General features: G+C 35.4%; 46 protein-coding genes, 8 tRNA genes and 1 other RNA gene (2 of these 55 only partly in view). 27 read left to right on the forward strand and 28 right to left on the reverse strand.

The window, feature by feature from the left end; all coding sequences use genetic code 11:
* The 6 genes from AC2A1D_RS06945 to AC2A1D_RS06970 all read left to right on the forward strand — a co-directional run.
* Positions 1-648, forward strand: partial view of an energy transducer TonB gene (locus AC2A1D_RS06945; protein ID WP_484042915.1) — the 3' portion only. The gene continues 186 nt to the left of window position 1, outside the view; only the last 648 of its 834 coding nucleotides appear in the window; its start codon lies off the left edge, out of view; its stop codon occupies positions 646-648.
* Positions 649-750: 102 nt separating this feature from the next.
* Complete coding sequence (locus AC2A1D_RS06950; RefSeq protein ID WP_484042916.1) at positions 751-951, forward strand: C4-dicarboxylate ABC transporter; 201 nt, start codon at positions 751-753, stop codon at positions 949-951.
* Positions 944-1,813, forward strand: coding sequence for a PstS family phosphate ABC transporter substrate-binding protein (locus AC2A1D_RS06955; protein WP_484042917.1), 870 nt, complete (start codon positions 944-946; stop codon positions 1,811-1,813). The genes AC2A1D_RS06950 and AC2A1D_RS06955 overlap by 8 nt, the downstream gene beginning before the upstream one ends.
* Before the next feature lie 75 nt (positions 1,814-1,888).
* Positions 1,889-3,562 (forward strand): tetratricopeptide repeat protein, encoded by a 1,674-nt coding sequence (locus AC2A1D_RS06960; protein ID WP_484042918.1) that lies wholly within the window; start codon positions 1,889-1,891, stop codon positions 3,560-3,562.
* A gap of 84 nt (positions 3,563-3,646) precedes the next feature.
* On the forward strand, positions 3,647-4,366 hold the full coding sequence (bshB1, locus tag AC2A1D_RS06965) for a bacillithiol biosynthesis deacetylase BshB1 (protein WP_484042919.1): 720 nt from the start codon (positions 3,647-3,649) through the stop codon (positions 4,364-4,366).
* A 36-nt stretch (positions 4,367-4,402) separates the two neighbouring features.
* A tRNA-His gene (locus tag AC2A1D_RS06970) sits at positions 4,403-4,478 on the forward strand.
* A gap of 115 nt (positions 4,479-4,593) precedes the next feature.
* Here the strand turns inward: AC2A1D_RS06970 and AC2A1D_RS06975 are convergent.
* Positions 4,594-4,929 (reverse strand): DUF3276 family protein, encoded by a 336-nt coding sequence (locus AC2A1D_RS06975; protein WP_484042920.1) that lies wholly within the window; start codon positions 4,927-4,929, stop codon positions 4,594-4,596.
* A 100-nt stretch (positions 4,930-5,029) separates the two neighbouring features.
* Positions 5,030-6,691 carry an ABC transporter ATP-binding protein gene (locus AC2A1D_RS06980; protein WP_484042921.1) on the reverse strand — a complete coding sequence of 554 codons (1,662 nt, stop codon included), beginning with the start codon at positions 6,689-6,691 and terminating at the stop codon, positions 5,030-5,032.
* Between the two features lie 91 nt (positions 6,692-6,782).
* On the opposite strand from AC2A1D_RS06980, the gene AC2A1D_RS06985 reads away from it, so the two are divergent.
* The 4 genes from AC2A1D_RS06985 to AC2A1D_RS07000 all read left to right on the forward strand — a co-directional run bounded on the left by AC2A1D_RS06985 (position 6,783) and on the right by AC2A1D_RS07000 (position 9,465).
* Complete coding sequence (locus AC2A1D_RS06985; RefSeq protein WP_484042922.1) at positions 6,783-7,688, forward strand: transcription antitermination protein NusB; 906 nt, start codon at positions 6,783-6,785, stop codon at positions 7,686-7,688.
* Positions 7,689-7,698: 10 nt separating this feature from the next.
* On the forward strand, positions 7,699-8,202 hold the full coding sequence (locus tag AC2A1D_RS06990; protein ID WP_484042923.1) for a DUF1573 domain-containing protein: 504 nt from the start codon (positions 7,699-7,701) through the stop codon (positions 8,200-8,202).
* A gap of 9 nt (positions 8,203-8,211) precedes the next feature.
* A complete protein-coding gene (gene yajC, locus AC2A1D_RS06995) occupies positions 8,212-8,571 on the forward strand; it encodes a preprotein translocase subunit YajC (RefSeq protein ID WP_484042924.1) in 360 nt (119 codons plus the stop codon).
* 162 nt (positions 8,572-8,733) lie between these two features.
* Positions 8,734-9,465, forward strand: a complete 732-nt coding sequence (locus AC2A1D_RS07000; protein WP_484042925.1) for an SDR family NAD(P)-dependent oxidoreductase — start codon at positions 8,734-8,736, stop codon at positions 9,463-9,465.
* Between the two features lie 62 nt (positions 9,466-9,527).
* On the opposite strand, the gene AC2A1D_RS07005 is transcribed toward AC2A1D_RS07000, so the two are convergent.
* From AC2A1D_RS07005 to AC2A1D_RS07030, 6 genes are all read right to left on the reverse strand, one after another.
* Positions 9,528-10,073 (reverse strand): hypothetical protein, encoded by a 546-nt coding sequence (locus AC2A1D_RS07005; protein ID WP_484042926.1) that lies wholly within the window; start codon positions 10,071-10,073, stop codon positions 9,528-9,530.
* A 46-nt stretch (positions 10,074-10,119) separates the two neighbouring features.
* On the reverse strand, positions 10,120-11,874 hold the full coding sequence (gene aspS / locus AC2A1D_RS07010; protein ID WP_484042927.1) for an aspartate--tRNA ligase: 1,755 nt from the start codon (positions 11,872-11,874) through the stop codon (positions 10,120-10,122).
* Between the two features lie 137 nt (positions 11,875-12,011).
* Positions 12,012-12,449: an ankyrin repeat domain-containing protein gene (locus tag AC2A1D_RS07015; protein ID WP_484042928.1), complete on the reverse strand. Its 438-nt coding sequence runs from the start codon at positions 12,447-12,449 to the stop codon at positions 12,012-12,014.
* Between the two features lie 150 nt (positions 12,450-12,599).
* Positions 12,600-13,247: a DUF937 domain-containing protein gene (locus AC2A1D_RS07020; protein WP_484042929.1), complete on the reverse strand. Its 648-nt coding sequence runs from the start codon at positions 13,245-13,247 to the stop codon at positions 12,600-12,602.
* Between the two features lie 66 nt (positions 13,248-13,313).
* Entirely contained in the window at positions 13,314-14,570 is a 1,257-nt protein-coding gene (locus tag AC2A1D_RS07025) for a protein O-mannosyl-transferase family (protein WP_484042930.1), read from the reverse strand.
* Positions 14,571-14,576: 6 nt separating this feature from the next.
* Positions 14,577-15,086 carry a DUF2480 family protein gene (locus AC2A1D_RS07030; RefSeq protein WP_484042931.1) on the reverse strand — a complete coding sequence of 170 codons (510 nt, stop codon included), beginning with the start codon at positions 15,084-15,086 and terminating at the stop codon, positions 14,577-14,579.
* Between the two features lie 103 nt (positions 15,087-15,189).
* On the opposite strand from AC2A1D_RS07030, the gene lpxB reads away from it, so the two are divergent.
* Positions 15,190-16,293, forward strand: a complete 1,104-nt coding sequence (gene lpxB, locus AC2A1D_RS07035; protein ID WP_484042932.1) for a lipid-A-disaccharide synthase — start codon at positions 15,190-15,192, stop codon at positions 16,291-16,293.
* 55 nt (positions 16,294-16,348) lie between these two features.
* On the opposite strand, the gene AC2A1D_RS07040 is transcribed toward lpxB, so the two are convergent.
* Positions 16,349-16,579 carry an HP1242/YdcH family protein gene (locus tag AC2A1D_RS07040; RefSeq protein WP_484042933.1) on the reverse strand — a complete coding sequence of 77 codons (231 nt, stop codon included), beginning with the start codon at positions 16,577-16,579 and terminating at the stop codon, positions 16,349-16,351.
* Between the two features lie 138 nt (positions 16,580-16,717).
* On the opposite strand from AC2A1D_RS07040, the gene AC2A1D_RS07045 reads away from it, so the two are divergent.
* From AC2A1D_RS07045 to AC2A1D_RS07100, 12 genes are all read left to right on the forward strand, one after another.
* Entirely contained in the window at positions 16,718-18,493 is a 1,776-nt protein-coding gene (locus tag AC2A1D_RS07045; RefSeq protein WP_484042934.1) for a ComEC/Rec2 family competence protein, read from the forward strand.
* Positions 18,494-18,634: 141 nt separating this feature from the next.
* Positions 18,635-19,297, forward strand: a complete 663-nt coding sequence (locus tag AC2A1D_RS07050; RefSeq protein WP_484042935.1) for a succinate dehydrogenase cytochrome b subunit — start codon at positions 18,635-18,637, stop codon at positions 19,295-19,297.
* Positions 19,298-19,312: 15 nt separating this feature from the next.
* Complete coding sequence (locus AC2A1D_RS07055; RefSeq protein ID WP_484042936.1) at positions 19,313-21,325, forward strand: fumarate reductase/succinate dehydrogenase flavoprotein subunit; 2,013 nt, start codon at positions 19,313-19,315, stop codon at positions 21,323-21,325.
* Positions 21,326-21,349: 24 nt separating this feature from the next.
* Positions 21,350-22,117: a succinate dehydrogenase/fumarate reductase iron-sulfur subunit gene (locus AC2A1D_RS07060; RefSeq protein WP_484042937.1), complete on the forward strand. Its 768-nt coding sequence runs from the start codon at positions 21,350-21,352 to the stop codon at positions 22,115-22,117.
* A 135-nt stretch (positions 22,118-22,252) separates the two neighbouring features.
* Positions 22,253-23,782 carry a TlpA family protein disulfide reductase gene (locus AC2A1D_RS07065; RefSeq protein WP_484042938.1) on the forward strand — a complete coding sequence of 510 codons (1,530 nt, stop codon included), beginning with the start codon at positions 22,253-22,255 and terminating at the stop codon, positions 23,780-23,782.
* Between the two features lie 108 nt (positions 23,783-23,890).
* Entirely contained in the window at positions 23,891-25,306 is a 1,416-nt protein-coding gene (gene rlmD / locus AC2A1D_RS07070) for a 23S rRNA (uracil(1939)-C(5))-methyltransferase RlmD (protein WP_484042939.1), read from the forward strand.
* Between the two features lie 99 nt (positions 25,307-25,405).
* Positions 25,406-27,877 carry a zinc-dependent metalloprotease gene (locus tag AC2A1D_RS07075; RefSeq protein WP_484042940.1) on the forward strand — a complete coding sequence of 824 codons (2,472 nt, stop codon included), beginning with the start codon at positions 25,406-25,408 and terminating at the stop codon, positions 27,875-27,877.
* A 1-nt stretch (position 27,878) separates the two neighbouring features.
* Positions 27,879-28,355, forward strand: coding sequence for a DUF6452 family protein (locus tag AC2A1D_RS07080; RefSeq protein WP_484042941.1), 477 nt, complete (start codon positions 27,879-27,881; stop codon positions 28,353-28,355).
* Entirely contained in the window at positions 28,321-28,983 is a 663-nt protein-coding gene (locus AC2A1D_RS07085; protein WP_484042942.1) for a DUF6048 family protein, read from the forward strand. Before AC2A1D_RS07080 ends, AC2A1D_RS07085 begins: the two co-directional genes overlap by 35 nt.
* A gap of 109 nt (positions 28,984-29,092) precedes the next feature.
* A complete protein-coding gene (locus AC2A1D_RS07090) occupies positions 29,093-31,114 on the forward strand; it encodes a T9SS type A sorting domain-containing protein (RefSeq protein ID WP_484042943.1) in 2,022 nt (673 codons plus the stop codon).
* Positions 31,115-31,290: 176 nt separating this feature from the next.
* The gene (locus tag AC2A1D_RS07095) at positions 31,291-34,254 is read left to right on the forward strand and encodes a reprolysin-like metallopeptidase (protein ID WP_484042944.1); all 2,964 of its coding nucleotides are present in this window, start codon (positions 31,291-31,293) and stop codon (positions 34,252-34,254) included.
* Between the two features lie 377 nt (positions 34,255-34,631).
* A complete protein-coding gene (locus AC2A1D_RS07100) occupies positions 34,632-39,275 on the forward strand; it encodes a GEVED domain-containing protein (protein WP_484042945.1) in 4,644 nt (1,547 codons plus the stop codon).
* Between the two features lie 111 nt (positions 39,276-39,386).
* Here the strand turns inward: AC2A1D_RS07100 and coaE are convergent, their stop codons facing one another.
* Genes coaE through ruvB form a run of 3 tightly spaced genes read right to left on the reverse strand, consistent with a single transcriptional unit; the run spans position 39,387 to position 41,983 of the window.
* Positions 39,387-40,031: a dephospho-CoA kinase gene (gene coaE / locus AC2A1D_RS07105; protein ID WP_484042946.1), complete on the reverse strand. Its 645-nt coding sequence runs from the start codon at positions 40,029-40,031 to the stop codon at positions 39,387-39,389.
* 2 nt (positions 40,032-40,033) lie between these two features.
* Complete coding sequence (locus AC2A1D_RS07110) at positions 40,034-40,900, reverse strand: MBL fold metallo-hydrolase (RefSeq protein ID WP_484042947.1); 867 nt, start codon at positions 40,898-40,900, stop codon at positions 40,034-40,036.
* Between the two features lie 60 nt (positions 40,901-40,960).
* Positions 40,961-41,983, reverse strand: coding sequence for a Holliday junction branch migration DNA helicase RuvB (gene ruvB / locus AC2A1D_RS07115; RefSeq protein ID WP_484043325.1), 1,023 nt, complete (start codon positions 41,981-41,983; stop codon positions 40,961-40,963).
* 189 nt (positions 41,984-42,172) lie between these two features.
* Between ruvB and hutI the strand changes: the two genes are divergently transcribed.
* The 3 genes from hutI (at position 42,173) to AC2A1D_RS07130 (ending at position 45,967) form a co-directional block, all read left to right on the forward strand.
* On the forward strand, positions 42,173-43,396 hold the full coding sequence (gene hutI, locus AC2A1D_RS07120; RefSeq protein ID WP_484042948.1) for an imidazolonepropionase: 1,224 nt from the start codon (positions 42,173-42,175) through the stop codon (positions 43,394-43,396).
* Positions 43,397-43,639: 243 nt separating this feature from the next.
* Positions 43,640-44,554 carry a formimidoylglutamase gene (gene hutG / locus AC2A1D_RS07125; protein ID WP_484042949.1) on the forward strand — a complete coding sequence of 305 codons (915 nt, stop codon included), beginning with the start codon at positions 43,640-43,642 and terminating at the stop codon, positions 44,552-44,554.
* A gap of 120 nt (positions 44,555-44,674) precedes the next feature.
* Positions 44,675-45,967: an aldehyde dehydrogenase family protein gene (locus AC2A1D_RS07130; RefSeq protein WP_484042950.1), complete on the forward strand. Its 1,293-nt coding sequence runs from the start codon at positions 44,675-44,677 to the stop codon at positions 45,965-45,967.
* A gap of 133 nt (positions 45,968-46,100) precedes the next feature.
* Here the strand turns inward: AC2A1D_RS07130 and AC2A1D_RS07135 are convergent, their stop codons facing one another.
* From AC2A1D_RS07135 to rpsU, 15 genes are all read right to left on the reverse strand, one after another.
* A complete protein-coding gene (locus AC2A1D_RS07135; protein WP_484042951.1) occupies positions 46,101-49,202 on the reverse strand; it encodes an efflux RND transporter permease subunit in 3,102 nt (1,033 codons plus the stop codon).
* 58 nt (positions 49,203-49,260) lie between these two features.
* The gene (locus AC2A1D_RS07140) at positions 49,261-50,346 is read right to left on the reverse strand and encodes an efflux RND transporter periplasmic adaptor subunit (protein WP_484042952.1); all 1,086 of its coding nucleotides are present in this window, start codon (positions 50,344-50,346) and stop codon (positions 49,261-49,263) included.
* Between the two features lie 10 nt (positions 50,347-50,356).
* Complete coding sequence (locus AC2A1D_RS07145; RefSeq protein WP_484042953.1) at positions 50,357-51,598, reverse strand: TolC family protein; 1,242 nt, start codon at positions 51,596-51,598, stop codon at positions 50,357-50,359.
* A gap of 225 nt (positions 51,599-51,823) precedes the next feature.
* Positions 51,824-53,191 (reverse strand): sensor histidine kinase, encoded by a 1,368-nt coding sequence (locus AC2A1D_RS07150; protein WP_484042954.1) that lies wholly within the window; start codon positions 53,189-53,191, stop codon positions 51,824-51,826.
* On the reverse strand, positions 53,192-53,872 hold the full coding sequence (locus AC2A1D_RS07155) for a response regulator transcription factor (RefSeq protein WP_484042955.1): 681 nt from the start codon (positions 53,870-53,872) through the stop codon (positions 53,192-53,194). It abuts the gene before it with no gap.
* 187 nt (positions 53,873-54,059) lie between these two features.
* Positions 54,060-54,134 (reverse strand) — tRNA-Thr (locus AC2A1D_RS07160).
* A gap of 39 nt (positions 54,135-54,173) precedes the next feature.
* Positions 54,174-54,246: transfer RNA gene (locus tag AC2A1D_RS07165), tRNA-Gly, on the reverse strand.
* A gap of 85 nt (positions 54,247-54,331) precedes the next feature.
* Positions 54,332-54,412: transfer RNA gene (locus AC2A1D_RS07170), tRNA-Tyr, on the reverse strand.
* 18 nt (positions 54,413-54,430) lie between these two features.
* Positions 54,431-54,504, reverse strand: a tRNA-Thr gene (locus tag AC2A1D_RS07175).
* A 92-nt stretch (positions 54,505-54,596) separates the two neighbouring features.
* Positions 54,597-54,669, reverse strand: a tRNA-Gly gene (locus tag AC2A1D_RS07180).
* 87 nt (positions 54,670-54,756) lie between these two features.
* Positions 54,757-54,837, reverse strand: a tRNA-Tyr gene (locus AC2A1D_RS07185).
* A gap of 17 nt (positions 54,838-54,854) precedes the next feature.
* Positions 54,855-54,928 (reverse strand) — tRNA-Thr (locus tag AC2A1D_RS07190).
* 108 nt (positions 54,929-55,036) lie between these two features.
* A complete protein-coding gene (locus AC2A1D_RS07195) occupies positions 55,037-55,327 on the reverse strand; it encodes an HPF/RaiA family ribosome-associated protein (protein WP_484042956.1) in 291 nt (96 codons plus the stop codon).
* Entirely contained in the window at positions 55,324-56,211 is an 888-nt protein-coding gene (locus AC2A1D_RS07200; RefSeq protein WP_484042957.1) for a tyrosine-type recombinase/integrase, read from the reverse strand. The genes AC2A1D_RS07195 and AC2A1D_RS07200 overlap by 4 nt, the downstream gene beginning before the upstream one ends.
* A 78-nt stretch (positions 56,212-56,289) precedes the next feature.
* Positions 56,290-56,487 carry a 30S ribosomal protein S21 gene (gene rpsU / locus AC2A1D_RS07205; protein WP_062697349.1) on the reverse strand — a complete coding sequence of 66 codons (198 nt, stop codon included), beginning with the start codon at positions 56,485-56,487 and terminating at the stop codon, positions 56,290-56,292.
* A 150-nt stretch (positions 56,488-56,637) separates the two neighbouring features.
* Between rpsU and ssrA the strand changes: the two genes are divergently transcribed.
* Positions 56,638-57,041, forward strand: a transfer-messenger RNA (tmRNA) gene (gene ssrA / locus AC2A1D_RS07210).
* A gap of 64 nt (positions 57,042-57,105) precedes the next feature.
* Here ssrA and AC2A1D_RS07215 read toward each other — a convergent pair.
* Positions 57,106-57,671, reverse strand: the 3' portion of a protein-coding gene (locus AC2A1D_RS07215) for a hypothetical protein (protein WP_484042958.1). Its footprint extends 34 nt past the window's final position; the window shows 566 of its 600 coding nt (coding positions 35-600); its start codon lies off the right edge, out of view — the gene reads right to left on this strand; its stop codon occupies positions 57,106-57,108.

Here is a 57,671-nt window from a genome sequence, read left to right on the forward strand (position 1 = left end):
ACTCAAGAAAAGGCTAAAGAAGAAAAGATTGTAGAAGTAAATTTAGATGAAATCAAAGATTTACCTCCACCACCAGAAGAAAAGGAATTGCCACCTCCACCTCCACCTCCACCGGTAGAACCACCAAAGGTAGAGATTGTTAAGGATATGATTCCTGAGCCGAAACCAAATCCAAAAATCGAGGAACCACCTAAGAAAATGGAAGAGGTTAAGGAAACTACAATTGGTACGGTAAACCAGGAAGGTGAGAAGAAAACAACTTACGTAAAACAAGAACTTCCTAAAGATACGGGTGCTGGTAAAGCAGTTGAAGCTCCAAAATTAGATTTGAATAAAATCGTTGAAGGAGGCCTTGAACAGCAAGCAGAATTCGTAGGAGGTATCGACAAGTTTAGAAGATTGGTAGGAGAGAATTTCGACCAATCAGAATTTGAAGGTCTTGGGGAAACTATCAGTACAAGTATCAGTTTCGTTGTAGAAAGAGATGGTTCTCTTTCTGATGTAAGAGCTACTGGTCCTAACTCTGCTTTCAATAAAGAAGCTGAAAGAACGATCAAAGGTATCAGAGGAAAATGGACACCTGGTAAAATGCAGGGTGAATTCGTAAGATCTAGATTTAGATTACCATTGAAGATGGCATTCGAATAACCTCATTTAGAAATATATAGAAAGAGCAACAATTATTTGTTGCTCTTTTTTTATTAACTTTTTTTAACTTTCATAGTCGTATTATTTTAGTATTTTTGTAATATGTTGTTTAGATATTTATCAATTTTGGTGGGTTTATGCTACATTCTTGTAGGGATTTTTACCATTTTATACAAAGCTTTTATCGTAATTCCGCTTGAGCAGGTTACTTCTTATTTGTTAGGCGCTGTTTTATGTGGATATGGTATATTTCGTATTGGAAGAGCAATTTATCAAATCAAAAAATCTAAACTAGATGAATAAAGTAATAATTTATTTCTTTTTTGCATTTACTTTTATTGTTTCATGTTCAAAAGATAATACAGATAATCCTCAAACTGGTAGTATTACCGTTGAGGCAGATGAATCTTTCGAGAATATCAGTAGAGTCTTGAAAGATCGTTACATGTTGTTTTACCCTAAAACAAAAATCAATCTTGTTACTAAAAAAGAAAATGTTGCTTTGCAAGATCTTCTTCACGGAAAGGCACGTGTAATCGTGATGTCTAGAGAACTTACAGACGACGAAAAGAAAGCTTTTAAACAAAGGTTTAAAGCAGATATTGAACCGGCAAGATTTGCCGCGGATGGTTTGGTTTTTATTGTTTCAAAGAGTTCAGCTTTGAATGCAATTTCGGTTGAGGATGTTAAAAGCAGGCTTCAAGATGGTAGAAATTCATTAATTTTTGATGGTGTTAACTCTGCTAATACAAGTTTTATTGCAAAAAGATTAAATTTAGATCCAAATCATTTAAAATATTCTACATTAGCCTCAAATGAAGAAATTGTAAGGAATATTGATAAATATCCCAATAGTATTGGCGTTGTAGGGTATAATGTGTTAAGTAGACCACATAATAAGGAATCTAAAATTTTCCGTGAATCTGTAAAGATTTTACCTGTTATAGATTCAAAAGGAAAAAGTGTTGCTATTTCTACCCAAACGCTTAAGAATAATACCTATCCTTTTACAAGAGTATTGTATTTTTTAACTAATGAGGCTTATTTCGGATTAGGTAACGGGTTTATTAGATTTTCTTGTTCGCAACCTGGGCAGATTATTGCAAAAAAGCAAGGGTTGCAGCCGTTTTATATTATTCCGAGGGAAGTAAAAATCACAGAATAAATTTCTAAATGGTCTAATAATTGATGAAAATTATTAGATTTAAATTAAAATAATTATAATTTCAAAAATATGTCAATGGAAGTAAGAGTTGGAATATCTAAAAAATTAGCATTAGGTGGTGTTGCAGTATTTTCTTTTTTAAATATTGCAAATGCACAAAGCATCCAACAAGGCGAAACTCTTGTAGAAAGCTATAAATTTGGTGAAGCTAAAGAGGTATTTACTCAGCTAGTAGCGAAAGAAGCTACAGATAAAAACTTTTTCTATCTAGGGAATGTATATTTGTCTCAGCCTGAGCCAGATTTTGCGAAAGCTGCAGAAGCCTTTAATAAAGGAATTGCGCAAGATAAAAAGGCTTTATATAGCAGATTGGGTCTTGCATCTATAAAATTAGGGAAAGGAGATAAAACAAATGCAATTGCAGAAATAAAAGAAATCGTTAAAGATTCTCGTGAAAAAGATACAGATCTTTTAGCTGAAGCTGGAAAGACTTTAATTAAATATGAGAAAAATAACGATCCTAGATATGCGGTTGAGTTGCTAAACTTAGCTATAGAAAAATCTGAAAAGTCTGGTGTTCCGGCTATGTATTTATATAGTTTAGGTGATGCTTACAGCGCTTTAGGTGTGCAAACAAAAAGTGGTGCAGACTATGGTAACGCAATGACGGCTTTTGAAAAAGCTTTGCCTGTTGCTAAATCTAAGGCTGTTGTGCTTACTAGAATGGGATCGCTTTGGATGAATGCTAAAGCTATGGATAAAGCAAAAACAAATTTAGACAATGCAAAAGCTGCAGACCCAAGTTTTGCGCCTACCTATAAATTATTAGGTACGTATTTTAGTTTGTATCAAGACTGGGATCAGGCTTCAGCAAATTACAAAAAGTATCTTTCTTTAGCAGATAACGATCCTAATACAGTTTTGGATTATGCTAAATTAGCTTTCCTTACAAAAGATTATGCAGGAGCAGGATCGGCTTTAGATTTAGTTTTTGATAAAGTTCAAGATCCAGCTAAATATAGAATTAAAGCATATTTATTGTATCAGAAGAAAGATTATGCAGGTGCTAAATCTAACATAGAATCATTTATCTCTCAAGCAGAAAAATCAAGAGTTCAGCCAAGTGATACAGGTTTATTAGGTTTAACTCAGGCTGGTTTGGCAAAGGCAAGCGGAGATCAGGCAATGATGGCGGATGCAAAAGCTAAAGTAGGAGTTGCAAAAGCAGCAAAAGATACTACTTTCAACTGGGACGAAGAATTTGATATCGCTAGTGGAGCAAAAAAATCTATTGCGAAAGTTTCTGCTCCTACAGATGGACCTACCAATGCAACAATTGATGCTTTAAATAAGCAAATTGCAGCGAAGCCAAACGATACCGATGCTTTGTTTAAGTTAGCAAATGAATATCAAGCTGTAGAAAACTGGAAAGGTGCAGCATACGCATGGCAAAAACTTACAGGTGAGCTTCCGACTTGGGAATCTGGTTTCTATGGTTTAGGATTTGCTTTCCAAAAAGCAGGAGATGCTGAAAACGCAATTGCATCTTATGAAAGATATGTGGCTATCTTATCTGGAAAAACTGCAGATGAAAAAGCAAATGCTAAAGAAACTTTAGCAAATGTATATTATAACCTTGCAAGTCTTACAACGGGCGAGAAAGATAAAAGTTTGCAATATATAAATAAATCTATCGAAACTTTCTCTACGCCTGAAGCTGTTGCGTTGAAAGAAAGATTATCAAAATAATATTTAATCTAAATATTTTAAGGAGACTGTTTTTTAGCAGTCTCTTTTTTATTAAATTTACATCAATCAAAGTATATAGGAAATATGAAAACATTTGTTTTAGCTTTCGGAGCACATCCGGATGATGTAGAATTGGGTTGCGGAGGAACATTGGCGAAATTGGTAGAAGAAGGTAAAGTGTGTGCTATCGTAGATCTTACGAAAGGTGAGCTAGGTACAAGAGGAACCGAGGAAACTAGAAAGCAGGAAGCAAAGAATGCTGCAGAAATTTTAGGAATTTCAGTTCGAGAAAATTTAGGTTTTCGTGATGGTTTTTTAGAGAATTCTGAAGCAAACCAATTAGAGATTGTAAAAATGGTTCGCAAATACCGTCCAGAAATCGTCTTAGCGAACGCAACTGATGATAGACATCCAGATCATGCAAAAGCAGCGAAAATAGTGCTGGATGCGTGCTTTTTGTCTGGTTTAAGAAAACTTGAAACCGTAATGGATGGGGAAGTGCAAGAAGTTTGGAGACCGAAACATATTTTTCACTATATGCAGTGGAAAGATGTGCAGCCAGATTTCGTAGTAGACATCTCTGAACAGTTAAATAAAAAAATTGACGCATGTTTGGCATTCAAAACTCAGTTTTATGACCCAACATCTAAGGAGCCAGAAACTCCAATTACGTCAAAAGACTTTTTAGAGAGCCTTTCTTATCGCGCACAGAATTTAGGGAGATTATCTGGAGTGCCTCATGCAGAGGGCTTTACAAAAGAAAAGCTATTTGCATTGAAAAATTTTGATGGAATTGTTTGCTAGTTAAAAAAACTTCCCTATATTTGCACTCAGAAAAACGGTGATTGTAGCTCAGTTGGTTAGAGCGTCGGATTGTGGTTCCGAAGGTCGTGGGTTCGAGACCCATCATTCACCCAAGAAAAGTACACTTTTATAGTGTACTTTTTTTATTTTATATCGGTTTTTAATTCTTAGCCACAAAAAAAGCATCTTAAAAAGATGCTGTATAATTTTTCTTAAAGTTTCTTAAATTAAACCTCGTCGTCAGACTCAATTGTAAAAGTTCTGCTCTTGAAGTCTTTATCATGTTTTTCTGAGATTACATCTTCCCCTTTTTCATTGATGATAAAGTCTGTAGATTCATTAAACATGTCTTGGAAATTCTTAAAATCTTCTTTGTATAGGTAGATTTTGTGTTTTTCAAAAGTGGCTTCTCCATTGTCTCCGAAGTTCTTCTTACTTTCGGTAATCGTCAAATAATAATCTCCCGCTTTAGTCTCGCGCACATCAAAGAAATACGTTCTTCTTCCTGCCTTCAACACCTTCGTGAAAATTTCGTTTTCGTGGCGTTCCTTATAATCACTCATTGTTAGATAAATTTTTAATCTTGTTTAGAACAAATATAAAAGTTTTCTTTTAATCACAAAATTTTTTTTATGATTTATTTAACAATTGAGAAAGAAAGTGTTAAGCAATTAAAGAATCGTTAATTTCAGAAAGGTTGATAATTTTGTCTGCCCTTTTTGCACTCGATTCTCTGTGTGTGATGATAATTGACGTTGAATTTTTGATTTTTCTATCGATGTTTTCTAAAATATTCTGCTCTGTTTCTGTGTCTAAAGCAGAAAGTGAATCATCGAAAATAATAATGTTCGGATTTTTAATTAAAGCTCGGGCAATACAAATCCTTTGTTTTTGTCCTCCGGAAAGCATTACACCGCGTTCACCAACGGTGGTTTGGTATTGGTCTTTAAACTCAACAATATTCTTGTCTACGTCTGCAATTCTCGCGTATTCCACAATTCTTTCGTGTGAAGGATTGTCGATGGCAAAACCGATGTTGTTTTCGATGGTATCAGAGAAAAGGTAGCTTTCCTGCGGAATGTAGCCAATGAAGTTTCTGTAGTTGTCTAAATTATGTTCCTTAAGGTTTTTGCCGTCAATTAAGATTTCGCCTTCTGTAGGGTCTATTAAACGACAAAGAAGGAGGGCAATCGTAGATTTTCCGCTTCCTGTTTTTCCCATAATGGCTAAAGATTCTCCTGCATCTACTTTAAAACTTAAATTTTCTAATGCTTTAATCCCTGTATTTGGGTAAATGTAAGAAACGTTTTTAAACTCGATGTCGCCTTTAATCGTGTAATTTTCGAAGTTGCTGTTTACGATTTCAGATTTTTTATCTAAAAATTCGTTAATTCTTTGCATGGAAGCTTCAGCTCTTTGGTTTACAGAAGTTACCCAACCTACCATTGAGAATGGCCAAATCAGGATATTGATGTACATGAAAAAGTCGGCGATTTTCCCTACCGTTAATTCTCCTGCGATATATTTTTGTCCGCCAATTAAGATAATGGCAACATTTAAAAGACCAATTACAAATAAAACAATGGTAAAGAAATATGCTTCAGTTTTTGCAAGGTCTAAAGCTTTGTCTTGGTAATCGGAAACTTTAGCACCATAATTTTTTTCGATATACTTTTCTTTAGCAAAGAATTTTACCACACGTATTCCTGAGAAACTATCTTGTACAAAAGTGGAGATTGCAGATTGGCTTTTCTGCATAATCTTCGATTTTTTGTTGATGATAGAACTTACTTTAAAGATTACAAACGATAAAATCGGAAGCGGAAGCAATGTCCATAAAGTCATTGAAACGTCCGTTGTAAGCATATAAATACTCGTAATTGTAAGTAGAATCAAAAGATTAATTACATACATTACACCAGGACCAAGGTACATTCTTACGGCAACAACATCTTCGCTCAATCGGTTCATTAAATCTCCGATGGTTGTTTGTTTATAATCACTTAGAGAAAGTTCTTGGTAATGTCTGTAGATTTTGTTTTTAAGTTCGTATTCAATTCTTCGAGAGGCAACAATAATGGTTTGTCTCATCATAAATGTGAAGAAACCAGTAAGCAAAGAGCATCCAACGATAATTGCAACGTAAATAAGCACTTGTTGGTTGAAGCCCAAATGACCGCCTTTTGTGAGTTCGTCTACAGATTTGCCAACAAATTGAACTTTGTATATGTTGAAAAAATTACTTGCAATAATAAAAAGTAATCCCCAAAACAGAAGTATTTTGTGTTTCCAGAAATATGGATTTAATGTTTTTAGCGCTTTCATAAAGTTTTACAAAATTACGAAATTAGGTTTAGACTGAGAATTTCATCAATTTTAAATTTTGTATCTTTGCCACCATTAAAAAGCTCTTTGAATGTTAGGAAGAAGACAAATCCGTGAGAAAGTTGTAGAATCGGTGTATTCATACTGTCAAAACCCGATCAAGTTTGATGTGCTAGAGAAAAATATGTTCTCTGGGATAGAAAAAATTTATCATCTGTATATTTATGAACTGAATTTTTTGGTAGCTCTGAAAGATCTTGCCGAAAACCAAATTGAGATTAGTAAAAATAAATATCTAAAAACAGATTCAGACATTAATCCTAATCAAAAATTCATCAATAATCAGATTTTAAAAAAGCTTGAAGAAAATCCTGAGAGATTATTCTTTACCGGCCAACACAAAATGTTGAAGTGGGATTTGCATGATGATCTTTTAGTAAAGACTTTCCAAAGAATTACAGCAGGAAAAAGATACCAAGATTTTATGAAAGAAGAGGGGTATTCTTTTGAAGCCGATCAAAAATTTATCGGAAAACTCTTCCTAAGATATCTTGCTGAGAATGATGATTTCCACAGTTATATCGAAGACAAAGAACTTACTTGGTCAGACGATCTTCATATTGCTAATTCTATGGTTCAGAAGACTATCGGTTTCATAAAAGAAGATGAAGAAAGCAAAACGCTCATCAAAATGATTAAAGATGTAGACGATAAACTTTTTGCATCAAAACTTCTTCGTGAAACTTTAAACGAATGGGAAAGCAACGAGAAGAAACTTAGCGAAAGACTAGAAAACTGGGATTTAGAAAGAGTTTCTCTTATGGATAAAGTTATTTTGTCTACGGCTATTGCTGAATTGGATAAATTTCCACTAACGCCTTCAAGAGTAATTATCAACGAATATATCGAGATTGCAAAGGTTTATGCAACCGACCGTTCGAACATTTTCATCAACGGTATTCTTGATAAATATTGTAAAGATCAAAACAGAATATAAAAAATTTAGAATGAAAAAGACATTATCGCTCATCGCATTGTCGGTTATAGGATTGGGTTTGGTTTCATGTAAAAAAGAAGCTAAAGAAACTACAGGTTCTGAAGTATTAATAGCAGATTCTACTGCGGCTCCTGCTTTGGATACATTAGCAGCACCGGTTGTAGAGGCAGATTCTTCGGCTACAGTGGCATCTTCAAAACCATCAACAACAATTGCCCTTTCTGAGAGCACTTTTGATTTCGGAACTATTAAAAAAGGGGACAAAGTTGAACACGTTTACGAAGTAACCAATACCGGGAAAAATCCTTTGGTAATTTCGGCAGTTACTCCAGGATGTGGTTGTACAGCAGGTGAGTTTACAAAAGAACCGATTTTACCAGGGAAAAAAGGAAAAATTACGCTACATTTCGATTCTACAAATTTTGATGGGGCAGTAAACAAATATGCAGACGTTTTTGCCAATGTTGAGAAAACACCAATTAAGCTAACTTTTACAGCAAATATTCAACCTTAATTCAAAGCTATGTTAACAGTATTTTTACAAGCACCTGCAGCAGGAGGAAATTCTTCGATGATGTTAATCATGATGGGAGCCATGTTCGTAGGATTTTATTTTTTAATCCTAAGACCTCAAATGAAAAAACAAAAGCAGGAAAAGAATTTTCAGGAAGAGCTTAAAGTGGGAAGCAGAGTAGTGCTTACTTCTGGTCTTCACGGAAGAATTGCTCAAATTCATGATGATGGTGTTATTATTGAGACCCTTTCTGGAAAGCTAAAGTTTGAAAAAGCAGCCATCTCTAGAGAATTTACAGAAGCTAGATTTGGAGCAAAAGCTACAGAAAAAGCAGCTGAGAAAAAAGAAACAGAAACTGAAAAGAAATAATTCTTCAGTTTTTTATGATACTCCGTTTCGGCGGGGCGGCGAAGCCGCCCCGCCGAAACTTTTTTATCAAGTGTTGTTGCCATTCTGGCGGAAAACCACAAAATGAATGCACATTTTTGTCTTTGTATAAAATTTGAGGTATTTGTGGTTTATCTTTGCGGTATGAGTAAAAACACAAACAAAACAGTTCTCATTTTGGGCGCTAATTCTGATGTGGCGAAACAATGCATTAAACAATATGTTGCAAAAGGATTTTCGGTTGTGGCTGCGTCTAGAAATATCAAATCTTTAGAGCGGTTTGTTACGGATAATAATTTCAATTCTGAAGTTACGATTTTGGCTTTCGATTCTGTAGATTTTGAGGGGCATCAAAAATTTTACGATAAACTTCCAACAAAACCTCATATTGTAGTATATGCAGCAGGTTTCTTGGTGGAAAATGACAAGGCGTTGCACGATTTCAAAGGAGCTCAGCAAATGATGCAGGTTAATTACATGGGAGCTGTTTCTATCCTCAATATTATTGCGACGGATATTTCTAACAAAAATTTAGAAAGAATTATCGGTTTGTCGTCTCTTTCCGGAGTTCGTGGTAGGAAAAGTAATTTTGTGTACGGAAGTACAAAAGCAGCTTTCACGACTTATTTGGCGGGGCTTCGACAAGAATTAGCTAATAGAAATATCAAAGTAAACGCTTTGGTGATTGGCTATATCGATACCAAAATTAATGAAGGTTTAGAATTAAATAAAAACCTAATCATGCAACCCGATTATGTTGCGAAATTCATAGTAAACGCCGGAAATTCCTTCACCATCGTTCCCAATTTTAAATGGAAAATGATTTATTGGATTTTAAAATTTTTACCAGAAAGTTTGGTGGCGAAGTTGCCTTAATATATTTTCTGAACAGTACGATTTAAAAAAGACTTGGTTTTTTGTAGATTAATTTTCAAAGGTTAAATTTGTTTAAACTGTGATTTACTTTCCAAGTATTGAAGAGTTTTACTGAAGTGAATATCATCAATATTTACTTTGTCTAAAATAAAGTTCAATGAAGAAATAGCTGTAATGTAAAGATATTTTTCATCAAGAATACAGTATGTAATTTCCTTCCAAATGAATTTGTATTCAGCCTTGTAGTTTTTGAAGCTAAAATGGTCTGGAGAAAACTCCCAAATTACATCGTTTGAATTTATTTTTAGATTGACGACTTCCTCCTCTATTATTTTTTGATAATGTGCTCTGTATTGTTTGTATTTAGAATTGTAAGAAAAATAGGAAGCGAATGTAGCTAAATAAAACCCGAAGAAAAATCCTGCAAATCCGTAATCTTTAAACAAAAAAGTTATAATAGCTAAAGCAAGTGAGAGAATACTCCAGTAGAGATTTTTATTATTATCTCTTAAATTCTTTTTCCACAATCTTTTAAATTCATATTCATTAATTTGTTTGTAAATTTCGCCGGAACAAGGAGTGTTGTAAGTAAGTATTTCTTCAATCATGATTTTAGTTTAAATAAAAAAGCAGAGAAAAATCTCCGCTTCTAATTTATGCTTTTAAATTCAATTTCAGTTCCAATTCATCAAGTTGTTCGTTGGCAATTGCAGCAGGTGCGTCAATCATTACGTCGCGCCCAGAGTTGTTTTTAGGGAAAGCGATGTAATCTCTGATAACTTCGTTTCCGTCTAAGATGGCTACCAATCTATCAAACCCGAATGCTAAACCTCCGTGTGGCGGAGCTCCGTATTTGAAGGCGTTCATCAAGAATCCGAACTGAGCTTCTGCCTCTTCTTTAGAGAAACCAAGCAAGTCGAACATTTTAGATTGAAGGTCTTTATCAAAAATTCTGATAGAACCACCGCCAATTTCGTTTCCGTTTAAAACCAAGTCATAAGCATTGGCTCTTGCTTTTCCTGGATCTGTTTCCAGTAAAGCGAAATCTTCAGTTTTTGGAGATGTGAAAGGGTGGTGCATTGCGTGGTATCTTCCAGATTCTTCATCAAACTCCAATAATGGGAAGTCTACAACCCAAAGTGGTGCAAATTCGTTTCCTTTTCTTAAGCCTAAACGATTTCCAAGCTCCATTCTTAAAGCAGAAAGTTGCGTTCTTACTTTGTGTTCGTTTCCGCAAAGAATCAGCATTAAATCGCCTTTTTTTGCGCCGAATTTCTCAGCAATTTTCTTCAAATCTTCTTCAGAATAGAATTTATTAACGGATGAAGTTACAACGCCGTCGTTTTGGAATTTTACCCAAATCATTCCGGTAGCTCCAATTTGGGGTCTTTTTACCCATTCTATAAGTTCGTCAATCTGCTTACGAGTGTATTCTGCACAACCTTCAACGTTGATTCCGACAACCAATTCAGCGTCGTCAAATATTTTAAAGTCTTTTCCTTTTACTACATCGTTCAGTTCTACGAACTCCATTCCGAAACGAATGTCTGGTTTGTCGTTTCCGTATTTCTGCATTGCATCGGCAAAAGTCATTCTTGGGAACGCTCCGAATTCTTGCCCAGTAATGTCTTTCAACAAAGTCTGTGTCATTCCTTCGAAAACATTCATAATATCTTCCTGCTCTACAAACGCCATTTCACAATCGATTTGAGTGAATTCTGGCTGTCTGTCGGCTCTTAAATCTTCATCTCTGAAACATTTTACGATTTGGAAATATCTGTCCATTCCGCCTACCATCAACAATTGTTTGAATGTTTGTGGAGATTGTGGAAGCGCGTAAAATTGTCCAGGATTCATTCTGCTTGGAACCACGAAATCTCTTGCTCCTTCTGGTGTAGATTTAATTAAAACCGGAGTTTCAACTTCTATAAAGCCTTGGTCTGATAAGTAATTTCTTACTTTCTGAGCCATTTTGTGGCGGAAGATTAATTTATCTTTTACAGGATTTCTTCTGATGTCTAAATAACGGTATTTCATTCTCAATTCTTCACCACCGTCTGTTTCGTCTTCGATGGTGAATGGTGGAAGCTGAGATTCATTTAAAACCGTAAGTTTTTCAACTAAAATTTCAATTTCTCCTGTAGGAATATTGGGGTTTTTGCTTACTCTTTCGATAACTTTTCCAGTAACCTGAATAACGAATTCACGACCTAGTTTTTTTGCGTTTTCCATCAATTCTGCTGTAGAACGGTCTTGGTCGAAAACGAGCTGAGTAATTCCGTAACGATCTCTAAGATCTATCCAAATCATAAATCCTTTATCACGAATGGTTTGTACCCATCCTGAAAGTGTAACTTCTTCATTAAGATTTTTAAGAGATAATTCTCCGTTTGTGTGCGATCGAAACATTTTTAATTAAAGTTTATTGTTTATGGTTCAAGGTTTTGAACACTAATTTTTTTCGATTGCAAAGATAAGGTTTTTGTAGGTTTTAGGCATAAAAAAAACTTCCCGAAGGAAGTTTAAGTATCAATGGTTTGATTTTTTTATTTTAAAAGTTCTAAAACTTTAGTTCTCTTGTATTGTGTTGCGTAGTCTTTCGCTGTAAGACCATGGCTGTCTTTTGCGCTTTTGTCTGCGCCTTTGCTAAGAAGTATTTTCACCAATTCAGGAGCGTCAAATTTTGCAGCTTCCATTAACGGGGTTGTTCCTTTACAAGCAAGATTTACATCTGCTCCATTTTGTAAAAGATAATTGAAAATTTCAGTTTTATTGAACCTTGAAGCATATGCAAGTGGAGTAAAAGATTCGTCTTTTACATCGATACATTTGTTGTAAGAAGCTTTTGGAAATGCTTTTTTGAATTCTTCCACACTTCCTGTTTGAAATCTTTTTTGCTGCTCATTGGTAATTTGCTGTGCGTTTGCAAAACTGGCAACAAAGATAAGTGCGAAAGCGAAAATTGTAGAGATTGTATTTTTCATAAAACTATTTTTTCTTAATACGAAATACAAATTTAATTATTATTTTTCAATATTGTTGATAAAATGATTGAGTTGAATGTATTTTTAATGAATTTGTCTGTATAAAAAATACCGGAACTTGGTTCCGGCATTTTCTGTTGTATCATTATTTTATTTTCCTCCAAGAAAACCTCCCAAAATATCTCCGAGACCGCCTCCTTGTTTTTTGTCGTCGTTTCCGCCAAGAAGTCCGCCCAAAAGATCACCAATTCCACCTCCTGAAGAAGGTTGTGAGCCTCCTAGAACGCTTCCTAAAATATTTCCTAAAGGATTGTCTGAAGCTTGAGCTTGTCCTTGTGCATTGCCAAGAATTCCTCCTAAAAGATCTCCTAAACCACCTGCTCCAACATTGTTTTCTTGTTTTTGCTTACCTATATATCCCATAATTACAGGAGCAAGCATGGCAAGAATAGGTCCGATTTTATCAATAGAAATTCCTGAGCTTTGAGAAAGATTGTTTTCTACCGCACCTTTATCGCTACCGAAAATATGAGAAAGGATAGAGTTTCCTTCGTCTTGTCTCGCGTCTGCTTGTGAAGGATCGTCTAGAATACTTCCGTCGTGGTCTTTATCTAAAGCGTTGTTCAGTGCTTCTGCTTCGTTTGCATCTTTAGATTTATTTCTAAGATAAGAAATTACCAATGGAGCTGCAACAGCTAGGAGTGCAAGAATTTGAGTTTTACTTACGCCAAATTTGTTTTCAGCTTTTTCAGCTACTTGATTTCCTGTGTTTCCTGTTAAAAGGTCAATAAGGCTCATTTTGTGTTTAAATTTTAATTGTTAGAATTCAAATGTAGCGAAAAAATATTTTATGCCTTTATATATTTAAAGTTTTCTGATTTCGCTTTCTGTATAACCTTTTTCTTTTAAAACCTTAATGTAATCTTCAGCGGAAGCAGTCATCCAATTTACCGCTTCTGTTGCCGTTTTTTTGTCGATTACGAATTCTAAGATGCCCTTGTTGTCGTTTAACCAAGGTAAAAGATAATAATTTAAACCTCCTTTGTATGCTTTAAAATCATCAAATTCTTTTCCTTTTTCTGTTTGCCCAACAATCGTAAATGCAGCAATGTAAAAAGCTGGAATTAGCAAACACGCATATTTTAATTTGTTAAATATTTCCACTTTTTTAGAAAAACCAAAACCAATAGCAATTGCAAAAATAATATTGAAAGGCAAAAAGAATACATAATTGTCTGAGACAGCATAAAATGTAGAGAATCCGTACACGAAAACAGAGCCAAGCAAGAAAACATAAAACATTTTTTTATTTTCTTGATAAAGCGCAATGATGCCAATAATTCCGAAAAAGATAAATATGGTATAGTTGTAGACCAAGTATAAAACGGATTTTATCAAGTCGAAAAAATACTGGCTGAAACTTTTCTTAAATGAATCTTCAACCCAATGACCTTGATCCGAAGAGTAAGGCGAATTGAGTGGCAAACCTTGCAAATAGTTTAAGATGAAAAGAAACGAAAATAAGCTGCCAAAAAGAACCAGTGATATGAAGGCATATTTTTTCTCTTGTCTAAAATGATAAATAAACAGCAGAAAAGCCGGAATCATTAAAATGTTTTGAATGTGCACCCATAAAGAGATTCCGAAAAATAAACCACTTAAAATAATGTAGATTTTTTTATCAGTATAGAAACTTCTAATTAAACATAAAAAAAACAAACAGATCCAAAAACTGTTGTACGTATATACTTCAGCGATTTCTGCATTTCGCCAAAAACTAAACGAAAAACCAAAAACAATTGCCGCAACAATACTCATAAGTTGAGTTGCTCTTAAACTTAAAACACTGAAGTAAACCAATGCAACCGATGCTGCACCAGATAAAATAACTAAAACCTTGTTGGCTTCAATACCATTTAATCCAAAAATATTTTTGATAAGAATAGCCGTATTTACATACAAAAAATGCGATGTAGCAGTTGCACTAGTCGCAAAATCACCGATTTCTGTCGTAAGAATAAAACCAACGCAATCTGCAAAAGGAATTCTCGTAAAACTTCCCAAATAATAGATTGTAGTAAAAGCAATAAAAAGAAGAAAAGCTGTTATCGTGTTCTTCATACATTATTAATTCTTCAAAATCGGAACATTAGAACAAGCTTCGCCAAACATCAAAGATTTTACGATGGGACTTAGTTTTTCTACCAATTCTACGTAAGCATTTTCCGGGATAGTTTTATCGGAACAGCCTTTTACCAAAACTCTTTTGTCTTTCATTTCAGAAAAATCATGGGTTTGAATTATATCATGCATAATCAAGGCTTCAAGGTTTTCTGCATTCCCGAAAACAACTTTTTTGGCAACATCGGTAAGTTTTGCCGTTAATAAGAAATACGCCCACAAAGGAACGATTGCATCTGCCGAATTGTAAATATGAATGTATGAATCTTTATAATCTTCTGTATTGAGTGCTGCAACTTTTTCACGGAAGTCTTTTTCTTTCAAAACCATTTCCATAAAAAGAAAATCTTTCAGGTCTATTCCAATTCTTTTTCCTGTAGGAACGAGTGTAGAAAGGTCAAAATTGATTAATCCGCTGGTTGCAACTTTATTTTTTATTTCAAATTCTTCTGACATTTTTATCATTATCTTTGAAGCAAAATTAATCATTTCTAATTGGAAATTTGAGGTTTGATGGTTGAGATTCAGAAAATCAATCGTCGCCTATCATTCATCGTTTATGAAATACTATATCATTGCAGGAGAAGCTTCCGGAGATCTACACGGCAGCAATTTAATGAAAGCTTTACAACAGAAAGATTCTCAAGCAGAATTTCGTTTCTGGGGAGGCGATTTGATGCAGAAACAAGGCGGTACTTTAGTGAAACATTACCGTGATCTTGCGTTCATGGGTTTTTTGGAAGTTGCAAAAAATCTTAAAACTATTCTGAACAATATTAAATTCTGTAAAGAAGATATTAAAAAGCATAAACCCGATGTCTTGATTTTGGTAGATTACCCAGGTTTTAATCTTCGAATTGCCAAATTTGCTAAAGAATTGGGTATAAAAGTGGTGTATTACATTTCGCCACAACTTTGGGCTTGGAAAGAAGGTCGTGTAGAAATCATCAAAAAGTATGTTGATGAAATGATGGTAATTCTTCCTTTTGAAAAAGATTTTTACCTAAAACACGGCGTTGACTCCCATTTTGTGGGTCATCCTTTGTTGGACGCGATTTCTAATTTAGAGGAAGTGAATTTGCAGAATTTCAAAAAAGAACATGGTTTAAACGACAAAGAAATCATTGCGCTTCTTCCTGGTTCTAGAAAACAAGAGGTTGAAAAAATGCTCGAAATGATGCTTTCTGTAAGACCTCATTTTCAGAATTATCAGTTTGTAATTGCGGGAGCGCCAAGTTTAGATAAAGATTTTTACGAAAAATATGTAGACGAAAATGTGCATTTCGTGTCCAATAAAACGTACGATTTGTTGAGGTGTTCAAAGGCGGCTTTGGTAACTTCGGGAACGGCAACTTTAGAGACTGCTTTGCTTAATATTCCAGAAGTAGTTTGCTATCGCGGAAGCAAAATTTCTTACGCCATCGCCAAAAGATTGGTGAAGAACATTAAATACATTTCTCTGGTGAATTTGATTATGGATCGAGAAGTGGTAAAAGAATTGATTCAGAATGAATTAAATACGAAAAACCTAGTTTCCGAATTAAATTTAATTCTTGAAGGTGAAAAAAGAGAAAAAATGCTTCAAGATTTTCATCTTTTACGAGAAAAATTAGGCGGAAAAGGAGCAAGTGATAAAGCAGCAGATGTTATTTTAAGCTTGTAAATTTAGTTGTAAATAAAAAAAAGGCAGTTTTCAAAAAAATGAAAACTGCCTTTTTTTAATCTTGAAGCAATTCGTAAAGGCTGTCTTTCAAATGCAACCTTTGTTTACGGAGGTCTGTAAGATGCTCGTCGGTTGTAGCTTGCGCTCCAGATTCGTAATGATGTATTTGTTTGTTGGTCTTTTCGTATTCATCAAAAAGATTTTTAAAATGACTGTCAGAAGTTTTCATTTCGTGAATTTTCGCATCAAATTCAGGGAATTCTGAATGTAAATCGTGTTTTTGCATCTCTGTTTATTTTTAATGTTTTCTATTACAAATGTAAAATTTTTCGCCTTTTTTTGGTAAAAATACAGATTGATATATGTCTTTCGCTAATTCTTGGAAATGTGAAAATAAATTTTTATATTAGACTATCAAACACAAATGATTTTGAACAGACAACCTTTCTTGATTCTGGTCATTGCTTTTATTCTTGGAATTTTTCTTCAAGATGAGTTTTCTTTTGAACGAAATTTGATTACAATTTTCTCTTTGTTTTCTACACTGATTTTCGGATTATTTTTTGTTAAAAATAGAATCATTTTTAAAATTCGAGATGTTCTTCTTGTGGTTTTCTTTTGCTTTTTAGGGATTGTTTTTCATTATTTTAACTCTTTACAGCAGTCAGATTTTAATTTTGACACCAATGAAAAAGTAGTCTTTAAAATTTCAAAAAAATTAAATTCTAACGAAAAATATAAAAAGTATGAAGCTTTGGTAGAGGTTGAAGAAAAGCAATTTTCAGCCGTTGTAAATCTACCAAAAGAAGAAGTTGAGCTGGATTTTACACATTATTACAAAGCGAATGCTTTTGTTGTGCGTCCAAAATCTCCCGACTACAATTTCCAGTTTGATTATGCGAAATATCTGCATCGAAAAGGGATTTTTTATCAAATCTATTGCAATGAAATTCTTTCTTCTGCACAACGAAAAGATTTGTCTTGGAACGAAAAAATCAAACAACAGCGGTTGGACATTTTACATAAAATAGACCATGTTGAAATCAACGCTCAAAGTCGTGAGTTTTTAAAAGGAATTATTCTCGCAGACCGCACAGAAATGGATGCAGAAACTGTTCGGGATTTTAACCGTTCCGGATTGGTGCATTTTTTAGCGATTTCGGGAACTCATATTGCGGTTATTTTTGGGATGTTTTATTTTTTACTTACCTATTTTTCGCCCGCTGGTTTTAGAAAATATTCGATTATTCTTAGTCTTTTGCTGATTTGGGTTTTTGCTTTTTTTATTGGTTTGGGAAATTCAGTTGTGCGTTCTTGTATCATGATTACGGTGTATTTTATTTACGTTTTGTTGCAGAGAAAACCAGATTTGTTGCATTCTTTGGCGCTTTCTGCTTTTATTATTTTGATGATTGATACTCAACAGGTTTTTGATGTTGGTTTTCAGTTGAGTTTTCTTGCCGTTTTAGGAATTTTTTGGTTGAATGAACCCATTTTAAAGCTCTTTCCAAGACGGGATAATTTTTTCAAAAAAGTGATTTTTAATACCATTTCTATTTCAATTGCCGCGCAATTTGCAACTTTACCTTTGGTTTTATTGTATTTTCATCAGTTTTCTTTGGTTTCTGTCTTGGCGAATTTGGTGATTGTTCCTTTTTCTGAATTGATTATTGTGTTTTCATTTATCATGACGCTACTTTTTGCTATGAATATTGATTTTCATTTCATTAACGTAATTTATGATTTTGTCATCCAGTTTTTGTTGAAGATGATTCATTGGTTTGCCAATTTCGATATTGTTTTCTTTGAAAATATTCCTATGAATTGGTTTGAGGTTTTTTCTCTTTTAGCAATTGTTAATTTTTTACGAGCGATGATTGTGAAATTTAATTTTAAAAACAGCTCGAAAGTTGTTTTGGCAGTTTTGGTGTTTGGTTTGATAAGGGTTTCAAGCTCTATGATTGAACAAGAGAAAAGCGAAATTTTAGTTCATCATTATAAAAAAGACGCAATAATTTCTGTAAAACAAGGTCGTGAAGTTGTTTTTTATATGAAAAATGAAAAAGATATTTCGAAAATTAAGCAATATATTATTAATCCTTATGCTTCTAATCGCCGAGTGAAAGTGGTTAAACTGAAGACGATTCCTGCATTAGCAAAAGCTTTAAAGATAAACGGTAGAACCTATTCTTTAGAATAAAATATTGGTTTAGTTTTAGTAAATTTTTAATGGTTTAACTTTTATTTAGAAACGTTACAAACTGTTGCTTTGTGAGATTTCTCAGTTTTAGGTATTGTTAACATTTGCTAATTTTGTGGAAATTCAAATTAAAAAGCTAGTATGGCAAGTTTAACAAGTTCTACAATAGGTAGGAAGTATGCAATGGCACTTTCAGCAATGTTTCTGCTGATTTTCTTAGTGATGCACATGTCTACCAACATGACATCTATTTTTAGTGAGGATGCGTTCAATCAAGCTTCTCACTTCATGGGATACAATCCGTTGGTACAGTATCTTATGCAACCAGTTTTGATGTTTGCAGTGATCTTTCACTTTGTGATGGGTTTTGTTTTAGAAATTAAAAACAACAAAGCACGTCCTGTAAAGTATGCAAGCAACAACGGTTCGGTAAATTCTTCATGGATGTCTAGAAACATGATTATCTCAGGAGCGGTAGTTCTTGCGTTTCTTGCTCTTCACTTCTATGATTTTTACTTTCCTGAAATGAATTACAAGTACATTCAAGGAAATACACCGGATGAAACAAGATACTTCGCGGAATTACACCACAAGTTTCACGACATTTGGAGAGTGGTTCTTTATGTAATAGCTTTTGTGCTTTTAGGTTTGCACTTGGCTCACGGTTTCCAATCTTCGTTCCAGTCTGTTGGAGCAAGACATCCAAAGTACACTCCGGTTATCAAAGCTTTTGGGAACTGGTATTCAATCCTTATTCCTGCAGGATTTATCATCATTGCAATTTTTCATTACGTAACTCAATAATATCAATATACTAATATGAGTAAATTAGATTCTAAGATTCCAGCGGGTCCGTTAAAAGACAAGTGGAAACATCATAAAGACCATATGAACCTTGTTGCACCAAACAACAGAGATAAAATTGATATTATTGTTGTAGGTACAGGTTTAGCAGGTGGTTCTGCTGCAGCTACTTTAGCTGAACAAGGGTATAATGTAAAAGCATTTTGCTACCAAGATTCACCAAGAAGAGCGCACTCTATTGCAGCTCAAGGGGGGATTAATGCAGCTAAAAATTATCAAGGAGACGGTGACTCTACTTACAGATTGTTCTACGATACCATTAAAGGTGGTGACTATAGAGCAAGAGAAGCAAACGTTTACCGTTTAGCAGAAGTTTCTGCAAATATTATCGACCAGTGTGTTTCTCAAGGTGTTCCTTTCGGAAGAGATTACGGAGGCCAGCTTGATAACCGTTCTTTCGGTGGGGTTCAGGTAAAAAGAACTTTCTACGCAAAAGGGCAAACAGGTCAGCAATTATTATTAGGTGCATATTCTGCAATGAGCCGTCAAATCGGTAAAGGTAGAATCAAAATGTACAACCGTCACGAGATGCTTGATTTGGTAATCGTTGATGGTAAAGCAAGAGGGATTATCGCTAGAAACTTAGTAACTGGTGAAATCGAAAGACATTCAGCTCACGCTGTTGTTATTGCATCTGGAGGTTACGGAAATGTATATTTCCTTTCTACCAACGCAATGGGTTCAAACGTTTCTGCAGCTTGGAAGATTCACAAAAAAGGGGCGTACTTTGCAAACCCATGCTACGTACAAATTCACCCAACTTGTATTCCGGTACACGGAACACAGCAGTCTAAACTTACTTTGATGTCTGAATCATTAAGAAACTCAGGAAGAATCTGGGTTCCTAAGAAAAAAGAAGATTCAGTTGCCATCAGAGAAGGGAAGTTAAGACCTGAAAATATTAAAGAAGAAGATAGAGATTACTATTTGGAGAGAAGATACCCTGCTTTCGGAAACTTAGTACCTAGAGACGTTGCTTCTAGAGCTGCTAAAGAAAGATGTGATGCAGGTTTCGGAATCGAAAATAATGATACTCAAGAAGGTGTTTACCTAGATTTCTCTACAGAAATTACGAAAAAAGGTAAAGAAGCAGCTTTAGAGAAAAACATTCACAATCCTTCAGATAAGCAAATCTATGATTTAGGTAAAGCTTGGGTAGAGGAGAAGTACGGAAACTTATTCCAGATGTATGAAAAAATTACAGCGGATGACCCTTATGTAACTCCAATGAAGATTTATCCTGCAGTACACTATACAATGGGTGGTGTTTGGGTGGATTATAACTTACAATCTACAATCCCTGGATGTTTCGTAATTGGTGAAGCAAACTTCTCAGATCACGGAGCAAACAGATTAGGAGCGTCTGCTTTAATGCAAGGTCTTGCGGATGGATACTTCGTACTACCTTACACAATTGCAGATTACCTTTCTGCAGATATTAGAACAGGAGCAATTCCTACAAACTCAGCAGCATTTGATGAAGCTGAAAAAGGAATTAAAGATAAAATTGATTTCTTCTTAAATAACAAAGGAACACATTCAGTAGATTACTTCCACAAGCAATTAGGAAACATTATGTGGAATAAAGTGGGGATGGGAAGAACTCCTGAAGGTTTAAGAGAGGCAATCAAAGAAATCGAAGAAGTAAGAAACGAATTCTGGAAGAACGTAAAAGTTCCTGGAGACAACGATGGTATGAATACCGAGCTTGAAAAAGCATTCAGAGTGGCAGACTTCCTAGAATTAGGACAATTAATGGCTATCGATGCTCTAAACAGAAATGAATCTTGTGGAGGACATTTCCGTGAAGATCACTCAACTCCAGATGGTGAGGCTGAAAGAGATGACGTTAATTACAAATATGTCGGAGCTTGGGAATATCAGGGAAGTGACATCAACAAAGAGGTGTTGCACAAAGAAGAACTGATATATGACAACATCGAGGTTAAAACAAGAAGTTATAAATAATCTCCAACCTATAAATAAATAATTATGAGTGCAAAAAAAGGCCTTCATCTTACGCTGAAAATTTGGAGACAGAAAAATAATAAAACCAAAGGTCAATTCGAGACCTACAAAATATCAGATGTATCTACAGACTCTTCATTCTTAGAGATGTTGGATATTCTGAACGAAAACTTAATCAACGAAGGAAAAGAACCTGTTGCTTTCGACCACGACTGTCGTGAAGGAATCTGCGGTATGTGTTCTCTTTACATCAATGGTAGAGCGCATGGTCCAGATACTGGGATTACAACATGTCAGCTTCACATGAGAATGTTCAAAGACGGTGAAACAATCGTTATTGAACCTTGGAGAAGTGCGGCATTCCCAGTAATCAAAGATTTGATGGTAGACAGAAGCGCATTCGATAGAGTAATGGCTGCAGGTGGTTTCATCTCGGTAAATACTTCAGGAAATACGCTTGATGCAAACGCAATCCCAGTTCCAAAAGAAGATGCAGATAAAGCAATGGATGCTGCAGCTTGTATTGGTTGTGGAGCTTGTGTAGCAACTTGTAAAAACGGTTCAGCAATGCTTTTTGTAGGAGCAAAAGTTTCACAATACGCGCTTTTACCTCAAGGTAGAGTAGAAGCTAAGAGAAGAGTTCTAAACATGGTAAAAGCTATGGACGAAGAAGGATTCGGAAACTGTTCAAACACTGGAGCATGTGAAGTAGAATGTCCTAAAGGAATTTCTTTAGAGAACATTGCAAGAATGAATAGAGAATACATGTCGGCTTTTGTTGACAGAGGATAAGAAATTATCATAAAAACAAAAAGTCGTCTCCACAGTTTGGAAGGCGACTTTTTTAGTTAAATCTTTCATAAATATATAATCATATTGTAATTAGTTTGTCTAAAAAACTATTTTTGCGTAATTAGAAAATTCAAAATGAAAAAATACCTTTTGTTGTTTGTCATTGCAATATTTGTAATGTCGTGTTCAAAAAAAGTTGAGGTTAAAGGGAAAATTGCAGGAAGCTCACCTCTCGAAAGAATAGAGTTTGTTGAAGCTTCTGGTGTGGCTACTTTGCCTCTTATTAACATCGGTTTAGATAAAGATGGAAACTTTACAGGAAATTTCGAAGCTCCTAAAGACGGGATGTACCTTATGAATTATGCCGGAAAATCTAACCTAATCTACCTTAAAGGTGGGCAGAATATCCAGATCTCTGGAAACTCTGCTACTTTCCCAAATGAGTTCACATTAACAGGTGATGGAAAAGCTGATAACGAATTTTATCAAGCTTGCCAGAAATTCTTAATGAGTTACGGTCAAACTTTGGATATGCAAGGTTTAACAAGTGGTGACGAACCAAACTTCATTAAAGGAATTCAAAAAATTGAAGTAGATTTAAATAAAAACGTTGAAGAAAATATTAAGAAATTCAACCCAGGTAAAGGGATTATTGAATGGAAGAAAAATGACGTAAATACCGCTATTCTTAATTTAATGGCTGGATATGAAATGTCTAAAAAGCAAAACGGAGGTCCTGCTTTCAAAATTTCTAAAGCGTTTACAGATTATGAAAATAAATTGCTAGACAATAAAGAGGAGATGGTAAAATCTAGCCCTTTCTTTAGACAATATATTTTAACAAAAATTAGTGCAGATTTCCAAAAGTTTGCAGAGAATAAAGCTAAAGGAAAAACAGATGTTGTAACTTCTGAGTTATTTAATGACTTCCTTAAGACAAAAAAGGATCTTTCGCAAACAACTAAAGATTATCTTTTGGCATTTGTAATTGCACAGGCAGATTTACGTTTGGGAACCAACCCTAAGACAGCTACAAAAGTTTCTGAGATTATAGAAAAAGATATTAAAGATTCAGAAATAAAAGAAGATCTAAAGAAAATGCAGTTTGCAATGCAAGGTCCAAAAATCGGAGAAAAAGCACCGGAAGCAAACTTGGTAAAACAAGACGGAAGCTCTTTCAAATTATCTGAAAACGGTGGTAAACCAACTTTGGTTGTGTTCTATGCATCTTGGAATCCTTATGTTTCAGAAAGCACATTGCCAGTTTTGAAAGAAGTGGTAAACTTCTACAAATCTAAAATGAACTTTGTTTTTGTAAATCTTGATGATACAAAAGATCAGTTTGTGAAAACGAGCAATGCAATGTTCAAAGGTGTTACAGGTACTAATGTTTATAGTGAAGGTGGTTTGAACTCAGATGTTGCTAAAAAATTTGGTATCTATGGTTTCAAAACTCCATCTTTCATGGTGATCGATAAAACTGGTAAAGTTGCAACGAGAGCTTATATGAATCTTGGTGAACAAGAATTGGTAAGCGCACTAGACAAACAAACAGGTCTTGCTGCACCATCTGTAGCTCCGCAAGGAATGCAACCGCAGATGTTGTCTCCAGAGCAAATGAAGGAAATGGCGCCGCCGCCACCTCCACCTGCACAAGCAAAATAATTTATTCTCAATACATCAAAACCTTATCTTCGGATAAGGTTTTTTTATTTGTACTTTTGCATACTGAAACGGTGACGAGTTTCGATTAGAAAAATAGAAAATTATAGAATGGGTAGGAAAAACAATAAAAAGAATTTAGTTCTTGAAAATATAAAACTAGTTTCTGCGGGAGCGAAAGGTGTTGCCATCGGAAGAACAGAAGAAGGGAAAGCCGTGATGGTTTCTGGCGCAATTCCGGGAGATGTTGTAAATGTTCGTGTGAAAAAAGCGAAGTCTAAATATTATGAAGGTGAAGCTTTAGAAGTGGTAGAAAGATCTCCTTTCAGAGTGGAAGCTAAATGCATACACTTCGGAGTTTGTGGAGGTTGCAAATGGCAAAATATGAGCTATGAAAAGCAATTAGAATTCAAACAGGAAGAAGTTTACAATAATATTAAAAGAATCGGCGGAATCGAAAACTTCGAAACCGTTCCTATTTTAGGTTCTGAAGAGCAATATTTCTACAGAAATAAAATGGAATTCTCTTTCTCAAATTCTAGATGGCTTACTCAATACGAAATCAGTTCTGAGGAAAACTTTGGCAATAGAGATGCTTTAGGTTTCCATATTCCGGGAATGTGGAGTAAAATCCTTGATTTAAAGGAATGTTATCTTCAGGAAGAACCTTCAAATTCAATCAGATTAGCGGTAAAAAAATATGCGGTAGAAAATGGTTTAGACTTTTTTGATGTAAGAAATCATGATGGTTTTTTAAGAACTTTAATGATGAGACAAAACTCTAAAGGAGAATGGATGGTTTTGTTCCAGTTATATCGTGAAGAGAAGGAAAACAGAGAAAAATTATTCGCTTATTTATTAGAGAATTTCCCGCAAATTAAAACTTTGGTGTATGCGATTAATCCAAAGCCAAATGATTCTATTTACGACCTAGATATTCAAACGTATTTTGGTGAAGGATATTTAATGGAGGAAATGGATGGTCTTCAGTTTAAAATCGGACCGAAATCTTTCTTCCAGACTAATTATAAGCAAGCTTTAGAATTATACAGAAAAACCCTTGAATTTGCCGATTTGAAAGGTGATGAAGTGGTTTACGATTTATATACAGGAACAGGTACAATTGCTCAATATGTAGCAAGAAATGCTAAACAGGTAATTGGTATTGAATCGGTTCAAGAAGCTATTGACGCAGCTATCGCGCACGCAGAACTGAACGGACTTACGAATACAACGTTCTATTGTGGCGATATGAAAGATGTTTTTACAGAGGAATTCTTGGCAAATCATCCAAAAGCTGACGTTTTAATTACAGACCCTCCAAGAGATGGAATGCATCAAAAAGTAGTAGAGCAGATTTTAAAATTAGCTCCTCAAAAAGTGGTGTATGTAAGCTGTAATTCAGCAACGCAAGCGAGAGATTTAGCTTTAATGAAAGAACATTATGATGTGGTGAAAATCTTACCGGTAGATATGTTCCCGCAAACCCACCACGTAGAGAATATTGCTCTTCTTATCAAGAAATAATTGCTACATTTGAGAGCTTGTTTTAAATAATTATGGATAAAAAAATATCTGTATAATTTTGAACAAGCTTTTAATTTTATAAAAATCAAAAAGAACTGAATGAAAAACGTGAAAAACCTTAGTCTGGCTTTAGCTTCTGTTGTGATGATGTTGTCTACTCAGACTATTCATGCACAGGAAAAAGATTCTGCTGCTGCAAAAAAAGAACCTGTTGCAGCAAAAAAAGAAGATGATAAAAAGAAATCTCCGATTAAACCTTATAAAGAGATTATTACCGATAAAGCTGTTTCAGACGAAGGCGTTTTTACAGTTCATAAAATTGATGACAAATACTATTTTGAAATTCCGGATTCTGTTCTGAAAAAAGAATTTCTTTTGGTTACAAGATTAACGAAAGCTGCTGCAGGAATGCGTTCCGGAATGTCTGGTTATGCAGGTGATCAAATTGGGCAACAAGTGGTCGCATTTGAAAAAGGCCCAAAAGATAAAATTCTTTTGCGCTCGATTTCTTTTGTAGATTATGCCAAAGATTCTACTTCTGATATGTACAATTCTGTAACGAGAAATAATGTGCAGTCTATTATTAAATCTTTCGACGTTAAAACGTACGGAGTTAATAAAAAAACATCAGTAATCGAAGTTTCCGACATTCTGAATGCAGATACAGAACTTACTTCTTTCTCGGTTTGGGCGAAAGAATCTTTTAGAGTTGGAGCTTTTCAGAAAGATATGTCTTTCGTGAATTTTGTAAAATCGTATCCTACAAATATAGAAATCAACACCACGAAAACATTTGCAAGAACTTTAGGGAAACTTCCGCCAGAATTGGCAAAAGACGCCCCTAAAATTAGCGGAAATTATACCGTTGAAATCAATTCATCCTTTGTTCTACTTCCTGAAAACAAAATGCAGGCGAGATATTTTGATCCTAGAGTTGGCTATTTTGCTGTTGGTTATACAGATTTCGATTTGGATCCTCAAGGCGTAAAGAAAGTTTCTTTAGTAAAAAGATGGAGACTAGAGCCAAAACCGCAAGATTTAGAAAAATATAAAAAAGGAGAATTGGTAGAACCGGCAAAACCTATTGTATTTTACATTGATCCTGCAACGCCTAAAAAATGGGTTCCTTACTTAATTCAAGGAGTTAATGATTGGCAGAAAGCTTTTGAAAAAGCAGGTTTTAAAAATGCTATCGTTGCAAAAGTTCCAGATTTGAAAACAAATCCAGATTGGAGCTTAGAAGATGCGAGATTTTCTGCTATTGTTTACAAACCTTCAGATGTTCCGAATGCTTCAGGACCGTCTATTTCCGATCCTAGAACTGGGGAAATTTTAGAAAGTCATATTAACTGGTATCATAATGTGATGCAGCTTTTAAGAAACTGGTATTTTGTGCAAGCTTCACCTAATGACGAAAGAGCAAGAAAAATTGAGTTTGATGATGAATTGATGGGACAATTAATTCGTTTTGTTTCTTCTCATGAAGTTGGGCATACTTTGGGTTTAAGACACAATTATGGATCAAGTTCTACCGTTCCGGTTGAAAAGTTGAGAGATAAAAAATGGGTAGAAAAAAACGGTCATACACCTTCGATTATGGATTATGCGCGTTTTAATTACGTTGCACAACCAGAAGATCACATTGGCGATGCCGGAATTATGCCAAGAATTGGTGACTACGACGATTGGGCAATTGAATGGGGTTACAGAAGATTTTACGATTATAAAACTCCCGAAACAGAAAAAGAGTTTTTGAATAATTGGGTCATCAAAAACCTTAAAAATGAAAGACTTTGGTTCGGTACTGAAAGTAATTCTTTTGATCCAAGATCTCAAAGTGAGCAAGTAGGAGACAATGCGATGGTTGCAAGTACTTACGGAATTAAAAACCTAAAAAGAATTGTTGATAATCTCGAAAAATGGACAGCAAAACCAAACGAAGATTTTGATAATCTCGGGATGATGTACGATCAGGTGGTAACGCAGTTCAGAAGATATGCAGGTCACGTTTCTAAATATATTGGTGGTGAAATGGAAACTCCAAAAACCATTGAGCAAAGTGGCGTTGTTTACGAACCAGTTTCAAAAGAAAGCCAAAAAGAAGCGATGAAGTTTTTAGAAGATAATATTTTCACGACGCCGAGTTGGTTAATCAAGAAGGAGGTTTTCGAAAAAACAGGAAAAACACCTGTATCTACCATTGATGATGTGCAAACTGGGGTTTTAAGCAGAATATTAAGTCCGATGGTGTTGCAGAAAATGAATCAAATGGAGACCATTGATCCCAAAACTTACACTTTGGTGGAGTTGTTTTCAGATTTAAACAATTCAATCATCAGAAAAGATAATCCGGATGTGTACGGAAGAAATCTGCAACGTAATTATGTAGAACACCAAATTCGATTGGCTGCATCTCGTTCGAACGACAAGTCTGATGTTGCTGCGATTGTAAGAGGAAATTTAAATTCAATTAAAAAAGAGCTTGCTGGTAAATCGGCTTCAGATTCTGTGGTAAAATATCATTACGAAGATCTCGTTTATAGAATTGAAAAAGCTTTAGACCCAAAATAAAATGAAAACATTTTTGAAATATGCAGTGTTATTGCTTGGCTTAGCAAATTTGGTAAGTTGTGGAGGCGATGATGATATCTGCGAAAGTGGTGAAGGTTCTCCTAGAATGAAGGTGAGATTCAGGAATTCTAGCGGACAGTTGAAAAGAGTAGATTCTTTATATTTAAGAGTAGATTATGGTGGAAGTATCTCAGACTTTGGAAAAACGGCGAGCGTAGATTCGCTTTTTATTCCGCTTCGTGTGGATGATTCTCCTTATACTGATCTCTATTTTAAGACGAGAAAAAATGAAACTGAGTCTAAAGTAAGAGTAAATTATACGACAACCTCTACTTATGTATCTCCAGGATGCGGTTTTAAGAAAACTTATCAAAACGTAAATTCACAATTAATCACACCAAACGTGGTAACTGCGGTGGTAAACGGATTAAACACTATTGAAAATGAAGACAAAACTAATCTTTTCCTTATTTTTTAGTTTGCTTGCTTTGCAGATTTTTGCTCAGGAAAAAAAAGAAGAGAACCCGAAAGAAGTTTGGAAGTACAAACCCAATTTTATGGTAGGTGTTGATGTTTTGAATACTACAGTCTCTTTTTTCTCAGACAGGCAGCTTTTTCAGGGGTTTGTTTCTTCAAAAATTAAAAACAATACCCATGGTCTTGTAGAAGCTGGTTTTGAAAAAAATGTGTACCAAAAGAATGGTTACGATGCCAAAGTAAATGGACCTTTTGTGAAACTTGGAGCTTTTTATATGTTGGCAAAAGACCCGGAAAACGAATTCAATGGTTTTTACGCGGGTGGAAAAGTTGCAGGATCATTTTATAATCAACAATATGATGCAATTCCGGTAAGAGGTTATGGCGGAAGTACTGCTTCGGTTTCACTACCTGCATCTTCACAATCTTCTTTTTGGTTAGAAGCAACATTGGGAGGCAGAGTTCAGCTTTTTGAATCTAATTTTTTTATTGATGTAAATGTACAACCACATTATTTGGTTGCAACTTCAAAACAAGATGATGTGGTACCAATGATTGTACCTGGTTTTGGCAAAAGCTCCAACAAATTTAATATGGGCTTTTCTTGGAATTTAGCGTATAAGTTTTAGCACATCCTTTTAATATTATATTTTCGTTTCTGTTGGTTTTTAATTAGTTGTATAAGCGTTTTGTTTTATTTTCTACATTTATTGTTATATTTGTAAGAAAATAATAAATATGTTTCAAAAATCTACTTTTTTAAAAGCGTCAGTTTTATCTATTGTCTTTAATGCTGCTCTTGTAAACGCACAAGCGGTTAAAGGAGATAAAAATGCAGTTTTTTCTCACCCATCAGCAAATGAATTGTTAAATTGGGGTGGGCTTGAGAGATGTTCTTCTACTGAATATGAAGCCTTCTTGAAGAAGCATTTTCCTGGGAGAATGACGACAGAAGAGTTTGAAGCATGGTTGGCTCCCTTAGTTGAAAAAGAAAAAGCCAATAAGTCTCAAACAGGAAATATTGTTACAATACCAGTTGTAGTGCATGTTATTCATGCTGGACAAGCATATGGTACAGCTCCCAATATCGTTGATGAACAAGTTCAATCTCAAATTACTGTAATGAACAATGATTTCAGACGTCTTGTGGGAACGCCTGGTTACAATACCAATCCAGTAGGAGCAGATACACAAATTCAGTTTGCACTTGCAAAAGTAGATCCTAATGGAAACCCAACAAACGGTATCAATAGAGTAAATCTTTGTCAGGCAAGTTGGTCAAATGCAAATATTAATGCTTTTGTAAAACCTGAGACCATTTGGGATCCTACGCAATATCTGAATATGTGGAGCTTGCAATTTAGCAATGCTGGTTTACTAGGATATGCTCAATTTCCTTCTGGATCAAATTTAGGTGGCCTTAATGCAAATGGAGGGGAAGCTTATACAGATGGTGTAGTAGCTGGTTATACATATTTTGGTAGTTCAGATTACAATTTAAATGGAAATTTTTTTCTAGCCACAACATATGATAAGGGAAGAACAATGACACACGAAGTTGGACACTTTTTAGGGTTGAGACATATTTGGGGAGATACATCATCATGTGTTGTAAATGCCACAGATAGTAATAAAGATTACTGTTTAGATACTCCTGCTGCTGCTGCGGCAAATTCCAGTTGTGTAACTGTAGATTCTTGTCCTGCCTCTCCCGGTAATGACATGATTGAGAATTATATGGATTATACAAATGATGCTTGTATGAATATTTTTACAATCAATCAAAAAGAGCGTATTACAGCTGTAATGAATAATTCTCCTCGAAGAGTTACTCTTAAAACATCTACAAAAGACATTGCGATACCGCTTTTCCCTAATGATGCAGAAGTGAAGCTTGAAAGAGAATGTACTGCTCCTACCTGTACTAGTTCAGCTCTTCCCGTTAAAATTTCTTTGTATAATAGAGGGACTGCTGTAATGACTTCAGCAGTTATTACTTATTCGGTTAATAATTTGACGCAAACTTATAATTGGAATGGTAGTTTAGCACAAGATAAGTATGCTATAATATCTTTACCAATGCCGGCCGCCGCTTTGGGAGGTTATATGAACATTAGTGTTTCTACAGTAAATGGTGTTACAGACCAAAGATCGTCAAATAGTAATATTTTTGTAAACTATGCTGGTGCTGCGGCAAGAGTTAATCAAAATGTTGTATTTAATCTACAATTAGATCAGTATGGAAGTGAAACTACTTGGCAACTTACTAATAGCGGCGGAACAGTAGTGTACAGCGGTGGTCCTTACGTAGATACTGCAGCACTTCCTGCTTTGATTACACAAAACTGGACTCTTAACTCAGGAGAGTGTTATACATTTACAATAAATGATTCTTACGGAGACGGAATTTATCCTTATGGTGGTTATTACAATATTCAATCTACTGCAGGATCTACTTTATTAACAGGATCTCATTATTCAACAACTCAAACAAAATTGATGAAGGTGCAAACTTTAGGTACTTCTGAGGTTACTAAAAACACTTTCAGTATTTATCCAAATCCTGCGACTGATGTTTTAAACATTACAAAAGTTTCTGATAAAGCTACATTTGAAATACATAATGCGGTTGGACAACTGGTAAAAGCAGGAGATATTAATAATAATCAAGTAAGAGTTTCTGAATTAGTTAAAGGAACATATATCATTACTATTAAAGATAAAGGAGTAGTTAATACTATGAAATTTATTAAAAAATAGTATTAAATATTATACTTACAGTAAAAAAAGCTTGCGCACTTCGCAAGCTTTTTTTATTGCAATATTTTAATATATGTTATTTTCTGTTAAATTCTACATTATTTAAGAGCGTTTTTGTTTTATATTGTTTAAATTTGGCAAAAAGTTTACAAAAAATTCAAAAATAATTCATTTTTATGAGAAAACTTATTACTGCTTTATTTATAGGAGCGTTAGGAGGGGTTGCTTTCGCGCAATGGACGCCTATTGCCCAAAAGAGAGGCGTGGTTAGCGATCCTCTTCAACAGCAATATAAGCTTGATATTGGTACTCTTAAGCAACAATTAAAAAATGCTCAGGAAACCGGTTCCAATGCAAAGCCTGTTGAAATTTTATTGCCCACTTTACGAGGTAAAATGGAGAGATTTGCTGTTTACAGCTTTCCTGTGGTTGTAAAAGAACTTGCAGATCAATACGATTTGGGTTCTTATGTTGGGGTTGGGGTAGATGATCCTACTAAATTCTTAAGATTTTCTTTAGCTCCTAATGACTTCCAATCTATGATTATAGGGGGAGGAGAATACCAGTTTATCGACGCGTATGGTGCAGATAAAACGGTATATACGGTACATCCAAAAACAAAAAACACAGGTTCTAAACCTTTCGTTTGTTCTACTGAAGAAGGTGCAAGTGCTCTTCAACAGATTCAGGAAATGACAAAAGGAGGAAACTCTTTCAATAACCAGTTTTCAGATATGAGTAAAAACTCAGATAAGAAATACAGAACCATGAAATTGGTAATGTCGGTTACAGGGGAGTACACTACCTTTCATGGTGGTACGGTTGCAGGAGCTTTAGCAGCTATCAATGCTACGTTAACAAGAGTAAATGGAGTATTTGAAAAAGACTTCGCTCTTCACCTTAACTTACAAAGTTATAATAATGTAATTTATACTAACGCAGCAACCGATCCTTATTCAGATGCGGCAACTGGAGCAGCTGGGGCTTGGAATTTAGAGCTTCAGAATGCACTTACTGCAAATGTGGGAAGCGCAAACTACGACATTGGACATCTTTTTGGTGCTTCAGGTGGCGGTGGTAATGCAGGTTGTATTGGTTGTGTTTGTATTGCACCTACAACTGCTGTTCCAAAAGGAAAAGGATCTGGTTATACATCTCCGGCCGATGGTATTCCTCAAGGGGATAATTTTGATATCGATTATGTAGCTCACGAAATTGGTCATCAATTGGGAGCAAACCATACTTTTTCTCATGGTATTGAAGGTACAAATGTGAATATGGAGCCCGGATCTGGTTCAACCATTATGGGGTATGCGGGAATCACAGGAGCTAATACGGATGTTCAGGCTCATTCGGATGCATATTTTCACAAAGCAAGTATTGGACAGGTTCAAGCTAATTTAATTACTAAAACTTGTGATGTTGAAACTAGTGTAGCAAATGATCCACCAGTAATTTCAAGTTTACCCTCGTATACAATTCCTAAAGGAACTGCTTTTGTTTTAACTGCTTCTGTTACAGATCCTCAAAATGATCCTATGACTTACACTTGGGAGCAGGTGGATAGCGGAACAACAACGGCACAAACGATTAATAAAACAAATCTAGGGACAACTACGTATGGTGCTGCTTTTAGATCGTTTACCCCTACAACCAGTCCTACAAGATATTTTCCTAAATTCTCTTCTGTATTGGCGGGTGTTTTAGATAACTCTCTTAATACTTGGGAGTCAGCTCCAATGGTTGCAAGAACAATGAACTTTGCCATTACAGCTCGTGATAACAATGCCAATGTTTCACAGCAGCAAACGCAAACGGCAACCCAAACAATTACGGTTGGAGCAGATGGGCCATTTAAATTGACAACAGGTGCTTATTTATATAGTAATACAACAAACACCATTACTTGGGATGTTGTAAATACCAATACTGGAGCTTATAACTCTCCAAATGTAAAAATTGATTACTCTACAGACAGTGGTGTTACTTGGACGACGCTTTTAGCATCAACAGCCAACGATGGTACAGAATCTGTTGCCGCATTCCCTACAACATTGAATGGGCAAACAGTTGTATTAAGAGTTTCGTCTATCGGAAATGTGTTCTATGCGTTGAAGCAAATGACTGTAGCTGCCCAGGCAACATGTGGTACTGCTATTACAGGTGTTACGGTTACAACTATAACGGCATCTTCTGCTACGGTAAACTGGCCGGCTGTTTCGGGGGCTACTTCTTATGTTATTCAGTATAGACCAGTTGGTTCAACAACATGGTTGCAAACAACTTCTGCAACTAGTACTGTAGGTCTTTCAGCATTAAATTCTGCGACTAATTACGAGGTGCAAGTTGCGGCAGTTTGTGGTACTCAAGGACCATTCTCGGCAAGTACGATCTTTACGACAGTAACTCTTACGTATTGTACAGTTACAGCAACAAATTCTCCTCAAGCTGAGTATATTTCTAATGTAACTTTGTCTTATAATGCAACAACATTAATGACAAATACTTCGGGTCCTTCTAATTATACTAATTATAGTACTAATACTGCTTTGCAAGCAAATTTAGCTGCAGGCAATACTTATACGATATCTATAACAATTGCTAATGCTGATTGGGATACATCTGCAGTATTTATTGACTATAATAATAATGGAACATTTGAAAGTACAGAAAGAATATTTAATTATCCTGTAGCTATTCCATTTGGTCCAATCACTGGAAACTTTACAGTTCCAGCAACCGCAGTTACTAATACACCATTAAGAATGAGAGTGATATTGTATTATGCTGGTGCAGGAAATGCAGGGCTTTCCCTTGGCTCTACTTATGCAGGCTGTGGTACTATTGCATATGGTGAGGCGGAAGACTATAGTGTTCTTATTCCGGTATTAAGTACTAATGAAACTTCGGCTGTTAAAAATTTAGTTCAAGTATATCCAAACCCTGCAACTGAAGTATTGAATATTACTAAAGTATCAGATAACGCTAAATTTGAAATTCATAATGCAGTTGGTCAATTAGTGAAATCTGGATTGATTAGTAATAATCAAGTGAGAGTTGCTGAATTGGTTAAAGGCACTTATCTTATCACGATAAAAGATAAAGAGATTACAGAAACGGTTAAGTTTATCAAAAAGTAATCATATTATCAATATGTATTAAAAACCTCAGAATTTTCTGAGGTTTTTTTATTTTTAATTTATTTTACCTAAATCTTTAGAATGCTTATTTATTCATAGTTTACATTAAAATATTTTTAGATTATGAATGAAGTTTTTATTTTTTAATGAAATTTTCGTAAAAAAAGACTCGCGTTTTTGATGTAAATAATTAAAAATGATTAGATTTGTATTTAATTAAAATTAAACAGCCTATGAAGGAATTCTTTACATTTTACTCATCCCAGATTCTAATTCGGTTTAATAACGACACTGTTTTTAAACATTTCAAACAAATCTATTAATTCAAATTATGTATAATTTTTGTGTCCTTATGGATTTTAATATTTAAAAAAAATATGAAGAAGATTTTACTACTTTTTTCATTAATACTGGCGTTTTTGACGAATGCGCAGGTGAGCTCCTATACTTTTGCACAGTCTACAGGAGCCTATACTGCATTGGCGTCGCCCACAGTATTAGCGACAGCAACTGCATCAAACTCTCTTGATAATGCAGTTTATCCCGTAACTCTTCCCTTTGCTTTTGCTTTTAATGGAGTAAATTATACTTCATTAAATGTCTCAACCAATGGGTTTATTACATTTGGAACGACCATTCCTGGTGCGGGAACGTATAGCCCTATTTCGAGTACCGAAACTTACACGGGGGCAGTTTCTGCATTTGGTAGAGACCTTAACACAGTATTCAATATTTCCAGTGTTACTGGTACTGTGAGTTGGGGAGTTGAAGGTACTGCTCCAAATAGAGAAATCGTTATCCAATGGAAAGATTTCAGACCGACTTATACTACTGTTACTACTTCTGCTTATACTTTTTCGTTTCAGATAAGGTTAAGAGAGACAACGAGTACAATTGCTGTAGTTTATAAAGCTGGTTCTTATTTAGTTGGGTCAACAAGTTATGCCAGTACAGCTCAAGTTGGTTTAAGAGGCACTACAAACGCAGATTATAATAACAGAAGTAATGGTACTACTGTAGCATATACTGCTTCTGTAAATGGTGCTGTAAATACGGCATCACAGGCTTTTAACACAGTAAACGCAACTCCAGGTATGCCTAGTGATGGCTTAACATATACTTGGACGCCTCCAACTTGTTTTGCGCCTTCAAATTTAGTAGGTTCGGCAACATCACCAACGACTGGTAATATTAGCTGGTCTGCACCTACACCTGCACCGGGGGTAGGGTATGAGTATGTATACAATACCACTAACACGGCTCCTTTGGCAACTGCTACAGGAACTCCTACAACGTCAACATCAATACCATTATCACCATTGGTAACGGGTACTACTTATTATTGGTGGGTAAGATCAGTATGTTCTGCAAACGATAAAAGTACATGGGTGGCTGGTCCTTCATTTACTCCTGGACAAATTGGAGGTGGTACAGGCTCGTTCGGTAACCTACCAATTTATTCTTGTTTTGGATATAGTTATTCACAACAAATTTATACAGCATCAGAAGTTGCTGGCGCAATTGGTACAAATAATTTAATTACAAAAATTAAATTCTACGTACAGTCTACTGCGAGTAACCAAGCCCTGTACAACCAATGGGTAGTATACATGGGGAATACAACAGTGGCTGACTTCCCAACAACTACGAGCTGGATTCCTTTAGCTAATATTCAACAGGTTTATTCTGGAACATTACCTACAATGACTGGAGGTACTTGGGTAGAACTTACCTTGAATAACCCTTTTGTTTGGGATGGTACATCTAATATTGTGATAGCCGTAGATGAAAATGTTACAGGATATTCTTGTACTCAAAACTGGGGCAACTACACTGCAGGTGCTAATAGAGGTATTTTGTATTATGCGGATGGTACTAATCCAGATCCTGCATCGCCTCCAACAGCAAATGCAAGATATTCAACCATTCCTAGAGTACAACTTGTGGCAGAAGTGTTGCAGCCTTGTACAACAAATCCTCCTGCAAATATTTCTGTAGGACAATTAACTCCAACTTCGGCTACCGTCTCTTGGTTGCCTGCTTCTGGAGCTACTTATATTGTAAGATATAGAACAACCCCAAGTGGAACTTGGCAAGTGGTAAACTTAACAACTCCTCTTACAAGTAACTATGTAATGACAGGTCTTACAGAGCTTACTGCTTATGAGGTTCAGGTTTTAACAGTTTGTAACGGAACTCAAGGTGCTTATTCTCCTTCATACCCATTTACGACCCCTGCAATATCTTACTGTACGGCTTCTGCTAATTATGCAGATGAGTTTATATCAAACGTTACTGTAACTCCTAACGGAATGCCTCAAATGGTGAGTAATTCAGTTATTGGTACAGCAGCTCCATATTATAGTGATTATACAAATGATCCTACAAGATTAGTTACTTTTATTAGAGGACTTCCTAATAACATAGTATCAGTAAAAAGAGATTGGCCAGGAACTGTTTATGGAAATGCAACAGTAGTTTGGATTGACTGGAACAGAAATGGAACATTTGAAGATAGTGAAAGAGTATTAAATCAGGCTTCAAATACTACACCAATAAATACTTCAGCGCCTTTTGCCGTTCCTACGGTAGCTCAAGGTGCATATGCAGGTAACTTAAACCTAAGAATGAGAGTAATCATTCAGGAATTTAGTACACCATCAGCATGTGGTACATTTAGTTATGGTGAAGTAGAGGATTATTCAGTTAAATTAATTGATCTTCTTCCTTGTAGTACAACGGCACCGGTACCAACAGCAACTAATTTAACCGCTACAACAGCTTATATTTCTTGGTTGCCAACAGCTAATGCTACTTATAGAGTAAGATGGAGACAAGGAACTACAGGAGCTTGGCTTCCTGCACCTCTTGGTTATATCGAATTACCTATCGGACAAAGCTGGTATACTATTACAGGTCTTACAGAGCAAACTGCATATCAAGTTCAAATTCAAGCAATGTGTAACGGAACTTGGGGAGCTTGGGGAGCATCTGTTAACTTTACAACTCCGCCATTAACCTATTGTCCTATGGTAGGCACAGGTACTAATGATCATATTGCAAATGTAACTGTTACTCCTACGGGACAAGCAGTAATGAGTAATACAACAACTCAAAACGGATATACACTATACCCAACTCCAGTAATTAATCTTGAGATCGGTTCTTCTGGTAATCAAATTTCTGTTGCAAAAGGTTGGGCAACGGGTACAACTTATAGTGACGGAGTAACAGCGTGGATTGATTATGATAGAGATGGTTTCTTTACTGATGCCGAAAGAATTTTGATTTCTGCGTCAAGTACTGCAACTCCTGTTACAGCAACATTTACTGTTCCTTCAACCGGAGTGTATACAGGGACTTATAATACTACTATGAGAGTAGTGTTAAGAAGAGGTGGGGCGCCAGTAATGTGTAGCGATCCTGCAAATGGTGAAGTAGAAGACTATTATGTGAAATTAAGACCATGTAGTAATGTTGCACCATCTACTCCTACATTCAATACTATTACGCATACATCTGCTAATGTAAATTGGGTAGCGTCTGCAAATAATCTTAATTACATTGTACAGTACAGACCTTTAGGTTCTACTACTTGGATTAGTGTAAATGCCTCTTCACTTAATGGTAACCCACCATTGGCTTTAACTGGTTTAACTCCTGCTACTACATACCAAGTACAAGTTTCTGCGGTTTGTAATGGTACACCAGGAACACCAACAGCTATTGCGACATTTACCACGAGATGTGATCCGACACCACCAAACGTAGTTGTTTCAAATGTTACTTCTACTTCAGCAACGGTAACATGGAACCCAATTGTTCCTAGTGCGACTTACGTTGTTAGATACAGAGTGGTAGGTACTACAACTTGGATTTCTGTTACTGCTCCGGCTCCGCCAGCAAATACAGTTGTTATTTCAGGGTTAAGCTCTTATGTAACTTATGAAGTTCAGGTAGCAAACATTTGTAATGGTGAGACTACAATAAACCAATGGTCTAATCCGCAAGTATTTACTACGATTAGAGTTTGCGAGGTTCCTCCTCCAGGATTAACTATTACACAGCTAAATCCAACTTCGGCAGAAGTTACTTGGGATGCTTATACTGGAACAGGTGCTACTGGTAACTATGTCTTAAGATATAGAAAAGTAGGTATTCCTAGCTGGACTACAGTAAACGTAAATACAAATACATATACAATTACTGGTCTTCTAGAATTAACTAAATATGAAATGCAGGTAGCAAACGTTTGTACTGGTACTCCTGGTAACTTTACACCACTTTACTACTTCACAACTCCTACGGTAACATATTGCCCAATGGCTTCTGGAAATGCAGCAAGTGAATATATTAGCAAAGTAACAGTTACGCCAATTAGCGGAACTGCTATGGAAAATTCTTCGGTTGGATCTACTTACACAGATTATACAGGTAATCCACTTACTCATATTACTTTAGTACAAGGTAGCCAAGGTAACGTAGTGAAAGTTGAAAAAAATTCTGCTTCTGGTTCTGCTACAGGTGTTGCAGTTTGGATCGATTTCAACAGAAATGGTTATTTCGACGTAAATGAAAAAGTTCTTTCAGATGGTCCAAATACCGCATCTACAGCAAGTGCAGCGTTCACAGTACCAACTGATGCGTTTGTAAGTCTTACAGATTACAAATATGTAACAATGAGAGTTGCATTACAAAAAGGAAGTGTTCCTGTAAACTGTACAAGCTTTAATGATGGTGAAGTGGAAGATTATCAAGTAAAAATCGTTAAGCAAGCGGTTGTAAACCCTCTTAACCAAACTGACATTATGATTTACCCTAACCCGGTAAGCTCTATCTTGAACGTGAAAAATGTAAGTGTAAAAACTAAATACAAAATTTACAGTTCAGCTGGTCAGTTAATCTCTGATGGTATCATCTTAAACAACAAGATTGACGTTAGCAAACTAATCAACGGACTTTATGTTATTGAATTAGTAGATGGCGACAAAACTGTTCAGAAGAAATTTATTAAAGAATAATAAATGATAATTAATAGAATAGGCTCTCATTTCTGAGAGCCTATTTTTTTTAATATATTGAACCATTCATAAAAAAAACCGCTGACTTTTTGAATTCAGCGGTTTTTGTTTTTATTCAATCTCGAAAATGATTTTTTCGGTTTGTTGTTTTAAATCTTCAACATCAGTATTGTTGTAAATAATGTAGTCTGCCAGTTTTATCTTTTCTTTTTCCGGCATTTGTTTTTGAACAACAGATTGTACTTCTCTGTACGTTTTCTGGTCTCTGTCCATCACCCTTTTAATTCGAATGTTATCTTCGGCAGTTACCAAAAGAGATTTATAACATTGGAGGTTCAGTTTTAATTCAAAAAGAAGAGCGGTCTCTTTAAAAATTAAATATTTACTCTGCTTTTTCACCCATTCTTCGAAATCTATTCTTACTGCCGGATGAATAATTGCATTGAGTTTTTGAAGCAGTTCTTGGTCATTAAAAACCTTTTCTGAAACATATTTTCGGTTGTAGTTTCCCGAGTCATCATAAGCTTCTTCTCCTAAAAGCATCTTTATTTGAGATTTTAAAACCTCATTATCATTTACTATAGATTTTGCTCTATCATCGGAATAATAAACCGGAAATCCGCACTCTTCGATAAATTTGGCAACCGTTGTTTTCCCAGAGCCAATACCGCCTGTTAAACCAATAATTTTAGGTTTTATTTCCGAGTTTTGGGGTTCGGCTTCTTCAGAACTCTTTTCTCGTATCTCGTCAATCATAATTAATATCCAAAAACTTCATTAAAGCTAAACGTTTCATCAAGTCTTATGCCTTTCTCTGTCATTTTTAAACTTCCTAGTTCGTGATGTGCGTCGTGTTCGAAGAACAAAAGATAATCGTTATCGATGCATTGCTTCAAAAACTTGGCTTTTTCTTCCATTGTTAAAAGAGGTCTTGTATCATATCCCATTACATAAACAGGATTGATGTGCCCCGAAGTTGGAATTAAATCTGCCGCAAAAACAATCGTTTTTTCTTGATATTGAATGACAGGAAGCATCTGTTTTTCGGTATGTCCGTCCACGAAAATAACATCCATTTTCAAGTCTGGAGCAAATCCATAATTACCTGTTGTTGGAAGTGGCAAATGTGCTAATTGCCCGCTTTCCTGCATCGGTAAGATATTTTCCTTTAAAAAGCTTGCTTTTTCTCTTGCATTAGGTTCTGTTGCCCATTGCCAATGATTTTCGTTGGTCCAGAAATTTGCGTTTTTAAAAGCCGGTCGGTAACCCGTTCTATCATCATTCCATTCGATAGCACCACCGCAGTGGTCAAAATGAAGGTGAGTTAAGAAAACATCGGTAATATCATCCCTTACAAAACCATATTTTTTTAGGTTTTTATCTAAAGAATCGTCTCCCCAAAGAGAGTAGTGTCCGAAGAATTTTTCGTCTTGCTTATTTCCTAAACCACAATCGATAAGGATAAGTTTTTTGCCGTCTTCTACCAAAAGAGAACGAGTTCCCAATTCGATTAAGTTTTTTTCATCGGCAGGATTGGTTTTCTCCCAAAGCGTTTTCGGGACGACTCCAAACATAGCACCGCCATCTAATTTAAATTTTCCGCACTGTATTGGATATAACTTCATATGATTTTTATGTATTTGTAAATTTTTTTTGACATCAAACTTTAGACGCTAAATTTTAAACTAAAAAAGCTCTCCAGGGTTTTTCGGCTTCGAAATATTCAAATGCTTGTACGCTTTTTCTGTAACTTCTCTTCCTCTCGGAGTTCTGATAATAAAACCTTCCTGAATTAAAAAAGGTTCGTAAACTTCCTCTAAAGTTTCAGGGTTTTCTGCGATAGACGTTGCCAATGCAGAAATTCCGACAGGTTTACCTTTGAAGTTTTCAATCATCACACGCATAATTTTATTATCCATTTCATCCAAACCGTATTCATCAACATTCAAAGAATTTAGCGCATATTTTGTAATGTTGATTTCAATTTCTCCGTTTCCTTTAATTTCGGCAAAATCTCGAACACGTCTTAGCAAAGCGTTGGCAATTCTCGGAGTTCCTCGGCTTCTTCTTGCAATTTCAATCGCTGCATCTTCATAAATTTTTACCCCTAAAACTCGCGAACTTCTAATGATAATCATTGATAAAAGTTCAATCGTATAATATTCAAGTCTGCTTTGGATTCCGAATCTTGCCAACATCGGTTTTGTAAGCATTCCGCTTCTTGTGGTCGCTCCAACTAAAGTAAAAGGATTCAACCCAATTTGTACGCTTCTTGCATTGGGACCTGTTTCCAGCATAATGTCGATTTTATAATCTTCCATCGCAGAATACAAATATTCTTCTACAACTGGTGATAGACGGTGGATTTCGTCAATAAAAAGCACATCGTTTTCTTCAAGATTGGTAAGCAAACCGGCAAGACTTCCAGGTTTGTCTAAAACAGGACCGGAAGTTACTTTGCAGTTTACGCCCAATTCGTTGGCAATAATATTGGCTAAAGTAGTTTTTCCCAAACCGGGAGGGCCGTGCAAAAGAACATGGTCGAGAGCGCCGCCACGTTTTTTGGCAGCAGTCACGAAAACTTCAAGATTTTCCAAAGTTTTTCTTTGTCCGGCAAAATCTTTAAAGCTTTGCGGACGAATTTGCTCTTCCTGAATGAGCTCTTCTCGCGAATAATTGTCTTTATCTGGATGTAAAAAGTCGGGCATTAATTCAATTTCATTTAGCGTAAAGATAGGAAATTTAGGCAAAGACAGAGGTTGAGATTGCATAAAAATTTAGATTTGAGCAGAACAGATTTTTTAAGTATTTTTGAGAGAGAAAATTTAAGGTTTAGATTTACCGCTACTTGCTTTGGTACAAATCTTAAACTAAACCTTTGCCTCAACCTTTATTTAATGAAACTAATTGGTCCTTTTAAGCAGGTGATTACACTTGCCAATCTTCCGCTCAGAGGAAAAATTTCTGACGAGCAAATCGAAATTATTACAGATGGCGGAATTGTAACAAACGATGGGAAAATCCTAAAAGTAGGAAATTTCGATGCGTTACAATCTGAAAATCAAAATATAGAAATCGAGCGCATCGAAGGAGAGCAAGTTGTGCTTCCTGCGTTTACAGATTCTCACACTCACATTTGTTTTGGTGGAAATCGCGCGAATGATTTTGCGATGAGAAATGCAGGTAAAACGTATTTAGAAATTGCAGAAAGTGGCGGTGGAATTTGGAGTTCGGTGCAACATACCAGAAATGCTTCGGAAGAAGAATTATTAAGGACTTTATTAGAGAGAATCAATTTTTTAATCGATCAGGGAATTACGACGATTGAAGTAAAAAGCGGTTACGGTCTTGATGTGGAAAATGAATTGAAAATGCTTCGCATGATTCAAAAAGCGCAAGAAAAAACGGAAGCTACTTTAATCCCGACTTGTCTTTCAGCTCATTTAAAACCTAGAGATTTTGAAGGTTCAAACGAAGAATATTTAAATTACATCATTACCGAAATTCTCCCAAAAGTAAAGGAAGAATCTTTGGCAAAACGTGTAGATATTTTTATTGAAAAATCGGCATTTCAATCTGAAGAAAGTAAAGCTTTTTTACTTAAAACGAAAGAATTAGGTTTTGAAATCACGGTGCATGCCGACCAATTTACACCAGGAAGTTCTAGAATTGCAGTAGAAGTGGGCGCACAATCTGCAGACCATTTGGAAGCAACAATAGACGAAGATATTGAGTTTTTAGCACAGTCTAACACGGTGGCAACGGCACTTCCGGGAGCAAGTTTAGGATTGGGTGAAAAATTTACACCCGCAAGAAAATTATTAGATGCGGGAGCAATTTTAGCCATTGCAAGTGATTGGAATCCGGGTTCTGCACCGATGGGGAATTTGGTTACTCAAGCTTCTATTTTAGCTACTTTTGAAAAATTAACAACCGCCGAAGTTTTAGCAGGAATTACTTTTAGGTCTGCTTTTGCTTTAGGTTTAGAAGACAGAGGTAAGCTGGAAGTAGGTTTAAAAGCAGATTTTGTCACTTTCAAAACCAATAATTTCCAAAATGTTTTATACAACCAGGGAAGCTTGATGGCAGATAAGGTTTATATTAATGGAAAACGAGTTTAAAGGAATTTTTAATGATAAAAAAGTTAATTATAAATATTGTCCTGTTCATAGTATCATTATTTGTAATCAAACTTTTAATGATTTTATGGGGGAATTTAGATTGGAAAACGGGAAATTGGTTTCTCGCAGATTTTTTAGCATCAGGAGGAATTTTAATCTCTTTTTTAATCATGATTCTGGTGACCATAAGTTTTTTTGTAAAGTGTATATTAACGGTTTTTAAATTAGTAAATAAGAACTATAATGATCTGGCAAGGAAGAAATGACGGTGAAGAGCTTCTTCATCACAGAATATTTCAAAGAGTAAAGGAAGAAACTCAGTACGATACTGTTTCAACTAATGATTTCGTTTTACATGGTTTTGCTGTAGACGAGGGCGTTAGAAGAAATAAAGGAAGATTGGGTGCAAAAGATGCTCCAGACGTTATTCGTAGGAATATGTCTAATTTTCCTGTGGTACATCCGGATTTCTCGCTTTTAGATTTTGGAAATATTTTTTGTGAAGACGGAAATTTAGAACATACCCAAAATGACCTTTCGAAAAGAGTGTCTAAAGTTCTTTTAAAAGGTGGAAAATCGCTTGTTTTAGGTGGTGGTCATGAAGTAACGTATGCTCATTACAAAGGGGTGAAAACTGCTTTTCCCGAACAGAAAATAGGAATCATTAATTTTGATGCACATTTTGATAATCGTAAACCTGAAGTTGGAGTAGGGCCAAGTTCCGGAACAGGTTTTTGGCAGATTGCTCAGGAAGGAGAAATACATTCTTTGCACCTTGGAATTCAAAGAAATTCTAATACGTTGAAGCTTTTTGATACCGCTCATCAATTTGGGATGAAATACATTTTGGCAGACGAACTTTTCTTCGAAAACCTACCTTCTGTGTACACAAGAGTAGATGAATTGATACAGTCTGTAGATTATTTGTACGTAACGATTTGTATGGATGTTTTCAATGCTTCAATTGCGCCGGGAGTTTCGGCTTCGGCATACAACGGAATTTTTGCGGATGCTGCTTTTATGCATGTTTACAGACATATTTTAAAATCAGAAAAACTACTTGCATTAGACATTGCCGAAGTGAATCCTCAGTTTGATATTCAAGAAAGAACGGCAAGATTGGCGGCAAGTCTCGCCAATGAATGGTTAATGATATAAACTCAATAAAAAACATAGAATTTATCATTAAATATATATAAGCTAAGGAACAGAGTTTGCTGCCTTAGTATTGCTTTATCATAAAGCGGCGGGTTTATTACCCAAAATTTAAAATCTAAAATGGAAAAATCAGTAGAAACTAAACTTACTAAAGCTCACCAAACTTTTTTAGAATGGAGAAGCGTTCCTTTCGAAGAAAAACAATTGTTGATTTCGAAAGCCGCAGAAATTCTAATGCAAAATAAAGAACAGTTTGGCGAAATCATCACCAAGGAAATGAACAAACCTATTTCTCAGTCGATTGCAGAAATTGAGAAATGCGTTTTGATGATGAATTATTATGCGAAGGGAGAAAACAATTTGAAGCCGGAAATCATCGAGTCTGAATATCAAATTTCAGAATTACATTTCGTTCCTAAAGGTGTTATTTTAGGAGTAATGCCGTGGAATTTTCCTTTTTGGCAGGTATTAAGATTTGCAATTCCTTCTATTTTAGCTGGAAATACAACGGTTTTGAAGCATGCTTCAATTTGTTTCGGAAGCGGTAATGCAATTGAAAAAGTATTTTTTGAAGCAGGTTTCCCAGAAGGCGTATTCCAAAATCTTGAAGTCGGGCATAAAGAAGTTCAGGAAATTTTAGAACATAAAGCGATCGCCGGTGTTAGTTTAACAGGAAGTGAAAAAGCTGGAGCGGAAGTCGCATCAATTGCAGGGAAAAATATCAAAAAATCTCTTTTAGAACTTGGTGGAAGCGATGCTTTCATCGTTTTGAATGATGCAGATTTAGACAAAGCTGCAAAAGATGGAGCTTTGGCGAGATTGCAAAACTGCGGTCAGACTTGTGTGGCGGCAAAAAGATTTATTATTGAAGAAGATATTAAAGACGATTTCTTAGCAAAATTTATCGTTGAGTATAAAAAGTTTGAGCCAAAAAATCCAATGGACAAAGAAACCAAACTTTCGGGAATGGCAAGACCAGATTTGGCAGACGATTTAGAAAAGCAGTATGAAAAAGCATTAGAAAACGGTGCAAAAATAATTCTTCCTTTGGAAAGAATTTCTGCGAATGAGTTTAAGCCAGGTTTGATAAAAGTTCAGGAAGGAAATCCTATTTTACAGGAAGAACTTTTCGGTCCACTTGGAATGATTATGTTTGCTAAAAACGATGAAGAAGCACTGCAAATTGCTAATGATATTCCGTTTGGATTGTCTAATTCTGTATGGACAAACAATGTTGAAAGACAAAAATTCTTCATCCAAAATTTGGACTCCGGAACGGTAAACATTAATAGAATGACGAGTTCTGACCCTAGATTTCCTTTCGGAGGAACAAAAACTTCTGGATACGGAACTGAGCTTTCTATGCTTGCTTTGAAGGAATTTGTAAATGTAAAAACAATTATTGGTGCTTAATTTTTTTTAAAATAAAAATATAAGATACGATGTAAAGGGAGCTCCGTAGGAGCGACACCTTTGTTAATACTTCAATTCAAAAAATCGCCCGAAACAAAGTTTCGGGCGATTCCAATTAAGACTAAAAACTACACTATATGATTTCCTGTGATCTTTTACTACGGTTAAAGATCCAGAAGATGATAGGAAAAATTAAAAGCGTGAGAACAGTAGCGGTTATCAAACCTCCAATAATAACAATTGCTAAAGGTTTTTGAGATTCAGAACCAATTCCTGTAGAAAGCGCAGCAGGCATCAAACCAATACTTGCCATTAGAGCCGTCATGATAACGGGTCTTGTTCTGGTTTTTACACCTTGCAATAAAGAATCGTCTAAACTTAAACCATTTTTATAGTTTTGATGAAACTCGGTAATCAAAATAACTCCGTTTTGAATACAAATTCCCAAAAGCGCAATCATCCCAACTCCCGCAGAAATTCCAAAGTTGATTCCTGTTACATGAAGAGCAATGATACCGCCAATTAATGCGAAAGGTACATTAGCTAAAACGAGTAAAGAATCTTTCATGTTTCCAAAAAGGATAAATAAAAGGAAGAATATTCCCAAAAGACTTACCGGAACTACTTGTGCTAAACGATGCGAAGCTCTTTGTTGGTTTTCAAACTGTCCGGTCCAACCAACAGAATATCCATCCGGAATGTTTATTTTCTTTACTTCTTTCTGTGCTTCGGCAATGGTGCTTCCCAAATCTCGGTCTCTGATGGAGAATTTTATCCCGATATATCTTTTAATATCATCACGATAAATAAAAGCGGCGCCGTTGTCTTTCGTTAAAGTACTAATTTCTTTCAAAGGAATTTTTGTGCCGTCTTGCGTAGGAACCATCAAAGAAGCAATATCATTTTCGTCTTGTCTGTATTCTTGCGAATATCTCAGTCTGATTGGGAATTTTCTTTCGCCATCATACATTTCAGACGCAGTTTTTCCACCAAAAGCCATTTCCAAAACCGCTTGTGCATCTGCAGGCATTACTCCGTAAGCCGCCATTTTATCACGGTCTAGAACTACACTTACTTCTGGCTGACCAATATTTTTGATGATTCCCGCATCGCGAACTCCATCGATATTTTTTACTGAAGCTAAAACCTGATTCGCAATTTTATCTAAAGTTTCAAGATTGTCGCCATAGATTTTAATTCCGTTTTCGGCTTTAAAACCGGCAACAGCTTCTGCCACGTTATCAGAAATCGGTTGTGAATAGTTGAAGGTAATCCCTTGATAATTTCTTAGTTTTTTATCAATTTCATCAATCAATTGTTCGTAGGTTATTTTTCTTTTCCAATCTTCTTTTGGTTTAAGATTTACGGCAAATTGTACAAATCCAAATCCATTAGGGTCGGTTCCGTCGTTGCTTCGCCCGGTTTGTGCTAAAACATCGGTTACTTCAGGGAAGCTCAAAATGTCTTTCTTTAAAATATCAGCAGTTTTTAAAGATTCTTTTAATGAAGAACTCATCGGCATTTCTGCGGTTATCCAAAGTGAACCTTCATTAAGCTGAGGTAAGAATTCAGTTCCTAAAAATTTACCTGAAAATAATGTGACAGCGAGGAAAGATAATGCCACAATTAAACTCATTTTTTTGTGCTTAAATGTATAATTGAAGCCTTTTAAAACAATTCTGTCCCAAAAATTCACGAAAGGATTGTTTTTTTCTCTCACATTTTTATTCAGTAAAATATGTGAAAGAACCGGAACTAAGGTAAGGGTAAAAATTAATGCTCCCATTAATGCAAAACCTAGTGTGAAAGCTAATGGTGAAAACATTTTGCCCTCCACTTTTTGAAATGAAAAAATAGGAATGAGTGAAGTAATGATAATTAATTTTGAAAAGAAGATTGCTTTCCCTAGACCAGTTCCGGTCTGTTTTATCCAGCCGCCTTTGGCGAGTTTATTAAATTTTTCGTCTCCGTATTGATGTGCTTTATGGTCGAGCATTACAAATAATCCTTCAACCATTACCACGGCTCCGTCGATAATGATTCCGAAATCTACTGCACCAAGTGAGAGAAGATTCGCGCTCATTCCGCAAAGCTTTAAACATAAAAATGCAAACAATAATGAAAGCGGAATGATAATAGAAACCGTAAGTGTTGTACGCCAATCTGCCATGAAAATGAGTACGATTACAGTAACGAGAATAATTCCTTCCAAAAGGTTGTGCATAACGGTTTCCGTCGTGAAATCCATCAAATGATCACGGTCGTAGAACGTAACCATTTTTACGCCTTTTGGTAAAATTTTGTTGTTGAGTTCGTCTATTTTCGCTTTTACACCTACCAAAACTTCTCTTGGGTTCTCGCCTTTTCTCATCACAACAATTCCTTCAACGGTATCTTCTTGGTTGTTGAGAGCAGCTTGCCCAACTCTAGGCATAGAACCTTCGTGTACATTGGCAACATTTTTTACCAAAACAGGGTTTCCGCTATCGTTTTGAATCGTGATATTGCCAATATCTGCGATAGATTTTACCAAACCGATTCCGCGAACTACATAAGCTTGTCCGTTTTTTTCGATCACGTCACCACCAACGTTGAGATTACTTTTGGTAACCGCTTCATACACTTGCAAAGGCGTGAGATTGTATTTGTCTAAAGCTCTTGGGTCGATGCTTAGTTCAAAAATTTTGTCTTGTCCGCCGAAAACATTGATGTCGGCAACACCCGGAACACTTCTCAAAGCACGGTCAATTACCCAATTTTGAAGGGTTAAAAGCTCTCTGGAATCTTTAGTTTTACTTTGTAAAGTATATCTGAAAATTTCTCCGGTTGGTCCGTAAGGTGGCTGCACTTCGGGGTCTACTTCATCGGGTAAACTTACTGTTCTTAATTGATTGTTGACTTGGTTTCTAGCGAAAGTATCATCAACGCCATCATCAAAGAGGATTTTTACAATAGAAAGCCCAAACATAGTGGTACTTCTTACACTCGTTTTTTTCTGAACCGGGCTCATCGCAAGTTCAATAGGAGTGGTTACGAAACGTTCTACTTCTTCAGCACTTCTTCCGTTCCATTGGGTGATGATGACGATTTGAGTATTGGTAACATCAGGAAATGCTTCAATGGGCATGTTTTTGAAACTGATGAATCCCGCAACTGCCAAAATCGCTACCCAAATAAAGGTAAATGCCTTATTTTTAAGTGAAAACGCAATTATATTTTTAATAAATTTATTCATGATTGAATTTTTAATGTGCTAAAACTTTCCAAAACATGGTAAAAGTTTTCTTAAACATTTAATTAGTTAAAGAACGGTAAATCAACAATTGGTTGTTGGTAATTACATTTTCTCCTTCAGAAAGACCTTCAGAAATGTACGTGAGGTCGCCAACTTGTTTTAAAACCTGAACTTCTCGTACTTTCACGTCGGTTCTAGATTTAAAAACGACTACAAAACTTCTGTTGTCATCAAAAATTACTGCTCTTGAAGGAACTGAAAGTGCCGTTTTTTCTTCAGATTTCGAAACCTTAATCGTTGCTTTACTGTCGGGAATCAAAAGTCCGTTGGTATTGTTCAGAACCACTCTTGCCTGCATCGCGTTGGTTTCAGGGTCGATAATTTTAAAAATTTTATCAATTTTTCCGTCGAAAACTTTGTCTGGATAAGAAAGTGTAGAGACTTGGGCTTTCATTCCTAAACTAATTTTATCGATATCAGATTCATTTACGTTCATAATTGCCCAAACATCGCTTGTATTCGCAACATCGAAGATGTTATCGGAACGGTCACTTCGCAGCTGCATATCTTTATTAATATCTTTATGAACGATATACCCACTAATTGGCGCTAAAACACTATAAATATTACCATTTCTTACATTGTAAACGGTACTTACCGCACTTGCTCTTTGCAATTGGTCTTGCGCTTTCTGAACCTGGCTTTTGGCTTCCAAAACTTCTCGTTCTGTATTCAGTTTGCCTTCGTACATTTCTTTGGCAACACGAAGATTGTTTTGTGCAACAACAAGGTCGGTTTTGGCATCGCTTACCTCTTTTTGTACTTCTGCAAGCTCTGTACTTCTAATGGTGGCGAGAACTTGTCCCTTTTTTACATAATCTCCTAATTCTACATTTACAGAAAGCACGTTTCCGCCAACGAGAGGGAACACGTCGATGTAAGAATTTCGGTCGGCAGAAATTTTTCCGTAGAAATTGTAGAAATCTTCTATTGTTTTCTTTTCAACTTTTGCGGTGCTTATGGCATCGAGCATGGTGTTGCTTAGTTCAAATCCTTTAGGTTCGGTATTTTTGGGTTCTACTTTTTTAGAGCAAGAAGAAAATACCATCATTAAAGCGATTCCTGGGATGAATAGTTTTTTCATTGTGTGATTATTAATAGAAGATTTTGGTTTGTACAAGTTGATTAAGGTTTTCTGCAGACTGAATCAGATTATTTTTAATATCATAAATCTGAAGCGCCGTTTGTCGGTAAGTTTCCATAAAGTCTGTAAACTCTATTAAACTGATGTTTCCGTTTCGGAAATTTTTGAGCATTCCGTTGTAAACGGTTTCCAAATTGTTTTGGTCGGCAGTTTTTATTTCAGATAATTGGTCGAAATAATTTTTCCAAACTTTATAAGAAGCCGCTACTTTTGTTTCTAGAGAAAGCTTTTGGTATTCGGCATTTTTCTGGTTTTGCTGAATGGCAAAGTTGGCTTTGTCGATATTTCCTTTATTGCTTTTCCATAACGGGATTGGAATTCCCACCATTAAATTCACTTCGTTTTTGAAAGTACCGCTTCCTTGGTCGTACTGTGCGCCAAGATTTAGGTCGGGAACATTTAAAGATTTTTGCCATTGTGCGTACAATTTGCTGTTGTCTATTAATTTTAAATTGTATTGATAATCGGCATTGTTTTCCAAAGCTTTTTGCTGTAATTCTTGTTGGTCACCAAAAGGTTGAGCCGCAAGAATATCTTTCACATCTTGTTCAGTAATAGAAGGTTCGATATCATCATTTACCCCTGTAAGAAGTTGCAGGTTTTGCTGAATATCCAAAATGCCTTTGTTGATGTCTGTTTTGTCTGCATTGAGTTGTACCACAATGCTTTGAAGCCTTACTTGGTCTTTCAGAGAAACATTTCCTTTGGCTTCCTGTATTTTGTAAGCATTCAAAAGGTCGTTCATGTAACCTAATTGTTTGGTAATACTTTGAAGTTTTACTTTTTGATAGTAAAGATTAAAATACGCTGTGTGAAGCTCAGTTCTGAGCGTTGCTAAAAGTTGTGTAAACTGTAGTTGTGCAAGTTCTTTGTTAGATTTTGCGAAGGCAATTTCGTTTTTCTTCTTCCCGCCAAGATAAATAAGCTGTGAAATTTCTGCGCCTTTTGCACGAGTTACATCAAAAGCGCGTTTGTCTTCAGGGTTGTATGCGTTTACGTAACCGCTAAGTTGCGGAAGTTCCCAGATTTTAGCTTGTATAATATCTGCATCTGCCATATTGATATTATACTGCTCTGCCAAAAGCTGAAGATTGTTTTTCTGAAAAGCCTCTTCACAATCTTGAAGTGACATTTTCTGCTGCGCCATCAAAAAGGAAGACGCTACAATAAATAGTCCGGCAAATTTATTCATTATCATTATTTTGATGACAAAGTTGCCAATGCTCGATTAAAAGGGACTTAAATATGGCTTAAAAAAAAATTAAATTGAGGTTGAGGTTAAGGTTAAGGTTGGATTTTTAGAAGTGTGAATTTGAAATATGAAGACTGCTTACTGAATATCTTTAGATGTACTTTAAAAAACTTAACAAGTTAATAAACCTTAATGGTTCAAGAAAAATTCAAATCCTGAAATGTTTTAAGACTTATAAAAATTAATGCTAAACGTATTATTTCTTTCTTTTTCTGAATGATAACTAATGTGTGCGCCGTGATACTCTAGAATTCTCTTCACGATTCTCAATCCAAGCCCGGAACCGGAAATGTTTTGAGAATTATTTCCTCTCGTGAATGCTTCAAAAAGTCTTGGCTGTTCGCTTTCCGGAATTGTTGGCCCTGTAGAAATGATGTCTACAATAATTTCGTCTTCACTTTCGGTAAGTTCTATGTTTACATTTTCGCTGTCTGAGTAAATGGCAGCATTTTTTAGAAGATTGATAAAGACAATGATCAATAAAGATTGAACGCCATTCACACTTAGGAAAGAATCTTCCATTGAATTTTCAGAAATATTGAAATCCATTTTCAGATGAGGGAAGCTCTTTTTTACACGGTCAAAAGATTCAAAAATAACTTCATCAATTCGTACTTCTTCGTAAATAGACTGAATATTTTCTTTATCGAATTTAGTAAGTAAAAGTAAAGAATTGGTAAGATCTGAAAGTAGATAAACATCCTTCAACATCTGTTTCAAAGCAGAAAGAGTAGTAGGAGAGTGCTCTTCAAGTTTGATGAGGTTTTCGAGTTGAAAAGCCATTCTCGTAATCGGAGTTCGGATTTCATGGGAAGCACTTGCGGTAAAATCTTTTTGGGATTGAAAAACGTCGTTCAGTCTTCCAATCATCGTGTTGAAAGATTGCGCCAAAATACTAATCTCGTCACGAGAATCCTTCACCGGAATTTGCGTCGTCAATTTATGAGCCGTAATCTCAGAAACTTCCTGATTAAGCTGTTCCAAAGGATGCAAAAATTTCCCCATAAAATAATAGCTAAGAAAGCCTATAAGCAGCGTACTTGTAATGTATGCTGTAATTAAGAGGTATTTTAGATAATCGAGTTTAGATTTTCCGTTGGTATCGTATGCGCTGGTAAGAATATAATAGTTTTGACCGTTTATCATTCTTTTTGCCGCATAAATTTCGGGAATGGTTTTTTCACTAAAAACTGATTTTTTTTTATCTAGCTCATTCAATAGTTTATCATCCCAAGTTACTTTTTGGTCTTTTAGGGTAGAGTAGATAAGTTTTTTTTGGTCATTAAAAATGAGGATTTTTTCATTGAGAAGAATGTTGTCGGAATTTTCATTAAAAAATACAGGAGCTTCTTCTTCAAAATCTTTAGATTTTAAGATGAAATGTGAGGTGAATTCTAATCTTTGTACAAAACGCTCCTTAAACTCTTCTCTTCGGAAATCATTAAACAAGATGTAAATAATAACCATTACAATCCCAAGAAGAATTGAAAATGAAATACTAAGAGTGAGGGCAATTTTGCGTTTTAAAGACATTTATAAAGGGCTTAAATAATATCCGAAACCGGATCTTGTATGGATAAGTTTTACTTTGAAATCTTTATCGATTTTTTTTCTTAGAAAATTAATGTAAACTTCAACCGTATTGGTATTCGTATTAAAATTGTGTTCCCAAACGTGTTCTGTAATCTGCTGTTTTGAAACCGTTCTTCCTTGTGCTTCTGCAAGATAAACCAAAAGCTGAAATTCTTTTAATGTAAGGGCGATTTCGTTTCCAGATCTGAAAACTTTTTGCTCTGTTTTGTTGATGATGAGGTCGTCGATTCTGATAATGTCTAAATCTACATTCTCGGTTTGCACCTTCCTTCTCAAAAGAGAGTTAATTCTCAGCAAAAGTTCTTCAAACTGGAAGGGTTTCACTAAATAATCATCTGCCAATCTTGTAAAAGCGTCTTTTTTATCAGTAATGTCTCCATAAGCTGATAAAATAATGATTGGCGTAGTCTTATCGAACGTTCGTAATGTTTGGCAAACGTCTAGACCATTTATTTTTGGAACATTAATGTCGAGAAGGTACAAGTCGTAAGATTTCCCTTTAATTTCTCTTAAAAAAGTTTCACCATCAAAAACTTTGTGGCAGATAATTTCGTTAGATTCTAAAAATTTACACAACTCAGCAGAAAGAATAAGATCATCTTCCAGTAATAGAATATTCATCGGACCTAATTTTATACGAATGTAAAGTTTTTTTTTATGATTTTAACAGATTTGTAAACTCAAGAGAAATGTTTAATCAAATTTTAAGAATGTATAAAGTTTATATAAAACACTTGTCTAATTAAAAAAAACGCTAAGAGGAAGGGATTGATGAAAAAGAAAAATCCCGAAAAAATCGGGATTGTGGTGGAGCCAACTACGGGACTTGAACCCGTGACCTCTTCCTTACCAAGGAAGCACTCTACCGCTGAGCTAAGTCGGCGTAAAATAAAAAATCACACTAAAAGCGTGATTTTTATTGAGCGGAAGACGGGGGTCGAACCCGCGACATTCAGCTTGGAAGGCTGACGCTCTACCAACTGAGCTACTTCCGCAATTTTGTTTCCAAAATTATTGGTAAACGCTGTGCAAACTTAAACTTTTACGCTTATATTTGCAAGTTTTTTTGAATATAAACAGTGGGGAGAGCAGGATTCGAACCTACGAAGCCGAAGCAACTGAGTTACAGTCAGTCCCATTTAGCCACTCTGGAATCTCCCCGAGTTTATATTAAAATAGAGCTTCCAGAGGGATTCGAACCCACGACCCCGAGATTACAAATCACGTGCTCTGGCCAACTGAGCTATGGAAGCGTTTTAATATATTCTAAACTGAAAGCTGAGAGAAAAGCTACTCTGCACCAAATTCAGCAGTAAAAAATTATCTTATAATAAGAATAATTTTGAGCGGAAGACGGGGGTCGAACCCGCGACATTCAGCTTGGAAGGCTGACGCTCTACCAACTGAGCTACTTCCGCAATTTTGTTTCCAAAATTATTGGTAACTGTTTGCAAATTTATACATTTCTGTTGAATTGTGCAAACTTTTTTTTCGAATATAAACAGTGGGGAGAGCAGGATTCGAACCTACGAAGCCGAAGCAACTGAGTTACAGTCAGTCCCATTTAGCCACTCTGGAATCTCCCCGAGTTTATATTAAAAAGAGCTTCCAGAGGGATTCGAACCCACGACCCCGAGATTACAAATCACGTGCTCTGGCCAACTGAGCTATGGAAGCATAATAAAAAAGAATTCAAAAGATCGCTGTTCCTTTTTTGCGTGTGCAAATATAGAACGGATTTTTTGAATTCTAAAATTTTTTTGTATGTTTTTTTAAACTTTTTTACTAGGCCATTTCTTTTTTCTTGATTAATAGCTTCTTAGCTGTATCTACGCAAGAATCTAAACTTTCTTCAAATGACGCGCATGTCTTTTTTACAACAATATCATCACCCGGAACGACTAAGATAAGCTCTGTAGTCTTATTGGCACCGTCTGAAGCGTTTTCAACTTTTAAGAAGATTTTACACTCCTGTATTTTGTCGTAGAAAGTGTCTAGTTTGTTTACTTTTTTTTCAATGTGATCTTCTAGTGGTTCATGTGGTGTTAAACCAATTGATTGTACTGTGATCTTCATAATTCTTCTTTTTTAGCGGCTCTGGGATGAGCCAGATTAAACACTTTTTTTAGTTGTTCTATATTAGCATTCGTATATACTTGTGTACTTGCAAGACTAGAATGTCCTAATATTTTTTTTACTTTTGATATTTCAGCACCATTATCTAAAACGTGTGTAGCAAAGCTATGTCTTAGAATATGGGGGCTCTTTTTTTTCTTTGATGTTACAATACTAAGGTACTTATTAACGGCTAAGTAAACAAATTTTTCGGTGAGTTTTTTTCCATTTTTATTTACGAAAAAATATTCAGCGAAATCTGATTGCGCGCTTCTTATACTAAGGTATTGTGAGAGTAGCGATTGTAGGTTATCTGAGATGGGAATATAGCGTTCTTTATTGCCTTTTCCTATTATCTTTAGCTCTCGTGTATCTAGATTTACATTTTCAAATATCAAGCCACACAGTTCTGCTTTTCGCATGCCTGTTTGGTAAAGTGTTTCAATGATGCAGTGTTCCAGGATATTATCTTTTTCAGAAAATGCTTTTTCTTCTAAAGTTTTCATTTCTTCCGGAGAAATTGGAATCTGTTTTTCTGCGTAAAACTTTAGTGAACTTACATTTTCAACTGGTGAAGCTTTAATTTCATCAATTTTTAGTAAGAATTTATAAAAGCTTCTTAGGGTTGAGATTTTTCTATTGATGCTTCGTTTGGCGATTTTCTTTTCGCTAAGGTCTATTATAAAGTTGCGAATTACTTTTTTATCAACCACCAAAATGTTGTCTGAAGCCTCTGTTTTTAGATAGAATTCGGAAAAATCTTCCAAATCTTTTTTGTAGCTCGTAACGGTGTGAGGAGAATAACGTTTTTCGTACGTGATGTATTGAAGAAATTTATCTATCATAGGTATATAAACAAAAAATTCACTCAATAAATATAACTATTTATAGAGTGAATTTAGTATGTGGTTTAAGAAAATTTCTTAAGCCTGCTCTTCTTTGCTTAGATTTCTCTGCTTGTGAGCTGCTTTAAGTCTAGCTTGTCTTAAAGTAACTGAAGGCTTAATGAATTGTTGTCTAGCTCTTAGCTGACGTACAGTTCCTGTCTTGTCGAATTTTCTTTTATATTTTTTAAGTGCTCTGTCGATAGACTCTCCGTCTTTTACTGGAATTATTAACATATTTTACATCTCATTTTGGATTGCAAAACTAGTGATTTTTTGGAGAATAGCAAATTTATTGCGGTAATTTTTTATGTTTTTTTAATATTGCTTTCTATAACTAGGTTTATAAAGGTAAATTTTTTATATATTTGCTGTCACTTTACACATGGGGTTGACTGGTTTCGACAGCAAGACCAATGGGTAAGTAAGCATGCAGAGAACCGTAGCGCGATCTCTATAATCCCTTGCTACAAAATTTTAACTGGCAACGAAGAGTTCGCTCTTGCAGCTTAATAATTGAAGTTTAGTAGATTCAAGCGTTTTCCCGAAGATTTTAGTAAGGAAGCAAGATGTTCCACAAATGCTCTGTTCTGCGGCGTTTGATTCTGGAATATAGGAATGCGGAAATAAGTCTTATCTCGCTTCGCGATACGATCGAAAATCTTAGAAGATAAGCTGAAAGTTGGGTGTCTACTCTCTGCTTTCAGTCGAAAATAAATAGTAGAATAAGCATGTAGAAATCTTATGTATTGCTTGTTTGGACGAGGGTTCGAATCCCTCCAACTCCACTGAAATGAAAATAACCACTTGATTTACAGGTGGTTATTTTATTTTTAGTCAGTATCTAGTCAGTATCTATGTTTTTTTGCCTTTTAGAAAGTAATTTTCAAATTCTCTCAAGTCAACCTCATCTTTCTGATTAAGTTTTTTTCTTATTCGGGCGTAACGTTTTGTTATTTTTCCGTTGTAAAACCTTTTGAAATATTTTTTGTGAAGTTCAAAATACAAATGGTCGTTAAATTCTGCTCCAAATGCCTTATTCCATTTCCTCCAAATTTTCGGCTCAATCTGTTTTTCATACATTAAATTAGGGTTTGCGGTTCTGTGCTGAAAATAGCCATTAATTAAGTGTAGTTTGCGACAAAATCTACTAGTAAACGGACAAACAAAAAACCAAACTAAACCAGTACCCAAGTTTGAAACTTTTGATATGAGTTTAATATGATAGTTTATTTTTCTTTCGTTGTTAACTGTGTATTGTAGGGTTATAAGTCCCGAACTGTTTTCTATATTACTATGAATGGAAATACTGTTTTTTTCTCCTGATTTATCACTCCACGTAATTATACCCGACCGTATAGAATTAGGCTCTAAATATTTGTTATCTGAAAGGAATTTTAAATTTAAAACTCGTAAATCTT

The sequence above is a fragment of the Chryseobacterium sp. HNCC26DJ239 genome (assembly GCF_057180445.1).

What these genes read in the sequence shown, in the direction of transcription:
- AC2A1D_RS07020 (WP_484042929.1), bottom strand. Translation starts at nt 13,247, where the DNA reads ATGAGCCTTATTGACCTTTTAACAGGAAACACAGGAAATCAAGTAGCT.
- AC2A1D_RS06975 (WP_484042920.1), bottom strand. Translation starts at nt 4,929, where the DNA reads ATGAGTGATTATAAGGAACGCCACGAAAACGAAATTTTCACGAAGGTG.
- AC2A1D_RS07095 (WP_484042944.1), top strand. Translation starts at nt 31,291, where the DNA reads ATGAGAAAACTTATTACTGCTTTATTTATAGGAGCGTTAGGAGGGGTT.
- AC2A1D_RS06990 (WP_484042923.1), top strand. Translation starts at nt 7,699, where the DNA reads ATGAAAAAGACATTATCGCTCATCGCATTGTCGGTTATAGGATTGGGT.
- bshB1 (WP_484042919.1), top strand. Translation starts at nt 3,647, where the DNA reads ATGAAAACATTTGTTTTAGCTTTCGGAGCACATCCGGATGATGTAGAA.
- AC2A1D_RS07110 (WP_484042947.1), bottom strand. Translation starts at nt 40,900, where the DNA reads ATGAAGTTATATCCAATACAGTGCGGAAAATTTAAATTAGATGGCGGT.
- AC2A1D_RS07065 (WP_484042938.1), top strand. Translation starts at nt 22,253, where the DNA reads ATGAAAAAATACCTTTTGTTGTTTGTCATTGCAATATTTGTAATGTCG.
- AC2A1D_RS06985 (WP_484042922.1), top strand. Translation starts at nt 6,783, where the DNA reads ATGTTAGGAAGAAGACAAATCCGTGAGAAAGTTGTAGAATCGGTGTAT.
- AC2A1D_RS06980 (WP_484042921.1), bottom strand. Translation starts at nt 6,691, where the DNA reads ATGAAAGCGCTAAAAACATTAAATCCATATTTCTGGAAACACAAAATA.
- AC2A1D_RS07130 (WP_484042950.1), top strand. Translation starts at nt 44,675, where the DNA reads ATGGAAAAATCAGTAGAAACTAAACTTACTAAAGCTCACCAAACTTTT.
- AC2A1D_RS07100 (WP_484042945.1), top strand. Translation starts at nt 34,632, where the DNA reads ATGAAGAAGATTTTACTACTTTTTTCATTAATACTGGCGTTTTTGACG.
- AC2A1D_RS07000 (WP_484042925.1), top strand. Translation starts at nt 8,734, where the DNA reads ATGAGTAAAAACACAAACAAAACAGTTCTCATTTTGGGCGCTAATTCT.
- AC2A1D_RS07025 (WP_484042930.1), bottom strand. Translation starts at nt 14,570, where the DNA reads ATGAAGAACACGATAACAGCTTTTCTTCTTTTTATTGCTTTTACTACA.
- AC2A1D_RS06955 (WP_484042917.1), top strand. Translation starts at nt 944, where the DNA reads ATGAATAAAGTAATAATTTATTTCTTTTTTGCATTTACTTTTATTGTT.
- AC2A1D_RS07200 (WP_484042957.1), bottom strand. Translation starts at nt 56,211, where the DNA reads ATGATAGATAAATTTCTTCAATACATCACGTACGAAAAACGTTATTCT.
- ruvB (WP_484043325.1), bottom strand. Translation starts at nt 41,983, where the DNA reads ATGCCCGACTTTTTACATCCAGATAAAGACAATTATTCGCGAGAAGAG.
- AC2A1D_RS07080 (WP_484042941.1), top strand. Translation starts at nt 27,879, where the DNA reads ATGAAAACATTTTTGAAATATGCAGTGTTATTGCTTGGCTTAGCAAAT.
- AC2A1D_RS07055 (WP_484042936.1), top strand. Translation starts at nt 19,313, where the DNA reads ATGAGTAAATTAGATTCTAAGATTCCAGCGGGTCCGTTAAAAGACAAG.
- rpsU (WP_062697349.1), bottom strand. Translation starts at nt 56,487, where the DNA reads ATGTTAATAATTCCAGTAAAAGACGGAGAGTCTATCGACAGAGCACTT.
- AC2A1D_RS06950 (WP_484042916.1), top strand. Translation starts at nt 751, where the DNA reads ATGTTGTTTAGATATTTATCAATTTTGGTGGGTTTATGCTACATTCTT.
- yajC (WP_484042924.1), top strand. Translation starts at nt 8,212, where the DNA reads ATGTTAACAGTATTTTTACAAGCACCTGCAGCAGGAGGAAATTCTTCG.
- AC2A1D_RS07005 (WP_484042926.1), bottom strand. Translation starts at nt 10,073, where the DNA reads ATGATTGAAGAAATACTTACTTACAACACTCCTTGTTCCGGCGAAATT.
- rlmD (WP_484042939.1), top strand. Translation starts at nt 23,891, where the DNA reads ATGGGTAGGAAAAACAATAAAAAGAATTTAGTTCTTGAAAATATAAAA.
- hutG (WP_484042949.1), top strand. Translation starts at nt 43,640, where the DNA reads ATGATCTGGCAAGGAAGAAATGACGGTGAAGAGCTTCTTCATCACAGA.
- AC2A1D_RS07040 (WP_484042933.1), bottom strand. Translation starts at nt 16,579, where the DNA reads ATGCAAAAACACGATTTACATTCAGAATTCCCTGAATTTGATGCGAAA.
- AC2A1D_RS07135 (WP_484042951.1), bottom strand. Translation starts at nt 49,202, where the DNA reads ATGAATAAATTTATTAAAAATATAATTGCGTTTTCACTTAAAAATAAG.
- AC2A1D_RS07045 (WP_484042934.1), top strand. Translation starts at nt 16,718, where the DNA reads ATGATTTTGAACAGACAACCTTTCTTGATTCTGGTCATTGCTTTTATT.
- AC2A1D_RS07090 (WP_484042943.1), top strand. Translation starts at nt 29,093, where the DNA reads ATGTTTCAAAAATCTACTTTTTTAAAAGCGTCAGTTTTATCTATTGTC.
- lpxB (WP_484042932.1), top strand. Translation starts at nt 15,190, where the DNA reads ATGAAATACTATATCATTGCAGGAGAAGCTTCCGGAGATCTACACGGC.
- AC2A1D_RS07150 (WP_484042954.1), bottom strand. Translation starts at nt 53,191, where the DNA reads ATGTCTTTAAAACGCAAAATTGCCCTCACTCTTAGTATTTCATTTTCA.
- AC2A1D_RS07155 (WP_484042955.1), bottom strand. Translation starts at nt 53,872, where the DNA reads ATGAATATTCTATTACTGGAAGATGATCTTATTCTTTCTGCTGAGTTG.
- AC2A1D_RS07145 (WP_484042953.1), bottom strand. Translation starts at nt 51,598, where the DNA reads ATGAATAAATTTGCCGGACTATTTATTGTAGCGTCTTCCTTTTTGATG.
- AC2A1D_RS07075 (WP_484042940.1), top strand. Translation starts at nt 25,406, where the DNA reads ATGAAAAACGTGAAAAACCTTAGTCTGGCTTTAGCTTCTGTTGTGATG.
- AC2A1D_RS07030 (WP_484042931.1), bottom strand. Translation starts at nt 15,086, where the DNA reads ATGTCAGAAGAATTTGAAATAAAAAATAAAGTTGCAACCAGCGGATTA.
- AC2A1D_RS07050 (WP_484042935.1), top strand. Translation starts at nt 18,635, where the DNA reads ATGGCAAGTTTAACAAGTTCTACAATAGGTAGGAAGTATGCAATGGCA.
- AC2A1D_RS07195 (WP_484042956.1), bottom strand. Translation starts at nt 55,327, where the DNA reads ATGAAGATCACAGTACAATCAATTGGTTTAACACCACATGAACCACTA.
- AC2A1D_RS07015 (WP_484042928.1), bottom strand. Translation starts at nt 12,449, where the DNA reads ATGAAAAATACAATCTCTACAATTTTCGCTTTCGCACTTATCTTTGTT.
- hutI (WP_484042948.1), top strand. Translation starts at nt 42,173, where the DNA reads ATGAAACTAATTGGTCCTTTTAAGCAGGTGATTACACTTGCCAATCTT.
- AC2A1D_RS07085 (WP_484042942.1), top strand. Translation starts at nt 28,321, where the DNA reads ATGAAGACAAAACTAATCTTTTCCTTATTTTTTAGTTTGCTTGCTTTG.
- AC2A1D_RS07060 (WP_484042937.1), top strand. Translation starts at nt 21,350, where the DNA reads ATGAGTGCAAAAAAAGGCCTTCATCTTACGCTGAAAATTTGGAGACAG.
- coaE (WP_484042946.1), bottom strand. Translation starts at nt 40,031, where the DNA reads ATGATTGACGAGATACGAGAAAAGAGTTCTGAAGAAGCCGAACCCCAA.
- AC2A1D_RS07140 (WP_484042952.1), bottom strand. Translation starts at nt 50,346, where the DNA reads ATGAAAAAACTATTCATCCCAGGAATCGCTTTAATGATGGTATTTTCT.
- AC2A1D_RS06960 (WP_484042918.1), top strand. Translation starts at nt 1,889, where the DNA reads ATGGAAGTAAGAGTTGGAATATCTAAAAAATTAGCATTAGGTGGTGTT.
- aspS (WP_484042927.1), bottom strand. Translation starts at nt 11,874, where the DNA reads ATGTTTCGATCGCACACAAACGGAGAATTATCTCTTAAAAATCTTAAT.